Here is a 57,671-nt window from a genome sequence, read left to right as displayed (position 1 = left end):
TGAAACTCACCAGAATCTTCTTTATTTTCTAAAGTTTTAATGAATTCATTTTTTTCCTGCTCAGTCAAATTGAAATATTCGGCGATACCTTCAATATCTTTTAAATCAGATTCACTTAGAGATTCCTTAGCACTAATTAAGTCTGCAGAAGGCGATGCATACATTGAGGCAGGTACCGCAATCACACCTGATAGTAACGTTGCGGCCATAAGTGAGTTAATCCAAACTTTTTTCATCACTTCATCTCCTCATTGTTTTTTTCTATGTAATTGCCAATGATGTGATATCAACACCTTTTATGGTAAACTCTAGGAGAGGTTATGACAACCCTTAATTTTAATTTGCTAACAAGGAGGGGATTTGATGAAAAACATTTGGAGATTTATCGTTGCGTTGCTCATTGGTAACATCATTGGAAATCTAACTTACGGAAGGCTAGATTTTTTTCAATACAACACAGAAACCAGTTTTTTCACATTTGAAAATCTTATTAAGTTCGTTATCGACTATGGTCTAGCAGTAATTATTGCATTATTCATATATGTATTGATTGGGAAATTTTTTACGAGAAGTGATGAAAAATAAAACATAAGGACTCCTACTGGCTATATACCGATGGAGTCCTTCAATATATCAATTCTAAATTCAAATTGATCTCAAAAGAAATAACTATCATTCATCTTCAGGGAATGTGGTTCTCCAGATCAGCTTCCTTGCGCTTGAAATCTTGAAGAACAAAGGAGCAAAGCAACTCGACAAAGAGCTTTTTACTGGACAACAGGAAACGATAGGACGTATTGTGGCGCTGATGAACTCGTTCATCGGATTCCATTTGTACCAGTCTCTCCTTACAAAAAGCTAAATGTTAATCGCCGATCATTTGCAGCTCGATTTGCTTCATTTCATAAAAATATCCCTTTTGCTCCATCAGCTCAGCATACGTGCCCGCTTCAATGACTCTTCCCTGGTCCATGACCAATATCCGGTCCATCCCTTCCAGGCCGGTCAGCCGATGGCAAATCAGCAGAAGCGTATCGTCAGCCGCCTGAGTCAGCAGGTTCTGGAAAACGCGCTGCTCTGTTACGTAATCCAGTGAAGAGGTCGGTTCGTCCAGAAGCCATAACCGTCCTTTCCGAAGCATCGCCCGGGCCAAGGCCAGACGCTGCTTCTCCCCCTCCGAGAAATTCTCCCCTTTTTCATACACTGTATCGTCCAGCGATTTATTCTGTAGCTGCACTTTATCCAGCATAGCCGACAACTCTTCGTCGGAAGCATGTTCCTCATTCAGCAGCAGGTTATCCCGAATAGTCCCCCGAAAGAAATGGCTGTGCTGCAGCACAACATTGGACGCTTGCCATATGCTCGCTTCATCCAGTTCCTGGGCCGAAACTCCATTTAAACGAATCTGGCCTTCTGTCGGTGTGCGCAGCTTGAGTAGCAATTCGATAATGGTTGTTTTACCTGATCCGCTCGGCCCAACAATGGCGGTTTTGGAACCCGCCGGAATATGAAGAGCAATGTCCTTCAGCGCCGGGCGCCACTCATCTTCATATTGAAACGTAACGCCGCACAGATCAATCGAAACGGCCTGCTTATCTGAAAGAACACCGCTTGGCTGCGGCGACTGCTTATCCGTGGCATGAACCGTTTCCGCAAGCCGCTTTGCCGCATGCTCGCTATCCTGCTTATAAGCGGGCAGCGTAGCCATTGCCGCAGCTTCTTCAAACACCGTGAGCGAAGCCATCACCAGCATGGCGAGAAACACGCCGGCAAGCGAGCCGTGCATGATCAAATAGGCACCAAGGACCAATACACCCCAGGAAATGAGGTATGTCACAAAAGTATGCAGCGATTGCCCGCGCAGCAAGTGCCGGGCTGCTGCCTGCTGTTCGTCCGCCAGCGTGGCGGAAGCATGCTGCAGCTGCTGCTCCCGTTTTTTCAATTGCCCGTATACTTTTAAATCGCGGAACCCGTATAGCAATTCGGTCACTTCAGTGGAAAACGCCGCTCGCTGCTGGCGGACACGGCCATGTATCCTTCTCTGCCCAAGCAGAACAAACCCCGGAAACCACAAAAGCCGTAGCCAGCATCCCCAGCACAAACAAACAGGCCATCCAGAACGAAAAGGCCGAAGTAAACAAAACTGTAGCCAAAAACACCATAATGACAACGACAGGGGGATAGGCGACACGTATAAAATAATGCTGCAAGCTTTCCACATCCCCGACGATCCGCGCGAGTAGCTCCCCGCTCCGATTTTTGCCCAATATCCCAGGTGTCAGAGGCACAAGCTTGGCAAAAAAGGATGTGCGCAAACGGCTGAGTATAGAGAACGTCGCCCGGTGGGAATACAAGCGTTCGCCGTAGCGGCTTGCCGCCCGCAGCAGTCCAAGTATTTTTACCAGGGATGTCAGCACAATCAAGGTGTAGAGCGGCGGGGCAAACACCGTCTGGGAGATCATATAACCGCTTGCGGCAAAGAGGCATACACCCGCTATACCGGCAATAAATCCGCCGATGATTGCCATGGCGATATCCTTCCGTTCCTGAATTATCGCCTTTGTTAATATAGCCAGTTCATTCATGCGAGTCCTCCTTTGCGCTGAACATCCACCATCTCGGCATATTGGGGCAGACGGGCAAGCAGCTCATCATGACGCCCGCAGTCCAGCAGCACACCGTTGTCCATAAACAAGATCCTGTCAGCATGCCGGATCGTGTACAAGCGGTGAGCTACGGTAATCATGGTTGCCTTGCTCGCAAGCTCGGCAATGGACTGCTGCAAAACGCGTTCAGTGTGCAAATCCAATCCCACCGTGGGTTCATCAAACAAAATGACGGCAGGCTTCTTCAAAAAAGCACGCGCCAGCGCAAGCCTTTGCTTCTCACCGCCTGACAATCCCCTGCCCCCTTCACCGACAAAGGTGTCATAACCCTGCTCCAATTCGGCGGCAACGGCAGCAAGCCCGGCGGCCTCCGCCGCCTGCACGATTTCCGCCCTGGAGACGTCCCGGTCCGCGCCAAGCGTTATATTGTCGGCAAACGTGCCGGCAAAAATATACGGATGCTGGGTAATGTAGCTGACGTGTTCAAACCATGAAACCTCATCGTATTGCGCAAGCGGGCGTCCGTTCACCAGCACTTCTCCCGCTGTCGGCTTCAGCAGCCCGGCAATGAGGTGCAGCAAGGTTGTTTTGCCTGACCCGCTTTTTCCGACAATGGCGATTTGCTCCCCAGGTCCAAACGACAGGGAACCGGCTGCAAGCTCGAACGAATCCGGCGCATACTGAAAGCGGACATCCCTCAGCTCGATGGATGGCGGCATCCGGATCAAATCCAAGTGGGCAGTCCCAGACTTGACCTCCTTGTCCTCCTTCTTCCCCCTGCCGGTCTCATCTGTTCCGCCCATTTTCCCGCCAGCCTCTCCGCTATCCGTTGCTGCTCTCTCTTCCCCTGTTTCCACAAGCATTTCTTCCACTTTACGGACTGCGCCCATGCTGGTGCGGCCGCTGTGAAAGGCAGTTCCCGTGTTTTTTAACAGGCTGTAAAACTCAGGCACCAGCAGCAGAATCAGAAAGGCGGTATGGAAGGAAAGCGATTTGAACACCAGCAGTTGCAGCGCCAACTCAAGCGCAACAATGCCAATGCTGAGCATCACGATCGATTCCAGCATGAAGGTGTTAGTAAAGGCAATCCGCAAAATGCCCATCGTCGCATCCCGATAACCAAGGCTGCTGCGCTCAATTTCCTGCTGCTGATGATGGGCCCGGCCATACAGCTTGAGCGAAACCAGCCCTTGAAGCGAGTCGAGGAACGTACCGGAAAACTCGGCCAGCTGCGCAAATTTCTCCTCCGATTTGTTCTTCGTTTTCAGCCCCACAAGCACCATAAATATCGGGATAAAAGGGGCGGTAACCAGCATAATGAAGCCGGAATTCATATGCAGTGTGAAAACAACGATCAAGATCAGGATCGGAATGACGGCGGCTTCCAGCATACGCGGCATGTACTGGCTGAAATAACTGTCCGCCTCATCCACGGCATCCAGCGCCACACTCACCTTGCCCCCGGTTTGCCCGTGCAGCGCCGAAGGAACGGAAGCATTGGCAAGCTTACGCAGCACCTTTGCCCGCATCTCCGTCTTGGCACTGGCAGCCATGTGCAAGCCGATGCGCCCGTTTCCATACGACAGCAGTGTTCGCGCAACCATGACAGCCAGCAATGATCCAAGGATGACAACAACCGACGCAAAGGAGATCTGCTGCACAAAAATCCGCTCGACCGCTTCAGCGAGCAGCACGCTCTGGCCTGCAATGGCTGCGCCAAGCGCAAGCGACAGACCGCCCAGGAGTACAAGACGTTTCCTTTGTGCGGACATAAGCTCAGATATAAGACTGGTTTTCCTTTTCACGCAGACTTCCCTCCTTTATACATACGCCTGTAAGGTACTCCCAACATGCAGTCATGCATACACTGGCTCATTTCTTACCTTTTACATAATCCGCATCAAACAAGAATAACTTGAAGACCAGAATAAGGGACGGTACCAGCAGGCACAGGCCGCCGATAAAGGCCACCACCAGCGCAATGCCCATCGACTCCTGCGTGGCCCCGCTTTGAATGGTAATGTACGGATCCAGAATATAAGGATATTGCCCGATCCCGTACGCAAAAAAGGCACAGAAAAACTGCAGCATGACACATATAAAAGCCAGTCCGTAGCGGCGTCCGCTGTACAGCAGCCACAGGGCTATGATGAAAAAACCGACAGAAAGCGCCAGCAGCCACCATAAATCCATCATGTTCTGAAAATGGCGCTCATTGTGCTGGCTGAGATAAATAAATGCCGTAAGTGCGGCAATAATCGTGGGCGTGCTCCAAAACAGGGCATAGGTCCGCATCAGCTTCAACGCGGACTGATCGTCCGCCCGGGAAGCGTAGAAGGCCAGGAACGAGCCGCTAATGAACAGCACCGATACGATGGCCAATGCAACGATGCTCCACGACAGCGGGCTTGATATCAGCGACCCATATTCCAGAGAAACAGCTCCGCCTTTCTCCACAATAAATCCGCCCTCGGAAAGCGACAGTGCCACCGACAAAGAAGCCGGAATGAGCAAACCCGTTGCCCCATATAAAAACAGGTACACGATGTTTTCCTTGGAGCCGTAATTTTCAAATGCATAAAAGGAGCCGCGAATAGCCAGCAGAATAATGGCAATGCTTCCCGGCACAAGCAGCGCAGAGCCGTAATAATAAGCCGTGTCAGGGAAAAAACCGACGATGCCAACGAAGAAAAAAACAAAAAACACATTGGTAATCTCCCAGACTGGCGATAAGTAGCGGGATATCAAACGATTGATCAGATGATCCCGCTTCGTCAGACGGGCATAAAAGGCAAAAAAGCCGGCGCCGTAATCAATGGAGGCCACAATTAAATAACCGTACAAAAACAGCCAGAGCACGGAGATGCCAATCAACTCGTAACTGATCATACCGGCTCACCCTTTTCCATGGATTGAACATGCTTTTCTTTCACAAGCTTTTCCAGCTCGGCTTCTGCCGGTTTATTACGGAACAAGCGCCTCAGCACAATGACACACATGCTCCCCAGTACAATATACAAAAGCAGGAAGAGGAAAAAGAGAATCCTCACACTCGGTGACGAAGTGGCCGCTTCCTCTACGCGCATATATCCGCGGATAATCCACGGCTGCCGCCCAATCTCCGCATAAAACCAGCCCAGTTCAACGCCCAGAAACGATAGCAACGTGCTAAAAACAATGCCCCGAAGCAGCCATTTGTTAAGCTCACTGCGTTTCTTCCAGAACAAAAACAGAAAATACAACAGCGCAACGGCCAACATAACAAAACCGATCCCAGCCATGAAATCAAACAAATAGTGCACAAGCAGCGGCGGGCGTTCATCAAGGGGAAACTCCTCCAGCCCCGTTACCTCGGCATTAAAATCGCCAAAGGCCAGGAAGCTGAGCGCTTTCGGAATATGAATGGCTCCCATAACCTTCTGCTCCGCATTCAGCCAGCCCAATAAAATCAAATCCGCACCGCTCTCCGTTTCAAAATGCCATTCCGCCGCCGCCAGCTTCTCCGGCTGATGCTCTGCCAAAAACTTGGCCGACACATCCCCGGCCAGGGTTGTCAGCACGCTGAACACCAGCACAACCGCCATCATGAGCTTCAATGCTTTCTTGTGATACGCCGATGGCCCTTTTCTCAGCATCGTGTAGGCCGCAATCCCGGCCAGCAGGGCAGCCCCCGTCAAATAGGCTGAGGTTACGACGTGAAAGACTTTGGAGGGCGTCGCCGTATTCAACATCGCTTGCAGCGGATTGACTGCCGTAAATTGGCCCGCTTCCATGACAAAACCTCCGGGCTGATTCATAAATCCGTTCACTGTCGTAATAAAAACAGCGGACATGCCTGCCCCAACGACAATCGGAATCGTCAGCAGCCAATGAATATACGGATTGCGAAACCGGTCCCATGTGTACAAATAAATCCCCAGGAAAATAGCTTCAAAAAAGAAGGCAAAAACCTCCATAAATAACGGGAGTGCGATCACATTCCCCGCCAATTGCATAAAGTTCGGCCACACAAGCGAAAGCTGCAGGCCAATCGCCGTTCCGGTCACCACGCCTACGGCCACGGAAATGACAAATCCTCTCGTCCATCTTTTGGCCATGAGTATGTAATGAGGATCCTTCTTGCGTATGCCGACAAATTCGGCAATGGCAATCATGAACGGAACACCGACACCAATCGTGGCAAAAATGGCATGAAACGCCAAGGTCATCCCTGTCAGCCATTTGCTCCACAGCACAGTATCTATCACCACGCCAGACTGTCTCCTTTCAATCACTGATATTTCAATCATCGGGATTGAATCCGGTCGAAACCTGCCCGATACTTAAAATTTATTATAACGACGCTATGTCTCAAATTAATCACGAAAGGAGCTCAGTTCAAAAAAGAATCAAATCTTTCTGACAACTCGGTGAAAAACAAAGAAAACCACCCCTTCGAGTCATTGATCTGTTTCCCGATGTGTGGTAAAGACCGGATAATAAAAGGTATTTCTGAGCAAAATAGTCACCAAGTCCAAAATGAGAATTATGGTTGACACGCGTAATTGGGAACGAATATAATAAGGTCAACAAAAACATATGAATAATTGCTCATGTATTGATTTTTAAGAAAGCAGCATGATCAAGCCATTCAATTTGTAAAAGGAGATGATACCGGATGTCCGGACATAATCACGATCATGGGCACAACCATGTTCATACCAGCAATAAAAAAGTACTCTTAATATCATTCATTATTATCACAGCGTACATGATTATCGAAGCAGTTGGGGGCGTGGTTACCAACAGCTTGGCCCTGCTTTCCGATGCAGGTCATATGTTGTCCGATTCCATCGCTTTAGGCATTGCATTGCTCGCATTCAAGTTTGGAGCAAAAGCCGTTAACACAGGGAAAACGTACGGTTACAGACGATTTGAAATTTTAGCCGCGGCTCTTAACGGCATCACATTAATCGGGATTTCCATCTATATTTTCTATGAAGCGATTGAACGTTTCACGAACCCGCCGGAAGTGGCTACGCTAGGCATGTTAATTATCAGTACGATCGGATTGCTGATTAATGTATTTGTTGCATGGCTCATGATGAGGGGAAGCGATACAAAAAATAACCTGAATATGCGCGGCGCCTATTTGCACGTGCTCAGCGATATGCTGGGGTCCGTCGGCGCCATTGCCGCAGCTCTGTTGATGATGTTCTTTGGCTGGGGCTGGGCAGACCCGCTTGCAAGCGTCATTGTCGCGGCACTTGTTTTGCGCAGCGGTTACTTTGTCACAAAATCGTCCTTGCACGTCTTGATGGAAGGGGCGCCGAATAATATCGATTTGAACGAGATTGTCGATTCAATTCGAAAGGTGAAGGGCGTTAAGGGAGTCCATGATGTGCACATTTGGTCCATTACAAGCAGCATGAACGCTCTTACAGCACATATTGTCGTCGGCGGCGACAAGACGATCTATGAAGCCGAGGCGATTCTCAAAGAAGTCGAACACATGCTGGAACACAAAGAAATCCGGCACGTGACGTTACAAGTCGAATCCGAACAGCATGCCCACGATAGCTCGATTTTATGTACCGCCAAGGCCGATGCGCCCGGAGCGCATGCCCATCATCAACATTGATTAAATACGGAAGCGGAAAAAAGCGACGGTTCATTGAACCGTCGCTTTTTAAATCGTCTGCCAATTCCGCCACGACCGCCCCCTTTTAAACACGAGCGGTACGGGAGGCTTCGTAAATTTGCTTGAACAATCTGAACGATTTGATGCCTGTGTCACCGTCCAGCCAGAACTTCTTCTCTTCTCGAATATGTGTGTAAAAATCATGGCATTTTCCGTACGGTGCATAATTCATGCCATCCTGTCTGCTTTCATCCACTCGCTCACATCCTCTCCCGTACAAAATCGGCAAACGCTTTCAGGAGCTGCCGGGATTCATACTGGCCGCTGAAATCCTCGATACCGAGATAGCCTTCATAATGAACAGCTTTCAGGCCTTGCAGCACCTCTGCATAATCGATCATTCCCTCTTCCAGCGATGACCAGCCTGCCGACCAGCGTGCAGTGCCGTCCTTTCTCCGCCCTTCCTGCTTCCAGGCCGCGTTCTTGATATGAACATGCGCCAGATAAGGACCGAGCAGCTCCATCCCCATTTGGAACGGCTCATATCCTTCGTACACCATGTTGCCTGGATCATAGAGGACCCCGATATAATCGGGATTGCAGCCGCTGACGAGACGGTAGGCCAGAGATGCGCTGGGTGCGATCGTTCTGTGATGGGTTTCTACCAGCCCCTTGATGCCATAGCGTTTGGCCAGCACTTCAGCCTCCTTCAGATACTGTACCGTTTCCTCATACAGCCGGGGATAAGGTACAGTTCCGTCATATCCGGCGACACCGACACGGATCATATCTGCCCCTAATTGGCTTGCCGCATGAAATGCCTGCTCCGCCGCTTCCAGGTTCCCCACCTGCAAATAAGGCATCAGACCCACCACCTTAAGTCCTCTGGATGCCGTAACCTCCCTGAGCTTCAGCAATTCCTCGCTCATCAGCCGCGGATCGATAGAGCAGCGGTTATTGCGCCAATACGAGGGCTGCTCGTCCGCCGCATCCGCGGGAACCTCCCTGTACCTCCATTCCACCCCGTCCAGCCCGGCTTCCTTGGCAGCATCCGCCAACTGCTCCGGTGTCAGGTCAGGTGTGGCTACCGTAAATACGGAAAGCTTCATATCCGTCACTCCTATCATTAAGAACATGGAATCATTGCCGGTTCGTGCGCTTAGTGTGAACCCGATACATCCAGAACGACACTGGATTCTCCGTCTTTGCGGAAGGAAGAACTGCGGATTCGCTCATCCAGCATATCCGCATACAGCTGCTCATCCAGAGGAAGGCTGACCCAGTTGTCAACCCAGGTAGAGAGATGCATGGCATTGGACAATGTCAGTCCGAGAATACCTTCCTCACCCGGCGCAAGCAGCTTCTCTCCATGAAGAACAGCATTGGTGAAATTTTGCAAAATGCCTCTGTGCTGGCTTCCTTCCCCGCCGCTCAAAGGAATGTCGCATTTCCAGCACTCCGGACTGCCGAAGCCCCCTCTGTAGCTTGCGTTAAATTCGGACTCCGGCGTCCGCAGCCTCCAGAAGGTCAGCTTGCCGTCCTCGGCCACAATTTTACCGCGATCCCCTGTCACCTCGAAGCGGTTCGTGCCCGGCGCTTCACCTGTGGTCGTAATAAAAACACCTGTGGCCCCATTCTCATATTCCGCATAAGCCGTAACATCGTCCTCTACTTCAATATTGCGGTACTTGCCGAATTGGCAGAAAGCCCTGATGCGTACCGGCATCAAACCTGTCGTCCACTGCCACAAATCGAGCTGGTGCGGGTCCTGGTTCAGAAGCACGCCGCCCCCTTCTCCGGCCCAGGTCGCTCTCCAGCCTCCTGAATCATAATAGCTCTGAGAGCGGTACCAATTCGTTATGATCCAGTTCATTCTGCGCACCTCGCCAAGCTCCCCCGACAGCACCAAATCCCGCAGCTTCTGATACAGCGGATTGGTGCGCTGGTTGTACATGATGCCGAACACCCTGCCGGCTGCGGCGGCAGCCTCGTTCATTTCGCGCACCGCCTTTGTGTACACACCGGCAGGCTTCTCCACCAGCACGTGATAGCCGTGCCTGAAGGCTTGCACTGCAAGCGGCGGATGATCATAATGCGGCGTGGCGATGAATACCGCATCCATAGCTCCTGAAGCCAAAAATTCTTCCACATCGCTGAACCTGCGCACAGTCTCAGGCAAATGCTGCTCCGCCCAGCGAAGGCGCTCGGGGTTCGCATCACACACTGCCGTCAGCTCCGCCCCTTGAATGTGCTGACTCAAACTGACGGCATGCGTTGTTCCCATATTGCCGATGCCGATGATGCCAAATCGCACCTTTTCCATTTCGTGCCTGCCTCCCTTTCCATGACCCATATCCGTTTCGCCGTCCTCCTAAAGTGTAGCCTGAGGACAAAGCCGCGAACATGACCGCAACTAAGAAGTTTTTGCACGATCCTAAGATGAATCTGATAAATCTGCTATAATTAATGATAGCGCTATCAAAACAAACATGTTTTTCAGTATTGTAAGCCTTGCTTCATAAACTCGTTGTAAATCAGGAGGTGAAATCGCAGTGAACGACTCCAATCCGTTCTACTGCGGCCTGCTCGACGGTCTGACGGTAAGCGTCTCCCATGCTCAGCAGCGCAGCACTTACACTGGCTGGAACCGTTCGGAAGAAAAGCCCTCGTTCAACAGGCTTTACTTTATCGCCAGCGGTGAAGGGAAGGTGATGATCAACGATGTTCCCTACTATCCAAGAGCCAATCAGGTCATGCTGATGCCCGCCTTTACCCGGCAGATGACCGAGACGTCCGTTCACAATCCGTATGACCGCTATTTTATTCATTTTGACGCACGTATCGGGGAATGGCCGTTGTTTCACGCCGCGAACCGGCTTTTCATCACCGATGTTGCCGATCCTGCAGCCGTCCGCTCCCTGTTCGCCGACACGATCACGCAATTCAACCGGCCCAGCGTGTACTCCGTACTGAGAATGAAAGCGTCCGTGCTCTCCATCCTGGCCTGCTGTTTTGAAGAGGAAGGGCATACCGACTTTATCCATGAATTCGTCCTGCCGGCGGAGCACGGCAGCTTGGCCGGTGTGCTGCAGTATATCAACAGCCATTTGCATGAGCAGATGGAGGTAGAGCAGCTTGCGGAGATCATGCATCTGCATCCCAATTATTTTATCGCCTACTTCAAAAAATATATGGGCGTGACCCCGATGAGATATGTGCTGGAGAAAAGGATGGAAGAGGCCAGGCGTCTGCTCTCTTTCTCGGATTGGAGCATTAGCGACATCGCGGAGCATATGGGGATGGAACTGGCCTATTTCTCCAGAAAATTCAAGCAGCAGGCAGGCGTCTCCCCGAAGGTCTACCGGGCAGCCACCAACGATTCGGTTCATTCCTAGACCAGCGAGCGATGGATCCCTTTGGAGCGGAATGTTCCTCTTTCTATTAATTGGGTGTATTATACTATTAATAGCTGTCGTTCGAACGTTCACGTTTTCAAAGCAGATTGGAGAGACGATTCCTTGATAAGAACTCATATGATCCGCATCAATACGGTTATGGAAAAATGGACCCCGTTGATCGCACCCGGCAGTCTCGTGCTTGGTATCCTGCTGGCGCGCTGGCTGAGTCCTTATACCGGGCTTGTTCCGTGGATATTCGCTTTTATGACGTTTGCCGGCAGTCTGGGCTCCAGCTTTGACGATCTGAAAAGGGTGCTGGCCCGCCCGCTGCCCCTGCTCGTATCCCTGCTGCTGCTTCATGTATGGATGCCCCTGGTCGGCTGGGCCGCAGGGTCGCTTTTCTTTCCTGCGGATATGTATACGATCACGGGCATTCTGCTCGCTTTTACGATTCCGACCGGAATCATCAGCTTCATGTGGGTGTCCATGTTCAAGGGCAACATTGCCGTGACCCTGTCGCTCATCCTCATTGATACCTTCCTGTCACCATTTATTGTGCCTTACACCCTGAAGATTGTGGTCGGTGCCAATGTGCAGATCGATACGCTAGGCATGATGGGAGGGCTGCTGTGGATGGTCGTTCTCCCGTCATTGCTGGGCATGCTGCTGAACCACCTGACGAAGGGACGGATCAAGAATGAGCTTGGCCCCCTGCTCGCGCCTTTCAGCAAAATCGGACTGGTTGCCGTCATCTCCATCAACGGCTCGGTGGTCGCGCCTTATATGATGGATTTTGATTGGAAGCTGGTTCAGATCGCGCTTGTCATTTTGCTGGTAGCGGCTTCCGGATATCTCTTCGGGCTGCTGACAGCCCGACTCTGCAAATGGGACCGCGGCATCGCCGTGGCGATGACCTTTAACTGCGGCATGCGCAATATCAGTGCAGGGACGGTGCTGGCCATGACCTATTTTGCTCCTGCCGTTGTGCTGCCCGTCATTCTTGGATCACTTTTTCAGCAAATTCTGGCATCCAGCTATGCGCAGGTCTTGCGCTTCATGTACCGGAAGCAGGTTCAATAGCGGCAATGCAATCCACATAGAATTGTTCTCTCAAAACATTTTTGATTAGGCCTGTTCCCCACATAAAAAAAGCAGCTCCTTCATATGTTGTTTGTAGAATTGGGTTCTCCGGCGAATCATGTATTTGGAAGGAGCTTGGATCACATGGGAAACGAGCATGAGCGCAATAACAAACAATATAATGTGCCGCAGCCAATCCGCGAAGATGGTGCGGGCGGACCGGATTACGGTCCGCGCAATGTTTTGACAGACAGACAAAATCCCGACCTGCTGATTCCCCCAACTACCGATAACGGTCTGCTGCCGAATCTGAAATTTTCATTCTCAGACACAAGTATGAAACTCAGCCATGGGGGATGGTCCAGAGAGATCACGGCCCGCGAACTGCCGATCGCCACAACGCTGGCGGGTGTAAATATGTACCTGACCCCGGGAGGGGTGCGCGAGCTTCACTGGCATCAGCAGGCTGAATGGGCTTATATCATTCTGGGGAGCGCCCGCATCACGTCGGTCGATCAGAATGGAAGGAACTTTATAGGGGACGTAGGTGCAGGAGATCTCTGGTATTTCCCGCCCGGTCTGCCGCACTCCATCCAGGGATTGGCCTCAGGGTGCGAGTTTTTGCTTGTTTTTGATGACGGAAATTTCTCGGATTTAAACACATTGTCCATCTCCGACTGGTTTGCGCATACACCCAAGGAGGTTCTGTCCGCCAATTTTGGCGTTCCTGAACAAGCTTTTGACACCATTCCTCACGATCAGGTCTATATCTATCAGGATAAGGTGCCCGGTCCCATGGAGAGCCAGCAGGTTCAATCCCCTTATGGTACGGTTCCTTTAAGCCTCACCCATCGCCTGCTGGCGCAGCCACCGTTCAGAACTCCCGGGGGAAGCGTGCGCATTGCAGACTCCAGAAATTTTCCTGTATCCAAAACCGTCGCCGCCGCTCTGGTCGAAGTCCATCCGGGCGCTATGAGAGAAATGCATTGGCATCCCAATCAGGATGAATGGCAGTACTACCTGACCGGGGAAGCGCGCATGACCGTTTTCGCAGCCAACGGAAGAGCCCGCACCTTTGATTACAGAGCCGGGGATGTCGGTTACGTCCCTTTTGCCTTTGGCCACTATATTCAAAATACCGGGACTGAAACGTTGTGGTTCCTGGAAATGTTCAAAAGCGACCGGTTTGAGGATGTATCGCTGAACCAATGGATGGCGCTTACCCCGCGCGAACTGGTCAAGTCCAATCTGAATGCGGAGGAAGAACTGCTTGATTCCCTGCGCAAGGTAAAATGGCCTGTTGTAAAATATGCTGCTGCCCATAAGAAGTAACGTTGGACCAAATCAAAAAAGCTGCCGCTCATACGCGCATTCATCTGGCGTATAGGCCGGCAGCTTTCTATGTTAGGAACCGTTAGCGAGAAAAATCCCCACCATAACAACTGTGCTCCCAAGGCACTACATGTTATGGAGGGGATTTTTATGCTCACTACAGAATCTGCTTACGCTTCAATTCTTTTTTTCCACAAACCCAGTATAAGCCCGGATACGACTGCGCCAATGGCAACGGCCAGCAGGAAGAGCAGGGCATGGTTGGCAAGCGCCGCTACGAATATGCCGCCGTGCGGTGCAGGGATGTTAATGGCCCAGAGCTGTGTCAGGCCGCCAGCAATCGCCGAGCCCAGAATACAGGAGGTGAGCACACGCAGCGGATCAGCCGCCGCAAAAGGAATTGCACCCTCCGTAATGAAGGACAGGCCAAGCACATAGTTGGTCAGACCGGATTTTTGCTCCTGCTGTGTAAATTTGTTCTTGAAGAACGTGGTAGCCAGGGCGATCGCCAGTGGAGGCACCATGCCGCCTGCCATAACTGCCGCCATCATCTCTCCGTTCGTATTGCCGCTAGACGTAAATACGCCGATGGCAAAGGTATATGCCGCTTTGTTGAATGGTCCGCCCATATCGATCGCCATCATGCCACCCAGGACAAGACCGAGCAGAACCGCGTTGCCTGTGCCCAGGTTGTTCAGGGCTCCTACCATCCAGGCGTTGATCGTGCCGAAAATCGGGTCGAAAATGTAATACATGACCGTACCGGCAATCAACAGGCCAAATACAGGATATAGAAGGATTGGCTTCAAGCCTTCCAGCGTCTTCGGTAGACCGGCAAAAGCTTTACGCAGCCCGATGACTACATAACCGGCCAGGAAACCTGCCGCTAGTCCGCCAAGGAAGCCGGCGTTAGAATTCACGGCCATGAGTCCGCCCACCATACCCGGCATCAGCGCCGGACGGTCTCCAATGCTGACCGCGATAAAACCGGCCAGAACCGGAATCAGGAAGTGGAAGGCCCCGTCACCGCCACCAAGCGCCATCAGCAGCTTGAACAGCGGGTTGTCTGCGCCCCCGATCTGCTCAAACAGGAAGGAGAGGGCCAGCAGAATTCCCCCGCCGACAACGAAAGGCAGCATGTGGGAAATCCCGTTCATCAGGTCCTTGTATATTTTACTGCCAATGCTGCCTTTTTCCGTTTGCTTCTCACCCGTGGTGCTGCCGCCTTCACTGCGGTAGATCGGAGCATCACCTTTTAACGCTTTCGAAATCAGCTCCTGCGGTTTGCGGATGCCGTCGCTGACCGGTCTTTGTAGCACTGGTTTGCCGTCAAAGCGGTCCATGTCCACCTTTTTATCCGCAGCGACGATGACTCCTTTCGCGCGCCGGATTTCTTCCGGAGTCAGCACGTTTTGCGCTCCCTCCGAACCGTTTGTCTCCACCCGGATTTGCACACCCATCTCTGCGGCTTTTTTCAGCAAAGCATCCTCCGCCATAAAGGTGTGGGCAATGCCGGTCGGACATGCGGTTACCGCGACAACAAAGTCACCGTTTTCAGAAGCCGCTTTCGTTACCTCGGCAGGTGTCGGCTGGGAGGACGATGTTTGCTTGCTGTCTTTTTTCCCCGCCTCTTTCGCCTGTCTGGCATCAAACAGAGCTGTCACTTCATCCGGCGTGCGTGTATTCATCAACTGGTCTATGAAATCGTTATCAATTAACAGCCTGGATAAGGCCGCGAGTGTGCGAAGATGTGTGTTGCCCGCTCCTTCCGGAGCCGCGATCATAAAAAATATGTTTGCAGGCTGGCCGTCCAATGATTCGTATTGCACACCTTTACTGCTTTTGGCGAATACGATGGTTGGTTCGTTAACCGCTTTCGTTTTGGCATGCGGCATGGCAATGCCGTTGCCGATTCCTGTGCTCGATTCCCCTTCGCGCTTCAGGATCATTTCTTTGAACAGGACAGGATCGTTAATCCGTCCGCTGGCAGCAAGGCTGGCGATCAATTCGTCGATGGCGGCCTCCTTGGTCGTCGCCTGCATATCCATGATCATCGTTTCTTTAATCATCAGATCTGTAATTCTCATTTTTGGCTCCCCCAATTTTTTTCTTAACATTCTGAAATTTGCACCTGCGGCTGCAGCTGCTCGATCAGCGAGCGCTCGGCCAGATCGTCGGAAAAAGCCGTCGCACTGCCGGAAGCGACTCCTGTGCGGAAAGCCTCCAGCGGATCGCTGTTCAGCACATAGGTCCCGACGAAGCCCGCGATCATGGAATCGCCTGCTCCGACAGAGTTCTTCACCGTCCCCTTGGGCGCGGTTGCGTGATATACCTTATCCGCTGTAATAAGCAGCGCCCCTTCACCAGCCATGGAGATCAGCACGTTCCGGGCACCTGCCTCCAGCAACTTGCGGCCGTAAGTGGTGATCTCCTCACGTGTGTGAAGATCGACGTCGAACAACTCTGCCAGTTCATGATGATTTGGCTTGACGAGCAGCGGTTTGTGAACAAGCGCTTTCATCAGTGCTTCGCCTGTCGTATCAATCACAAATTCCGCCCCCGCCTGCCGGCATGAGCCGATCAGCCGCTCGTAAAAATCCCCGCCCAGCGAAGGCGGTATGCTTCCGGACAGGATGACAATGTCATCCTCGTGCAGCTCAGAGAGCTTGCGCAGCAGCGCATCGGCTTCTTCCCGGCTGATATCCGGCCCAAGTCCGTTAATCTCTGTCTCGTCCCCGTGTTTAAGCTTGATGTTGATGCGGGTGTCGTCCTGGACCGTCACAAAGTCGGTTTGAATGCAATCCTCGCGCAGCTTATCCTCAATAAAACGGCCGGTAAAACCGCCGAGAAAGCCGATCGCCGTATTCTCCGCACCCAACTGCTTCAGTACACGTGATACGTTAATGCCTTTGCCTCCAGGCAGCTTTAAATCCCTTTTCATTCGGTTCAAGCCACCCAGCTTTACGTCTTCAACTTCCACGATATAGTCGATGGAAGGGTTAAGCGTCACAGTATATATCATGGTTCTCCCTCTATGATTTCAGTTTTCTGTGTAATCGCCCGCCGCCAGTGCTCCGGCACGGATTCCGTTATCAGCACACCTGCCCTCAGTTCAAATAGTTTGGCAAAAGCCACCTCGCCGATCTTACTGGAATCCGCCAGCACGTACGTCTTGCCTGACAGATCGTGCGCACGCCGCTTGATCAGTGCTTCCTCCGGATCGGGTGTCGTGTAGCCCATTTCGGGGTCCACCCCGTTCGTGCCGATGAAGCATTTATCAAACCGGAAATTGTCCAGATTCTGGAGAGCAATGCTACCGATGACGGCTTTTGTATGCATCTTCATCATGCCGCCCAGCAAATAACTGCGAATCTGCTTGCTCACCAGTGCTTCGACATGGGACAATCCATTGGTCACCACGGTTACGTCCTTGGCCTCGATATGAGGAATCATCGCTAATGTAGTTGTACCCGCATCCAGATAAATACATTCCCCATCCCGGATTTCCCCGGCGGCCAGACGGGCGATGACGTTTTTTTGTTGAACGTTTTTGAACGTTTTTTCATCCATGCCCGGCTCCTGGCTTTTCTGGTTAAGCAAGGCCGCTCCCCCATGCACCCGCTTGAGCAACTGGCGGGCTTCAAGATCGATCAAATCACGGCGGATCGTTGATTCTGAAGCACCCAATTCCTCAACCAGCTCCTGCAGTTTTACAACACCGTTAATTTGTAAGCGCTCTAAAATCAGTTTGAATCTTTCCTCTGTCAGCATGGTCACTCCTCCAACTGAAATTATCTTATCATATTATCGTTAAAAAACAATCATTTTCGTTCAAAAAACTTCAGGTAATTTTAGGTTAACAGCGTTATTTTACAGAATCGTGAACTGAATTTCCAGCTTGTTGGTTTCGCTTACAAACTTAGGATTACATCCCGCAAGTGCGGCACAGCAAAAGACGACATTTCATTCGCAAAGCTTAGAATGAATGCCGTCTTTTTTGGGAGCCACTCCATAGTGGTTCGAGGTTTTTACCGCTTGTCTTGTTCCTCTAGGACTATATCATCTTTGGAAACTTTCTCGAACTTAATTGCTTTTTCGTAACCTATTTTGCTACCATCAGCAGCCCAATCTACTATCGAAGTGATGATGTATGCGCCTTTCTGCTTGTGTACGGATAAGTCAGTAGTAATATACTCATATTCTGTGTGTTTCGCTCTATATACTATATAAGTGTATTTTTCATCATCGTGTAGAGAGAAGCCGTTACTTTCAGAATCCCTTGCGATTTCATTCTGAAATTGTTCAGGAAGCTCACCAATATTTAAGACTTCATACTCTATCTTCTGCTTCATAGTTTGATAAATTGAGAATGAAATGATAAGAACAACAACTATAGATGCAATAAGTACAACTGCGAATAATTTTTTCAATGTTTCACTCCTTCTATATAAATATGGCACATTTATTTTACCATATATCTGTAGGTCGAATGAAAAGGAGCCAAGAGCAATATCTGTTTGAAAAACATAATATATTTCTCCCGGTAATTTTAATAGTCATAGAATCCATGCCCGTTTTTTCTACCTAAGATTAAACATACAAAAAAATGCCCGGTTGCCCGGGCGCTCGCTTCTTCCTGTCTGCTGTAATCTAAAAGGTGCGGGTTAATCGTCTTTGCCAAAATAACGGAAGCTGGCAAAATCAGCATGGCTGCCCCCAAACTGCTGCATATCGTGAGCGCCAATGCCAACGAAGTTGCCAGTAAAACCTCCGGACAGAAAGCTGATCCGCTGCTGCTCAAGGAGCGGCTTCCAGTCGCCGACATCCGCATCCGCTCCAGTGCGGTAATAAAACTGCGCATCCACCTCATTAACCTCCACAGCCAAATGAACAGGCACATGCTCGCCAATGGCCACCGCTTCCGTCAGCAGCGTAAATTGATCCGCTTCACATTTCATCATGCGGAGCACTTTTCCCAGCGCTTCATCCTGGCTGACACAGGCATACAGATAATTCTCATCATTCAAATAGAGTAGAAGTCCGGCCATTTGCAAATAACTTTGGGGTTCATACTCCAGCACTGTTTCTGCACGGAACTGTTTATCCGTCTGCCGGATGGCGAGCAAGTGATGCCGGAAAAGGCTTTGCACCGACTCACCTGCTGTAATTCTAAGGTAGCCGGGACGCGCGGCTAGTGAGCACCAGCTTTCATCCGCCAATATGCGCAATGTATTCCAGGCTTTTTTCAGTTCTGTACCGTCGAATTCATCCTCGAAATCCCGGTTTTGTATCGGTATCGGTGCAGCTTCTGCAGTCATGCGCCCGCCATCAGGCAATGCAACGTGCAGCTGCGGCGTATTGCCGCCTGCCGTCAGACGCAGCCAGCCATCGCTGTCCCAATAGACCTGCTGCAGCGCAGTCTCCCGTCCCAAAATGGCATATTTTCCGTCAATGGGCCGGGTGCACAGATGCGCCATGTACCATTCTCCGCCCGGAGTCTGCACAAGGCTGCCGTGTCCCGCACACTGCAGCTCCAGCTCCGGATTGTCCCGCGAAGTCAGCATCGGATTGCGGGGGTCCACTTCATAGGGGCCAGACAACTCCCGTGACCTTGCCACCGTGACCGCATGCCCGGAGCCTGTTCCTCCCTCGGCTGTAATCAGGTAGTAATAGCCGTTTTGTCTGTAGATATGGGGCGCTTCCGTTTTCTTGAGCCATGTGCCGTCAAAAATTTTGACAGGCTCGCCGATTAAACGCTGTTGCACGCTGTCATATTCCTGCATAACGATTCCACTCGATTTATTGCTTTCCTTGATCCGGTAATCCCACAGGGCATTCACCAGCCATTTGCGGCCATCCTCATCATGGAACAGGGAAGGATCGAAACCGCTGCTGTTCAGATATACAGGCTCCGACCAGGGGCCATCAATCGAAGGGGCGGTAATCAGGAAATTGTGAGCGTCCTTGAAGGGGCGGCGGGTGCTCTTTACGTCCGTATATACGAGGTAAAAAAGCCCATCCTCATAGCTGAGCTGGGGTGCCCAGATGCTGCAATTTTTCGGATTGCCCCGCAGGTCAATCTGGTCGGTCAAAATATCAGTGCAATGCTCCCAGCGCGCCAGATCCCGCGATTGATACACCCGCACGCCGGGCAGCCACTCGAAGGAAGAGACGACGATATAGTACATCTCCCCGGCCCGCACGATGCACGGATCGGGATTAAAGCCCCGCAAAATCGGGTTCTCAATCATCTTGTTCATAAGGTTTCCGAGTTCTCCTTTTCCTCATCTGCCATAACCAGTCGTCTGTTCCGTATCACACATAGAGCTGCGGCCACAAAATAACAAAACGCGAGCGGAAAGCCAAGATATTGGGTACCTAGGAGCAGGCATAACCCTGCGAGCATATAACAGATGGTTGCCACAATGAGGCGGCTGCTTCTGGCGCCGCACAGTCCGGCCAGAATCGCCAGGATCAACACAGCCAAGACCGTGATGCCGAACCAGGCCCCCAATGTACGCATTCCCTCATAGCTTTCCTGCAGCATCAGGCCGCCGTCATTATCCTGCAAAAGCGGAAAAAGTGTCGTTTCGAAGGTTCCCAAAGGCATCTGCAGAATCACCATGGAAAATCCGCCAGCAAACACAGTCGACAGTACAGATGCAAGCCAGCATAGGCCGATTTCCCATTTTCGTAACGTCATCGCCTAGTTCCCTCCCTCCTGCCAAAAGTCCGTTCCGGCAAAAACCTTGACTTTCGTCCATGCCTTCTCCCCCGCAGCCAGGCACCCCGCCCATGGTACACGAATCGTGCGCAGCGCCGCCGCGTCCCGTGCGTTATATTCACGGTAATCGACTGTTTCCTCGTTCGCCGGATTGTCCCAGTTGTCCCAACCTGCGGAATCAATATGCCCACCCATCCGGCAGCCAGCATACACAGTTTTGGCATACTCCCGCCACGGACGGCCAAGAAAAACGGATGAAACGCCCGGCTCGGCGGTCAAGAAGCAGTTTTTGAACACATAACCATACTGCTGCCCTCGTGGCGTGGATGCGGCCGTAATGTACCCCGGCTGATCCATGACATGCCGCAAACTGTGGATTTCACAGGTCTCGAAAAAAGCAGTAGCCCCGCCAAAAATGAAATCCACCGTTCCTTCAATATGGCAGTGCTGGTACAGCTGCCGATACTGTGCATGGTGCTCGCGCAGCGGAATGCCGCCAAAGCTCGCCCGCTCTTTCGGCTTGGGCGGAAGCGGACCGGTAAACAAGGTGTCCTGATGCCCCTTGAAGATACAGCTCCGGAACACCGTTTCATCGCAATGCGCATATACGGCTACCGCTTGCCCAATCTCCGCGCCTTGCCCGGCTGTATTGGAGACAGTCAAATTCTCCAGCACAAGTCGGCGTCCTCCCAGAAACAAGGTCGGTGTGGCAAACGTGCCGATTTCTTCGCCCTGCTCGTCAAGCTCTTTGGCATACCGGTTCATGGTGATCTCTACCTGGCCGATGCCCACTATACGCAGCCATGAGCGGTAAATGCGAACCGTCTCCTTATAAACCCCCGGCAAAATATACAGGGTCTCCGGCTGCTGCGGATCGTTCTGCTCCAAAGCATCGATGGCAGCCTGAATGGTGGCGTAATCACAAAAGGGCTCTTTTCCTACCAGCATCATGCGCACGTCCCCTTCCTTGCAATGATCCGGAAATTACAGATGGCTGGCCAAGAAACGCTGCCATGCCACCCTCATTTCCAGCGTCTCCATATGTCCGCCCGAAGCGATGACAGGCTGCCAATGCTCCGGCTTGCCTGCTGCGCGATAGGCTGCCGACAGCCCTTCCGCTAAATGCTCAACCCCTTCGATGGGACACAGCCGGTCGTTCCTGCCTGTCAAGCTCATGCGTGGGCGCGGCACGATCCTTTTTTGAATATCCAATGTAGTGAAATGCTTCAGCAACCCGGGGACATACGAATAAAAGCCGTGATGGTCCAGGCCTCTTTTGGCGATAAGCGTGTGGGCATCCACCTGTCCGCAAATGTCGATGACGACCCCAATCCGTTCATCGAGCGCCCCCAGCCACCATGCCATCAAACCACCCATCGACATGCCGATGGTGGCGATCCGGGCAGCATCGATTTCTGGACGCGTACACATATAGTCGAGCAGACGGCGATTATCGTAGAGCATCATGCCCCACATGACCCGGCCGTGCCACAGCATTTCCTTTACCAGCTCGCTTTCGGCCTTGCCCCCCCGTTCATTAAATCCCCACATGTCGATGCAGCACACCGCATAACCCATCCCTGTCAGCACCGAAGCAAATGACGGCTGCTGCAAATACGGACTGCTGCGGATCAGCTCGTTGCGGCCGTTGGCATAATCTCCGCCATGAGAATGGTTGAACACGACCAGCGGATAAGGCCCCTCACCTGTTAAAGGAAAAGCGATAGAGGCAGGAACCCGCTCCAGCCCGTTAAGATCCAGCAAAACGGATTCCAGCCTGTATCCGTCCTGCTCTTCCTGTCTCAATACTTCCGCCGAGATCGGCGTTGCCGGAGGGAGGTCACCCAATAAGCTCAGCAGCAAATCCTTTTCCACGCCCATCCTCCATCCCCATCCTCTCCGTTCACAAAGTTGATGCCGGTGTTACGGTTACATGTTCCACCAGCTTTTCCGGTTTGGCGGTATTTTTCGAGCGGCAGTTGATGACCTCAACATCTTCCCCGTTTTCAATGTAAAAAGCAGGCCCTTCATGATTCTCGATCGTCACCTGCTGGAACAAAATGTCCCGTACATTGCCCAAATAAAAACCGCGCTTCTGCATCTCTTCCAGACCTGACATCATGGCCGGAAGGCTTGGAATAGCTGGTTCAGCCATGGAAATGTCGATATTGGTGAATGTAATTTCGGAAATAGACTGCTCCGCCAGCCCGTACAGGAAGCCGGCGGAGGCGTGAACGTTGCGAGCCGTGATGTGGTCAAAATGAATGCGTCTGAAGCATGGCGTTTCCTCTGTGACCGGATACGGATTTTTGTCCCATACATATTTGTCCTTGCCGCGCGGGCCGCAGAAATAATACAGGTTCAGAATGAAAGGACAAATGACCTGATCCATGACGATGTTGGTCACCCGGATATCCTCAACAGTTCCTCCGCGTCCCCTTCTGGACTTGAGCCGGATACCACGGTCTGTCTGCTGGAAAACGCAATTGCTGATCGTGACATTACGGATGCCGCCGCTCATTTCGCTGCCCAGCACCACTCCGCCATGCCCGTGCACCATCGTGCAGTTCGTGATCGTAATATTTTCACAGGGGATGCGCTGCTCGCTGTCTTCCGTCCCTGATTTAATCGTAATACAGTCATCCCCGACATCAATGCTGCAGTTGCTGATGCGCACATTACGGCACGATTCCGGATTGATGCCATCCGTATTCGGGGAATCGGCAGGGTTATAGATGGACAGGTTGTCAATCGTGATATCGCTGCAGCGGATCGGATTCACCGTCCAGGACGGCGAGTTGCGCAAGTTCAGGTCTTTGATGGTTACCCGCCGGCAGCCGTCCAAACTGATCAGCTTGGGACGGGGAAACTGCAAATCCTCGGGCGCGTTCCGCTGCTTCTCCCACCAAGGCTGGCCGTTTCCATCCAGCGTGCCTGACCCAGTGAGCGAGATGTTTTCCAGGTTCTCACCATAGATGCAAGAGGCATGAACCTGTCGGTTCACCCCCTCCCATCTGGATTGCACTGCCGGATAATCCTCGGGGTCCGCGCTGAAGCACAGCACGGCGCCGGGACTCAAGTGCAGCTCAATATTGCTTTTCAGAAAAATAGCGCCCGTCCGGTACGTTCCCGCAGGAACATACACCGTGCCTCCGCCGACCCGGCTTGCTGCTTCAATCGCATCCGCAATGGCTGTAGTAGCAAGCGTCTCGCTATCGTGGGACGCTCCGTAATCTGTGATGTTATACACCTGCATTAGAACTCTCTCCAATCTGCTGTCCGGCAGGGTCCTTCAGTTGCTCGTACTCGCAGCATGCCTTCAGAAAAGCCCCCAGCCCTTTCTGGTCATTGGTTATAATCGGCTCGCTGATATAATAGGCGAACGTTCCGTCTCTCTTGTCGGCACCGCCCAGGCCTGCGACCTGACAGACTTTGTTCAGATTGATCAGGCCCTCTTTTGTTTCCGTCACAAATTCGGTGATGATACCCTGGAATGCCCGATCCAGCGGAGCGTTCCAGATTTCGTCCAGCACACCCAGCCGAACGCCTTTGGCCATGGCATATGTGATCATGCTGGAGGCGGAAGCCTCAAGATAATTGCCCTTGCGTTCCCCCTGATCGACCACCTGATACCAGACGCCGGTGGCCTCATCCTGATATTTACGCAAAGCAGTCAGCGTATCCCTCAGGATGCGGCATAGCTCGTTATAATCTGTATGGCTGCCCGGCAGTATCTCCAGCACATCCGCCAGTGCCAGCACATACCAGCCCAAGGAGCGCCCCCAGAAGTTGGGGGACAATCCCGTGTCCGGGTTGCACCATGGCTGCACACGCTTCTCGTCCCAGGCATGATACAGCAGGCCTGTAGCCTCGTCCTTCGTATGCTTTTCACACAGTATGAACTGCTTTGTCACATCGTCCATCCCTTCACCATTTTCGAAGGTCAGCAAATATTCGAGATAAAACGGCGAACCCATATATAAGCCGTCCAGCCAGATTTGGTAAGGGTATATCTTTTTATGCCAGAATGCCCCCTCGGAGGTGCGCGGATGTGACTTAAGCTGTTCCCTTAACAGGGCAGCCGCTTGCTTGTATTTTTCCTGCCCGGTTTCGTGGTACAGAGAAAATAACAGCTTGCCATTGTTGATATGATCGATGTTGTACTCTTCCTGATGATAACCACGAATGCTCCCGTCCTCCTGGATGAAGTAGTCCATGTTGTCCTGGATGAACCGGAAATATTTCCGGTCCCCCGTCTGCTTCCATAGTGCCTCAAAGCCTTTCAGCACAACCCCGAAATCGTAGGACCACTTGCTGGCATATCCTCTTGCCTCATACAGCCTTGGCGTACGCTGCATAATGGAGTCAGCCGTCCTTACGGCCCACTGTGTATGCAATTGTTTTCCCTCCCCGGTGTGATCATTTCATTGTATTCTTCCCTTCTCAGGGATTCGAGCTTTTGTAAGCCTCCTCATATTCGCTGATGATTTGGCTTCCTCCGGCATTTCTCCAGTTCTGTACCGCCTGCTTGAATCCGTTTTCATCAATTTGGCCCATGATATACATGATGGTGGCGTCTGTGCTGATCTTATCGAGCTCTGTTCCCTTTTCATTGGCGGTTGCCGAGTCCAGCGGAACAGTTGGGTCCAGCACGGCAAATTCAGCGTTCTCTTTCACCATTTGGTTGACCAATTCCTTGTCAGGGTCAGCATCCTTCAAGGAATAGGTGACCTCGCTCGGTCTGGAGCTGGAGAACGGCTGTACGTCTGCCTCCCACTTATCCTGATCCAATTTTTTGAACGCCCCATTCTCGTCAATCTCATAATGTACACCTTCAATTCCGCCGGTCATGTACATATAAACCTCTTCGTCGATTAAATCATCCACAAATTGCAGCAGCCTCTTCAACTCAGCCTCGGATTTCACCTCCGACTTCGGAAATGCCAGCAAACCGCCAACGCCGTTGCCCTCGGACCAGATATGATATTGGCCGTCACCTTTTGAAATCTTGTTGACAGGCACGACCTGCATCCCGTCCTGAATCCCTTTTGCCAGATTCTTCAATTTTGAGATGTCAATCATGCCGGTATATATGCCTGTCTTGCCTTGGACAAACTGCTGCTGCTGATCCGTCTTGGCTGTGACCGCAAAATCCTTGATCAAATAACCGTTTTCATAAAGCTTGCGGGAATAGTTCAACGCGTCCATATACTCCGGTGTCTCAAATTCAGGCGTAAATTTGCCCTGCTCGTCAACCTTCCAACCGTTGGAAGCGCCGAAGTAAGAACTAATTGTTTTAAAGCTGCTATATTTTAAGTCGGAACGGTCCCCGAAGCCGACCGTATCATCTTTCCCATTCCCGTCTGGATCGTCCTCCGTAAAGGCCCTGGCCACTTCATACAGCTCATCCAGTGTCTTCGGGACCTCCAGCCCCAGACGGTCAAGCCAGTCTTTGCGAATCACCAGTCCGCCCCGGGCCAAATCCTTCTGGAAGGGTACGCCATACAACCCGCCTCCAATGGAGGCGGCTTTCCTTACTTCCTGCGGGATTTCCTTCAGGTGCTCGTAATCATCCAGGTAGGGACTGACATCCCAGAACAATCCGGATTTCAAGGAACTGCGCACAGATGAGTTATCCAGCAGCGTCAGGGTAACAATGTCCGCCAGTTGTCCTGAAGCAAGCGCTGTGGTAATCCGCTCCTCCTTGGAGGCATCTGGCACCCAGTTAAAGGTGATCTTCGTATTGGTATATTCCTCAATCTTCTTCTGAATGACATCCGTCGGCGGAGAAGCTGTGTGCAGGATGTTCAGCCATGTTAAGGACAGGGCCGAATTCGGGTCGTAAGTTTGATTGGCGTCCGCCCCCTTCTCGCCTGTCCCTCCTCCGCAGCCGGTTAAAACCAGAGTTCCGGTCAGAAGAACGGCTATGCTGATCGCCAACGTTCGCTTAAAGCTCTTTTTTTTCATAGGCTCTGCTCCTGTTATGAATGAGTTTTATGAGTGAATTTCCTTATACGCCGCTTCATATTCCTCAATCATCCGGTTGCCGCCGGATTTCTTCCAGTTCTCCACCGATGCCTTGAAATCTTCCAGGCTCGATTCGCCCAGAATATACTTGTAAGTGGCATCTGTAATGATTTTCTGCAGCTCGGAGCCCTGTGTTGTGAATGTTTCCGAGTCCAGCGAATAAGCGGGATTCAATACAGCATGTTCCGCATTTTCCTTGATCAGCTTTTCGGATTTTTGTTTCAGCGGATCGGCATCATGAATATCATAGCCATACTCTTTGGGACGACTGGAAGAAAGCGGTTGTACCTCCTGCTGCCACAAATCCGTATCGGTAATCGTCGTTGCATTATCCGCATCTACCGTATAATGTGTGCCTTCGATACCGTAAGTCATCAACGCGTAGACCTCCTCATCCATCAGGTCGTTGATGAATTTCAGGATACGCTTCAATTCCGCTTCATCCTTCACTTCCGATCTCGGGAACGCAATCAGGCCTCCGATGCCGTTGTTGGCCGCCCAGATGGCACGGTCGCTTTCGCTGCCGGTAGATGTAACATTGTTGACAACTTCAAGCTCCATGTTGTCCTGTACGCCTTTAGCCATATTCAGCAGGTTTTTGCTGTCAAATAAAGCACCGACATAAATCCCGGCTTTCCCTTGGGCGAATTTTTGCTGCTGGTCCGTCTTGGCAGTCACAGCAAAATCCTTGTTAATGTAACCATTATCAAATAACTCTTTCATAAAATTCATCGTATCTATATATTCCTGGGTCTCAAATTCAGGCGTCATTTTGCCGTCTTCGCTGACCTTCCAGTTGTTCGGCACACCAAAATACGAGCCCAGCGTCTTGAAAGCGCCGTAGATCAGATCATTACGGTCCACAAAGCCGGTTGTGTCAGCCACACCGTTGCCGTCAGGGTCCTGTTCGGTGAAAGCTTTCGCAATGGCCTTCAGATCATCCGTCGTTTTTGGAAGCTCCAAGCCAAGCTTATCCAGCCAGTCCTTGCGGATGGTAATCCCGTTGCGGGCAAGATCCTTCTGGAAAGGGACACCATACAACTTGCCGCCAATGGAAGCCGATCTGCGGGTATCCTCGGAAATCTTCGCCAGGTTCGGGTATTCATCAAGATACGGCTCCACCTCCCAGAACATGCCGGATTTCAGCGCATTCCGGACAGATGAGTTATCAAGAATCGTCAGAGTAACGATGTCCGCCAGGGAGTTGGAGGCCAAAGCCGTATTGACCCGCTCCTCCTTGGAGGCGTCTGGAATCCAGGAGAACTGAATGTCTGTGTTCGTTTTCTCTTCAATCTTGTTCAATACGGTATCCGTTGGAGGAGAAGCTGTGTGTAAAATATTTAGCCAGGTAATCGTTGCTTTTGCGTTTTCATCATAAGTCCCCGCATCCTCTCCCTTGCTTTGGCCGCCACTGCAGGCTGTCAGCAGCAATGCGCAGCAGAGGAACAAAACCGCCGTTTTTTTGCCTTTTCCCTTCATCTTCACTGCCCCTTTTTATATTTTTGGTGAAACGGATACTGCTATATCTTCCTCCTCCGCCGCAGCCGCCCGTTCCATCCGGGTGAATACCTGATGGGTCATCCACATGACGAGATAACCCATCAGACTGGCTCCGGCAAAAGTAAGAATTCCTGGGTAAAACCGCAAAATAAGTCCCCCGGATACGGCAATCGCCACAAACAACACAAGCGTATACTGCAGGTGGGAGAAGCCGATTACAAACGACATCCGGATTTTGAAGCCGATGCCCTTCCAATCGTAATGGACGAGCAGCGGAAAAATATAAGCCAGCGAAATCATGTACAGAAATACGCCAAGCAGCACGACCACCCGCACATACCAGGAGGAGACATACAGGAGATCGACATACAGCACATATCCGGCGAGACCGTAGATGATCCCGAGTAGCACTCCCTCCTTGAAATTCTCCCGGAAGTACCGGACAAAAGCGGGGAATATGGCCGTGTCCTCATTGCCGCGAATCCACTGCCGCTGGATGCTCAACATGGCGGCCGTCGCCGGACCGATGCCAAACACGCCCAATCCCAAGATGACAGCCAGTGTCCATAACAGATTCAAATACACCAGCCGCAGCAGACGCATGCACCATTGGTTCAGCGTTTCCACAAACTGTATCATCGCGCATCCTTCCTATCCTGATTAATAAACGCCATCTTCTCCGAATTTTTTCGCGAGTTTGTTGGCCAACACTACCAGGACCAGGCCTACGACACCTTTGAACAAACCTACCGTTGTACTAAAGCTCAACTGGCCGTTCTTGAGGCCCGCCGTGTAGGTATACGTATCAAAAATTTCGGCAACCTCGCGGTTCAGCGAGTTCAGCAGCAGATACATATGCTCAAATCCGAGGTCCAGCGTGCTGCCGATCTTCAGGATCAGCAGGGTAATGATGACAGGCCGGATCGCTGGCAGCGTCACATGCCAAATTTTCCGTAACCGCCCCGCTCCGTCCATTTCTGCTGCCTCATACAGCTGTGTATCCACGACGGTGATGGCAGCCAGATAGATGATGGTGGACCAGCCGAGCTCCTTCCAGATGATCTGGCCGATATAGACCGGCCGCAGCCAATCCGGCGACGTCAGGAAGCTGATTTTCTCGCCCCCCAGACTGGCGATCAACTCATTGAGCACCCCTCCGTCCACGGTCATGAACACGTAGGAAATGGAAACGATGATGACCCAGGACATAAAATGCGGGATATAAATGACCGTCTGCACAGCCGTTTTGAAATACCGGTTCTTCACCTCATTCAACATCAGGGAGAGAATGATCGGCAACGGAAAGAAAATGACAATATTCAGCGCGAACAAAATCAGCGTGTTGCTCAGTAACATAAAAAAAGTAGGCTCCGTAAACAAGCGGATAAAATGCTTTAACCCGACCCACGGGCTGCCCAGAATCCCGAGAAACGGCTGATAATCCTGAAACGCGATGATCAGCCCGCCCATGGGAAAATACTTAAAGATGATAAAATACAGCACTCCAGGCAAAACCATCAGATACAGGAGTTTGTTTCTTCGGATACTTTCGAACTGACTGGCCGTTTTTTTCCTTTTTTCCATTTTCACATCCACTGCTGCAGCTGTTGAAACCTTCACTTGGCAACCTCCTTTAGACGCTCCGTTTACGTCTTCCAGCGTATGTGTTTTGCTGCATTCCGTACATAATCATTAATTGATAGCGTTTGCAAAATGCTGTAATACCAAGGCTTTCCACGCTTCTTACCTTAGCTGGTGATTACTTTATCAGCTCATGATTATCCACTGCCTAAAGGCCTCTGCTGCCCGCACAGCAACACCTCACAAGCTGATTATGTACGTAACCGGGGACTGCTGCTAAAGTCTACATGTAAACGAATACAGGGAGGATAACACATGGCACAACCACTCAGAAAGAAAAATACTGTGGGCGGCCGCATTTTCACAGCGGTAAACAGTACACTGCTCATTCTCATCGCCCTTACCTGTCTCCTGCCTTTTGTAAATGTAATAGCCAGCTCCTTCGCTTCAACCCAGGAGGTGGTGGCCAAGAAGTTCATTCTGTTCCCGACCACGTTCTCCCTGGATGCCTACAAGTACATCCTTTCCACACCGACTATTTTCAAAAGCCTTGGTGTATCTATTGGGGTGACATTGGTGGGAACCTTCGTAAGTATGGTGCTAACGGCATTTATGGCCTACGGATTGTCCAGAAAGTATCTGCTCGGCAGAAATATCATCAACTTTCTTGTCGTCTTCTCAATGCTGTTCAGCGGCGGCATGATCCCGACCTTTCTGGTGGTGAAAAGCCTCGGCTTGATCGATTCCTATTGGTCACTGATTCTTCCGGTCGCCATCAACGCCTTTAACATGATCATTATGCGCAACTTCTTTCAGGCGCTGCCCGACAGTCTGGAGGAATCGGCCAAGATGGATGGCGCAACAGACTTTGGCGTATTCCTGAAAATCATGCTGCCGCTGGCGCTGCCGTCCATTGCTACGATTTCCTTATTTTATGCCGTTACCTATTGGAACACTTATATGAATGCTATTCTCTATTTGAACGATTCCAACAAATGGCCGATCCAGATCCTGCTGCGCCAAATCGTCATCGTCTCCAGCGGTATGCAGGCTGAAAGCGGCTCCGTGGATGTCCTTCCGCCAGCCCAAACGATCAAAATGGCGGTGATCGTGGTAGCAACGGTTCCGATGCTGATTGCGTATCCGTTTGTGCAGAAGCATTTTACGAAGGGCGCGCTGCTGGGAGCGGTTAAAGGGTAAGGAAACCATAACTTCCAAGTACTTAACACGAAAAAGAAGTCTTCGCTCCCGCATCAATCTGCAGAAGCGACAGGCTTCTTCTTTATGTTCCTAGTTGTCCTTCATTGACCTCAATTGGCCCTTAGTTGGCCTGCTTCATTTTCCGGTATGCTCCGGGCGTGACATGCTCCTTCTTGCGGAAGGAGCGGATAAAGTTCTGCGGATTCTGATACTGCAGACGTTCCGCAATTTCCTTGATCGTCATGTCTGTGTCGATCAGCCATTTCTTTGCCATATCCAGCCGGTAATTCATCAGATAGTCGCTGAAGGTGGTGCCAAATTCTTTTTTGAAAATGCTGCTCAGGTAGTTCGGATTGTAATGCAGCCGGTCGCCGATCATTTCGAGCGACAGCTCATGGTCGTATTCGGCGCGCACGATCGCGGCAATTTTCTCCGAAAGAGAGCGGAACTGCTGGTTCGTCTTCTCTTTCATGCTGCGCACCATCGGGAAAATCACCTGCTCCACAAGCAGGCGCTCCACCTCTTCCGGATTGCGGATGCTCAGCACCCGCTGGTACAGGGCGTGATTGTCCTGGGTCATCAGCACATCAATACCCAGCACCTGCTCCAGCTGGATCAGGTTATTCACCAAGCGTACGAGCGTGACTTCCAGATGGACAGCATTTTTGTTATGCTTCATCAGCTCGGCCAGCAGCGGATACAGTGCGCGCGAAACTTGTTCCTCATCCCCGAGCCGGATGGCGTCAAACAGCTGTGTTTCCAGCTGCACGGGATAATGCAGCAGCACCGGACCCGAGACGACCTTAGTGATGTCTTCATAAAAGATAATCGACTCCTTGCCCAAATTCAGGCGATGGTGCAAAGCCTGCTTGCTCATCTCACAGGCCTCCTTGCTCTGCAGCAGGTTGTCGTACGATTTGCTGATCCCGATGCTGATGGAGCATTGCAAATACTCCTTCACTGTGCGGATCATCGTTCTGGCATATTCCAGCACCTGTCGCCGAATCTCCTGCTCGTTGTTTTCCGCAAAGGCCACAATGGTCGCCTGGGTGTCATCATTCAGGATGATCGGAAGCAGCCTCCGTTCCGCCGGGATCACTTCCTCCGCTACCTTATTCACCGCCAGCAGCAGCACGTCCTTGTCGGACGCCCCCCGCTTGCCAAGGTTGTCGAGCTGGACAAGCATTGTCACATACACGCGGTTGCCCAGCATGTTATAACCAAACCGAGGCAATTTGTGCTCCAGCTCCTCCCTGGTAATCCGGCTGCGAAACAGGTTGAGGATCAACTGCGTTTCCAGTTGAGGCAGCTCTGATTGCACCAGCGTTTCCAGGCTTTTCTTCTCTGTAATAATCGAATCGATGGAGTTAATGATCCAGTCGATTTCATTGTTGGACGTAAATTGCGAGCCCTCCGGCAGACTGCGTTTGATGCGTAATATCGGTTTCGTAAAATAAAGGGAAATCGCATAAGCGGCCGCCGCGATCAGCAGCACGAGCAGCAGACCCATTGTAATCAGGCCGAAACGCGTCATTTTCAGGGCATCATTCACTTCTTTCTGATCCAGCGGGGTGATGTAGGTCCAGTTGTTGTAAGCGGATTTGGCAAACAGCACCTTTAACGGCGCCTGCTTGGGCCGCTCCAGTGTAAGCATGCCCGCATCCTGCTGCGCGGCGGCTGTGCTGGAGATGGTGTGCAGTTGATCGGCCGTCAGCAAGCCTGCCCCCGGATCGGTTTCATACATCAGCTCTCCCTGCTTGTTAACAATCAAGACGGCCGGATGCTCCCCCGTCTTGATCATACGGTCCAGTGTCTCTAACGAGATGTCCGACAAGGCGATCGCCTGCTTTTTCGTGGAGAAGGCGGGCAGTGTATTCACAAAACGGATGCCGGTATCCATTTTGAGCCAGAATAAACCCTGGGCCTGATTGTTGATATAGGTTTCATACAAACGGTCCAGATCCGCTTGTGTCAGATGGGAGAGGCTGCCGTCCGAAAGCTGCCATTTCTGCTTCAGGCTGATCAGCGTATAGGTCGTTCCTTCCATCCCCATCGAAGCGATATAGTTGAGCTGTGTATTGATGTTGCGGTAGGTGACAAAGTCCTTCTCGGTAATGGGATTCTCGACCACTTCGTTAAAGGATTGAGTTGTGCTGTATGTACTGAAAGCGTATTCAATTGTCTGGATTTTTTGCTCCAGGTTATTTTTAATCTGCCTGATGTAGCTTTCCTTGCTGTCCGCCACCCGGTCAGCGACGGAATTCATGGTATGGTAATAAATATATATTTCAAAGCTGGCGACAAGCCCAATGCCCAAAACCAGAATCGGAATAAAAATTTTGTAAAACATGACCCCTTTTTTCATCGCGATCCTCCATTGATACGTGTAATTATATGTAATTATAGCGTTTCCAATGTGGGGAAGCTATGATAAAGTTCAAGAACTTGGCGTGAAATCATGAATTTTTCACACGTGAAAATTGGGCATGGGGCCTGCTTCATCCGGTAACTCAATTCCGAAAGCCTCCTCAACAGCAACCATGAGACGAATAAACTCGATTGACGTTATTCCGGTATTCATATCCATCCACCTCATGTCTCTTAAAATGCCTACTGCAATAAAACACTTTTAATGATTTGAAGCGGTTTCACGGTATCCCCATAAGTATCGCTCGTGATAGTGATGTTCATCCCCAAGGATGGAACAACACAGCAATACTGCCCTCCCATGCCCATTGCAAAATAATAAGTACCGATATTGGATGCTTGGGAAACCCACCAATGCCGTCCGTAATGACCGAAAGCAGGATAAGTCAAATGTTCGGGCTCTGTCGTGCGAGCAATCCATTCTTCGCTTAACAACTGCTTTTTCCCCCATTTTCCTTTATTTAAGTACAAGCTGCCGAACTTATGCAAATTCTGAACGGTCATATGAAGGCCGAACCCACCAATGTTCACGCCTTGTGGGTCCTCATGCCAGATAAAATCATTGCAACCGAGATGGGAAAATAAGTGACGGACAGCGAAATCGCGAGCGCTTTGCCCCGTCGTTTTTTGCAAAATGGCGAGCAGCAACTGGCTGCAGCCCGAATTATAGTTCATCGTCTCTCCGGGTTCGGTAAGCAAAGGCCGCTCAAGTACATATTTCACCCAGTTCGTGCTATGAATCATATGCGGCCATCCCCCCCACTCCCCCATTTCTGGCCAATCAAAACCGGCAGTCATCGTCAGTAAGTGATCGATTGTAATGAGCTGTTTTCTCTGATCGAGATCGTCCAGCAAAGATGGAAAGTAGGTGGAAATCGGCGTACTCAAGTCCGGAATATGTCCCCTTTCAAATGCGATGCCGATTAAACAGGAGGTCACACTTTTCGTGCACGAATTTATTTTGTGCTGTTTTTTTTCCATCTTCTTATTCTTAAAAAATTGATAGACAATCTCATTGTCAACGCTGATCAAACAGCTATACACTTTTTCCTTAACTAACAATTCAGACAATAAACCACTATACCATTTAAAAAGATTATCCGTGGAATGTCCCAATCTGCTCACTCCCTGCCGCTTATACGTTACACCTATCCATTTTCGTCGTTTGCAACACGACGCACTTCTAAGCGATTTCTTGGCGGTCGCTGTCCACACCATACTTTGCTGTATAAAGAGCTGGGCAGGCTCGGCTCTCAGCCTGAACTGGTGAATGAACTACGGAAGCTGAACCAAGAGGTCCTCCGCTTTGATTTACCTACCGCTCTCATTCTCGACCTGGATTCCACCGTGCAGACCCTATACGGAAATCAGTCCGGCGCGGCCAAGGGAGTGGATCCACACAAGCCTGGCGTCAATGTTACCATCCTCTGTTGGCCTTTGAAGACCAGACTCGTTTGAATTTGAATGCAGCCCATGTGGAGCGTAACCTTTCGATATTCAGTTCCTTGCCCTCCACGGTAATTTCAATCCATACGCTCCATACGGAGCGTAACGTTTTATTAAAGATATGCTCATCATGATTGAGTATGATTTCAATCCATACGCTCCATACGGAGCGTAACTTGCCTTCAATTAAGGCATCATGACCGTCAAACATTTCAATCCATACGCTCCATACGGAGCGTAACGAGAATACTTCGTATTATATTTCCCAGAGCAAAATATATTTCAATCCATACGCTCCATACGGAGCGTAACCTGGGTAACCTTCCGTGGCACGGGGGAACTAACGATTTCAATCCATACGCTCCATGTGGAGCGTAACCTGGACAGACGCCTGTGTAAGCTCCGTCCGGATCGCAATTTCAATCCATACGCTCCATGTGGAGCGTAACTGAGCAAATTTTAAGTGGGCCTGGTGCTGGACGTATTTCAATCCATACGCTCCATGTGGAGCGTAACGCAGCTCGTCCTTATCAGGAACCTGTCCTGTCCGGACATTTCAATCCATACGCTCCATGTGGAGCGTAACCTATTCCTTTTGATGGGAAAACATACTCTGTTGATCTATTTCAATCCATACGCTCCATGTGGAGCGTAACGCGACAGCAGCGACACACAAACCTGCGTATAATGCTATTTCAATCCATACGCTCCATGTGGAGCGTAACTTATTATCTAACAATTTTAATGCAAGTTCTCTTATTTCAATCCATACGCTCCATGTGGAGCGTAACTTTGATTGTGAGGGTAATGGAATCCTTGTTTACGGAATTTCAATCCATACGCTCCATGTGGAGCATAACCTTATGATAAAATTTCAATGCGGTCGTGCTTGCATTATTTCAATCCATACGCTCCATGTGGAGCGTAACGAGGCGCTCTTGCCGGATGACCGGATTGACTCTATCATTTCAATCCATACGCTCCATGTGGAGCGTAACCAGATATACTGTGTTTTGGTTTCGACCTGGGGAATTTCAATCCATACGCTCCATGTGGAGCGTAACTCCGATCCTATTCAGACGACGAAAAACTAAGAAAATTTCAATCCATACGCTCCATGTGGAGCGTAACGATTGCCGGCATTCTGATCAGCGCCAAGTTTTTAGAATTTCAATCCATACGCTCCATGTGGAGCGTAACAACCACGGGAGCATGAGAAGGGAGCGACGATACATGATATTTCAATCCATACGCTCCATGTGGAGCGTAACTAATGCGGCGCAGTCCGTACAGGTAGAGGGTGGGGTGATTTCAATCCATACGCTCCATGTGGAGCGTAACTCTATGCGCGTCCTATCTAGGGCGAAGATCATAATTTCAATCCATACGCTCCATGTGGAGCGTAACGATGCAATCAAGGCGTCCCAGGATGCAAAGACCAAATTTCAATCCATACGCTCCATGTGGAGCGTAACGACCAGGCGCATGCCAGGACGCTAAATGATCGTGAAATTTCAATCCATACGCTCCATGTGGAGCGTAACTACCTGGTAAAAAGCCTCCGGGAGGCGAAGACCAGTATTTCAATCCATACGCTCCATGTGGAGCGTAACCCAACTGAAAATATAGCGATATGGAATGTGGACAAAATTTCAATCCATACGCTCCATGTGGAGCGTAACCCTGCAGCAGCGTACAGGCCACGTGAGCGCGGAATTTCAATCCATACGCTCCATACGGAGCGTAAGAAACTTTACAGCATACGATCACGAAGCGTTCAGATTTCAATCCATACGCTCCATACGGAGCGTAAGAACTCAATACGACCAAACAAACGCTAACCGCGCTAATTTCAATCCATACGCTCCATACGGAGCGTAAAGCGAAAATGCAGGGGATTCATCTACTATGGGCATGAATCCCCCACAAATCCTTATAAAACAATGCTTTAAAAGTTTCAATTCACAGTTGACTTTTTCACTTCCACCATAAAAAGGGGTGGTTTCGACAAAATTCGCGGTGCGAATGTCCCAGGGATTTCATGTGCGCTTCACATTCGCACCTCAGAGAATGAGGGGGCTTTCCATATCATATGACTCTTTCGCTCCTATATGGTCAACCTTCGTTTTGTAGTTTTCTCCCAAATTATAGAATCGCAAACTATCCGTATTCTTATCGATCAGCTCTTCCAATTCATACTTCAACTTGCGAAGCTGAGTGGAGTCGAGAATGCATTCAAACACCGAGTTTTGCACACGTTGACCGTGGTCTACACATTTCTTGGCTACTTTAGTCAGACGACGTCTGCCTTCTTTATCCATTGTGCTGACATCATACGTTATCAGAACCAGCAACACAACACCTACTTCCACAAAAATGGCGGATATTCATCAAGATCCCCACGGATATGTCGGGCCAGCAGCAAAGCTTGGGCATAAGGAACGAGGCCCCAAGGTATTTTTTCATTCAAATAAGGGTGTATGATCTTATCCTGTTTCCGCTCCTGCCATGCCTTGATCACTACTTTCCTCGTCTCATCTTCCATAATAACAGCGCCGTTCTCCTTCCGGTAGAAGCCCTTGGCATTAATGAGCTTCTTATTGATCAGAGAAAGCACAAAACGATCAGCATACACACCCCGCAGCTCCTCCATCATATCCAGTGCCAGCGACGCACGCCCCGGCCTGTCCCGATGCAAAAAACCAACATACGGATCCAGTCCCACGGATTCGAGCGCCCCCTTCATATCGTTAGAGAGCAGTGTGTATGTAAAAGACAATAACGCGTTAACATTATCCAGCGGCGGGCGTTTGTTGCGGCCATGGAAGAAAAACTGCTCCTTCTGCTGCAAGATCAGATCATCAAACACCGAATTGTATTGAACGGCTGCCGCGCCCTCCAAACCGCGTAATATATCCAGAGCTTCCACGCCGCGAACCAAGGACATCATCTCTGTCAGCGAGGCCGTGACCCGCTTCACTCTGTTCGTATCGATACGCAGCGGATAATCTCGAATCGCCCGCTCCAATATCCACTTATGGTTATACAATTTGCCAACGATCATATTTCTTGCCATTAGCGCGCTTTGGCGCTCATCATCCGAAATCCGGTATTGCTGCTTGCGCAGCACGACATTCCCGCGATCCTCGCCGATAACGCGCGCCAGAAACCGTCCAGTGCGGGTCATAAAGGTCAGTCCGATATTGCGGGTTGCACAAGCTCCCATCAAAGCCGGACTCACGCCTGCATAACCGAATGTGCATACTGCCTCAAAATTATGCAGCGGGAATCGGCCAATCGCTTTCTCTTCCTGCTTGACTACAATATTCTCACCATCCAGCGACAAATACGTGTCCGGGATCGTCACAAAAAGAGTATTTAACAGTTTTTTCATTCCTTAATCCTGCTTTCAATATAGCTTGAGACCGTTTTCCGAGCCAGCATTTCAGGCAAACATACCAAGTTCAAGGAGCAGCTCTGGCAATGAGGCCCTGTCTTTGCTTTTGGCGTATGCTTCCTCTCATAGTAATGCCGCATCTCCTGTACACTCTCTTTGACCAGCTCCCGATCTGCCGCAGTAATAGGCACTTCCACCCGATGCTTGATTTCATCATAATAGAAATAACCCAGCGACAAATCGCATACGAGCATCTCTTCCAGGCAAATCAATTGGGCAACAAGCTGCGAACGGTCGGAAGCATTGCGCTTAGGCTTGCCCCGCTTATATTCAACAGGATAAGGAAGGTACAAACCTTCCTCCCCTGCCAACGGTACGCCTGATGCATCACGGATAAATTCCACCACATCACATATGCCTGTCAGACCCAGCTCTCTGGAGTGGATGGGCATGGCGCGAACGATGAGCTTGTCCCCTCTCTTCTCTCGAATCAGCGGCTGATCCGCCTTCTCGTGCAAATGGGAGCCTTCAATGGTTCGCACGTTCTCCGCCCACTGCTGTTCAATATGAATCAACGCCCACTGCCGCCTGCAAAAGTTAAAATGCTGGATACCCGACAGCTGCAGGTAATCGTCTTCGTCATAAACCTTCATACTGCTGGCATTCCAGTCCATCAAGCTGCTGCAGGGTGAATGTATAATCCTCAAATTTCGTTGCTTGAGCAGCATCAGGATTCAGCTTATAGTCAAGCGAACGATGAACCTTTGCCGACGAATATTGACCCAGCTTGCTCTTGTGCTGCCACCAATACAACTGGTGAACCTCCATGCTGCCATCAGGACGAGCAGAGGACGTATCATTCGCGAACAGAGTGCGCAACGCTTCCTTCAGTTTCTCGGCATCCTCGATGGTGAAGCCTGTTTTTTCGGCCAATTGCGTATTAATACTGCCATAGAACACATACACGCCAAAATCCACCCGATGCTTCATGCCCATCGTATCCGAGCTTTTCTTATCCGGGTCCTTCTGCGTAACGGCATTTACGCTTTTGGTAATTTGCATGCTGGAAATATCGATGGGATCGATGCTTACAGCGGTATGGATGGATACCGGACCGCGAATACCAATCGACACATCTGAATCTTTGAAAGCAAACACTTGACCGAAGCTGCGAACGTCGATCCATGATTTGCAGGCTCCCTGGGCGTAAAGCTCATTGTTCTGCTTTTTCCCTTTAGCAAATTCCTGAATGTCAGGGTTGGCATCCGCGCGATCCTTAATACTGCGATAACCGTCATCGCGCCGCTCATCAGATTGAATGAGAATCACCTCTCCCATATCTTGCCAACGGTTGCGAATCTTTCTTTTGATGCACACATCGGAAATTTCACCACGGCCGTCATAGCTTTGGCGAGGGCGATTGCCGTTTAACGGGTCACCATTGGGATTCGCATTACGGACAGACAAGACAACAGCAAAATCTATTTTATGATCGAGAATAGTCATTGGATTCGCTCCCTGTTATTTGTTTTTTTCTTGCACATCGTCATCTTGCTTCAAGCCGGCTTGCGCTGCGGCTTCTTTATCCTTCTTGCTTGTGTACAAATCCCAACGTTGGCTATAGAGGCCCAGCAAATAACGCCCGCTCAGCGGTTTGTCGTTATAGTCCTCGATCTTCAATCTGTCGCCAACTTCATCAATTAACTTGTTGTACCGAATAGCATCCGTTCCCATTCGGACTTGATAAGGCACCAGATTAGACTGAATAATATCCCAGGTCCGTCCTGGGTGCTGGGCAAAAGTACTCATGTATCTCATTGCGTTCGTAGCCCGCTTCTCGTCTTTGCCAAGCGCATTTCTCTCCAGCACATCGGCGATGGCTAATAGCCTGCCGAACAAATAGTCACGATCATCTGTTTCTGTATTCAAAGCCACTTTAAAGCCCTCCTTCTCATATTTCTTGTTAATAAGCGCACAAGCAATGCTCAGCGTCTTCTCCCATTCCCAAGGCTCCATACCTACCGGATTGGAAGCGCGGCTGATTGCGCTGCGTACAATATCAAGCGGAATACTGCGACGATCCACAATGCAAGGCAGCACCCGTTCCATCAGCCCTTTGACCACCTTATCGCTGGCTCTCGGACCGTAAGCGGCAAAAGCGATATCCCTCGTTGCCGGTGCACCGGGGAAGGTGATGATTTTGCCTTCATCACTTTTACGCCGATGCTCCCAGAAGCAGGTTTCATGCCAGTATTGCAAATTATCGAGGAACGCCCCCCTCTTCATTTCGTTGTAATAGACAATAGACATGCGTCCAGGAGTTGCTGCATCGAGAACCATGATGATCACATTGGACTTATAATCGCTCTCATAGCGGTGGCCGTTGATTCCTTTGCGAATTTGATTGGCATACTCCTTATGTGTGCTGTCTCCGCCTGCCTCCTCCTCCTCGGGCTCCGGGAACAAAGTGAATACGTCCTCATGCGGATCCGGGACCTCCAATTGCTCTGTTCCCCATACCAGGAACACCCTTCCATCCTTCTGAACACCTTGCTTCTCGATCAGCCATTTAAGCGCATTATGCGCCTTCTGTGACACATCATAGCTCACGGCTGCCGCCTCGCGGCTCGTCTTGAACCGCCCGCGATAGGTAAAGCCTGTCGAATCATTCGCCGAGATCAGCTTCGATTTGTCTCCCGAATTACGAATCCGACTCGCATGCTTGTCTGCATATGGCAGCCGCTCACCGGTCACATAACATAACTCGGTTTCCTGAAGGCTTGTATTATAGAATTGAATGAATGACTCTTGAACAGCGCGATCCCTCCACAGCCTCGACTCTGCTTCACCTGGAATTTGTACGGCAAAACGGATAAAGGCAGAGCTTTGCTCAGAGGCGATCACCTTAAAAATGGTCAGTTGTCCCTTCAGCTCCGCTTCCAGTTCCGGTGGCAGCTTATCCCGCAGCCTGTTGTTCTCATCGACCCAAAGCTTTTGATCACGGATCAAATCCGCCATCAACGTGCCTTTGCGCAAATACTCGTAGACACTTTTCACTTTGGGGTGAGAAGAAGGCGATTCGCACCATTCACGAAGCTGTGCCATGTAATCAGCGTGCGGCGTGCCTCTCACTTCTCCGCAATAGGTTGTGAAATCGCCAGCCACATAGACGAGTTTATCGAACAGCGGATATGGGACTGGAGCACTCGTCCGGCTGGCCGAAGCCTCGGTGCAGGGAATAATGGTATTGCTGTCGCTTTTGTCCACAATCGCGGCATATCGATAGTTCCCGTTTCCATCCAGAAAAACCTCAATATGTGCGCTTTGCGTCGTATGTGATATGGGAATCAGCGCGTATTCACGGTCAAATCGGTTTTTCTCAAATTGTCCGATCAGGTTGGCATGGTTCTCATACGTCTGGTTCAAATTTGCAAGCCAGGTCATTTACACCCTCCCCTCTGGAAAAAACTCATCGTGTAGTTCATCCGCAGATTGCGTGTTGACTGCGTTGAACGTCTTGACCGAGCCTGCGCTGGTCTTGCGAACCATCGTACATTGCTCAGGTCGAATAAACGTAATGATGCCTTTCTCCATTTTGGCACGCCATAGACGGGTCTCCCGCTCTGTTCGCCCTGTTTCATCCGGATAATTGATGCCATGCACCATCGTGCCAAAGTCGATCTCCGGCACTTCATCATAAGCCCCTGTTCCCTCATCGAAAACGCATGGCTCTACATAACCCTGGCATTCACGTGTCCCCAGGAAAATATCTCTGCGTCCGCCAACCTGAACACAACGTTTGGCAATGTTATGATGCTTAAATTCGTTGCGGTCATGAGCCAGATCCTCTCTAAGCTCGTTGAACTCAAAATGCGCCCTGACTCTGTAGCGAACATCTCGTAAATACGTGTAATAGGCAAGTGTATTGCCACCGTTATATTCAATAGGGCGCATGCCTTTGGATTCCGTCTGTATGATGTTCATCACCCGAACTTCATCAATGATCCATATCAGAGTCGGTTTCCAGTATACGGAAGAGACGATTCCTTTCAGCGATTCATAGGTTGGCACCTGATAACTAAACTTCTCTCCTCCAAGCTTTGTCATAGGGTCGGTAAATAAAGCGTAGTTACCGGCCACTTCAAACTCAATTTGATTGCGCAATTCATTTTCTCCTTTCTTATTTTTACAGCATCGCGGGCTACCACACACCTTCACCTGCGGACTCTACGCCAAAGAACTCGTTGTACGCCGGTTCGCGCAAGGCGAGCACATGACCATGCAATAGCGGATATAAGTCGCCGTTTTTCTCCAGCTTTTTCTTGTCATGCTCATAGATGTTCACAACATACTGCTGCGACTTCTTCAGAAGATCTCCCAGCTTGCGTATATCCAGTTCACCATTCAAGTCCGCGATCAGCGTCTTCGCTGCTTCATCATAAGGAACAAGCACCGCTGTCGCCCGATTGCTGATCGCTTCGAAATGTTGCTCGGCTGTCGCCAAAGCAGCAGGGGTAACCACGCCGGGATGCTTGTGATGCGTTTTCTTGTAAGAATCGAGATAGTAACGGTTCGCCCCTAGTAGTTGGAACAAATTTGCTTCCAACCCCTTAATCCTGTACTGCATTTCATCCTTCATGTGCGCAAAATAGTATTCAAAATATTGCCTAACCGCAGCAACCGACAGCAAATCATGATCATAAAGCTCGGGCTGTGCCCGGAATTCCGCCAACAGCCGTGTAGTCTGATCGGCCCCACATTGAATTTCCTTGAGCTGTTTCAAACTCTCATCTGCCGCTTTGATAATGTACACTTGACGCAATGCATCCTTGCCATGGCGGTTGCACCGCCCCGCTGCCTGCGCGATGGAATCCAGTCCAGCCAACGAGCGCACAACACATTCAAAGCTGATATCCACCCCGGCTTCAATAAGCTGTGTGCTTACACATACCACCCGTTCCTCGGCCTCAAGCGCTTCCCTCATCTTCTTCAGCACTGCCTTCCGGTGAGCCGCGCACATATTCGTGCTGAGATGAAAGAGTTTAAAACCACCTTTTCCCAGATCATCACGCTCATGCAGTTCCTCATACAGCTTGCGTGCCGCCATCTTCGTATTCAGAATGATGAGCGTGCTGTTGACCTCTTCCATTCGGTCCAGCACAAACTCGCCCAGTTGATCAGCCTTCCAACCCAGCGGTGTCGTCCGGTCCACAATCTCAACACGCTTGAAATTCTTGCCTACCTCGGCCATATCCCCAATCATCTCAGGCCGTTCAGATAATCGCAGATTATGCTTAACGAAATCCAGCGCAGGCTGCGTAGCTGTACATAACACCACACTCGAATGGCCCAAAATATGCAGGAAATTCAAAGCCGAGTTAAAGAGCGAAATACAATTGACAGGAACGGACTGTACCTCATCAAAAATCATGACTGCATTAGCAAGCTGATGCAGCCTGCGCACATTGCGCGTGCCTTTGGCATAAAAGGTATTCAGAAATTGCACCATCGTTGTAAAAATAATGGGACGATCCCAATTGTCCCGAGCGAGCTTCAGCTTTTTTCGCTGAAAGTCGTAGGCCTCATCCTTCATCTCGTCCCTGTCGCTGGAAACGTATGTATCCGCTGCCCGAGCCTTCTTGTCTTCATCGATGACATTGGAATGGTGTTCCAGAATCATATCGTCTTCCCCGATGATTGTTCTGATCTCGTTGGCGTTCTGCTCAATAATGGTCGTGTAAGGTACGATATAAATAATTCGTTCCTTGCCGTGTTCAATCGCATGCTTCAAGGCATAGCGCAGGCTCGCCAGTGTCTTGCCACCCCCCGTCGGAATCGACAACGTGTATATGCCAGAAGGTTTAAGGGCAAATTCCTCACACTGCCAAGACATTTCACGTCGCAGACGGTTAATCGGATGATCTGCATTCTTGCCCGTCTCCAGCTTGTGGAGATGCTGTTGTAAAGCATCGTACGCTCTTCCAAAAAATGCAGCATGATCTACGGGCTGCTCCGGCTCCTTACCCTCTTCAAAAACCCGCGTACTCGTCCGATCCGCATCGATCAGGCAGCTGAACATATACTTAATGAGCAAGGAAGGCGTAATTTCGGATAACCTATGTTGTTGGACGATACCCAGCAAATGATGGACCTCTGCCACAGCATCTGCAAAATAAGAATCCAGCTCTTCCACAGATACAACACTCAGAAACTCTCGCTCTGCCTGCTCGTATTCTTGCAATTTCGTCTCAACGACCCTTTTCATAAAAGGCGAAGTCTGCTCGGCACTGATAAAGTCTCGCAACCCTCCATGATGTGAAATGATGCAATTCGCTATCCATTCCGCCGCTACTTTGTCCAGTCCCTTCGTGGAGCCTGCATGGTAACGACGATAAATGAACCTGCCTCCGGCAGTGGAATGGTCCACCGAACCGCGCTTGGGCGGCGCATCCGTGTTAGCGGCAGCTTGCTGAATGTAGTTGTAGAACTCATTCGTATTTTTGCCGAAATCATGCAGCCAGCCCGCGATTCCAGCAAGGTGCTTAACTCCGATTTTTCCGCCACGACGCTCGCTGTACTCCTTCACCTCCTGCAAATGTACCTGGACTGTCTGAATCGTCTTGTCCTTCTCACGGATATGCGCGATATAGTCCATTTGACTCCCCCATATCATGAATCTTTTGTCCTACTAAAATAAGGAATAAGGTCTTATTGACGTTATTCGACGAATGATGTCGATCTCCTTCCAGAAAGACATTAATTTTGGTAAAAATCTAATATCAGACTATTTACGCATAGAAATAAGCTGCCAGACACTCGGAATCCCTTGTGTTTAGCAGCTTACTAATTTAACTCCCTCAGAGTAAGAGGTATGCACGGATTTCATAGTAGGGGGACGCCACGCAGCAGCGGAAAGGACGAAGCAATTCCGGAAAAGCGGAGCGTTCGCCTTTGGCCCGGAGGGTCAACAGCGATTGCAGGAATGCTTCGTTCTTGGAGCGTCTCAGGAGCGTCTCAGAACAGCCAAAGTGCGCTACCCCTTCACCGCCCCTAGGGCCACACTGCCAATAATCTGCCTGGAGAAAACCGCAAACACAATAATGATCGGCACAATGGAAATCGCAACCCCCAAATAGAGCAGCCCATAATCCATCCCATAGTATCCCTGAACAAGCGCGACCAGCACGGGAAGCGGGTATTTCTCCAGTGAAAAGAACAGCACCAGCGGTGTAAGAAAATTGTTCCAGGAGCCGATAAACGTAAATATTCCAAGGGCTGCAATGGCCGGACCCAGAATGGGCAGCACAATGTAATTAAAGGTTCTGAACTCCCCTGCGCTGTCCACCCTGGCAGATTCAATAATTTCGTCCGGGACACTGCTGTCGATAAACTGTTTGATAAAAAACACATTGAAAGCGTGTGCCGCAGCTGGCAAAATGAGCGCCGCATAGCTGTCGAGCAGGCCCAGTGTGCTGAATAACCGATACATCCCGATGAGCGCCAGCTGCCCAGGCACCATCATGGTGGCAAGGAGGAACAGGAACAACCAGTTCCGTCCCTTGAATCTGTACTTGGCGAACCCGTAAGCCGTCAACGCACCAATATACAAGGACAGAACAGTCGAGGCACCGGCAATAAAAAGGCTGTTGGCAAAGCCGCGCCAAATATTGATTTTGGAGGCCATATTGGCATAATTCTCAATGAGAAACTGTCCGGGAAGAAAAGTGAACGTGGATGCGATCGTGGCATTGTTATGGGTGGCGTAAATGATCATCAAATAAAACGGAATGATACACAGGATGGCAAGCCCGATAAGAAAAATATATATGATCACTTTACCGGCTGTCACTCTCTTTGTGCTCGCTTTACGGGAATAAATCAGACTTTGCTCCAATGTTTTAGCCGTTTGCATACTTTGCCCCCTCCCTTATGACTTGCTCTTCCGGTTCGTCATGACAAAGGACACGACCGAGAGCAGGATAATGATGATGAACAAACAAAATGCAATCGCTGCTCCGTAACCGAATCTCGTACTTTGGAATGCGACGTTATACAGATACATAATGCTCGTCATCGCCGCCCGGTCCGGGCCTCCCGTCCCGTTCGTCAGGGTGAACGGCTGATCAAAGATCTGGATGCCGCCGATGATGGAGGTAATAATCTGAAACAGGATGATGGGCCGCAGCATCGGAATGACGATATGCAGGAAAATATGCTTTTTCTGCGCACCGTCAATGGCAGCCGCTTCCTGCAGTGCCGGATCGATGCCCTGCAGACCCGCAAGATAGATGACCATGGAGTAGCCGAAATATTGAAAGAACAAAATGGCGGACACGATGAGCCGCATGAACCACACATCATTCTTCCAATTGATTGGTTCATGAATCAATCCTGTTTGCACAAGAAAATGATTCAAGCCCCCCGACTGCCAGTCAAAAATGAGGCTGACGAGCAAGCCGAGCGAAGCCGCCGTGACAATGTTCGGAAAGAAATATACCGCTCTAAAGAAGTCCCTGCCCTTCAGAAGCTTGTCATTAAGGATAAAAGCAAGCACGAGCGATACCGTAAGCTGCGGCACGACGGAAATACCCCAGATAAACAGCGTGTTAAACAGGGTTTTATAAAACAGCGGGTCCTGCAGAACCGCTACATAATTGCCAAGACCGACAAATTGGGGCGAGGTGATTCCATCCCAGTTGGTAAAGCTGATATACAGGGAATACAGGATCGGATAGAGTCCAAATATGAGGAAGATGATGAAAAATGGCGCAATAAAGTAATACCCGTAGTGGTCCTTGCGTATGGATTTGGCAAACATGGATTTGTACCCCCATCATCGGATTCGAATGGCCGTCTACTTGACCTCAAGCTCGGGAAATCTTAATTTCACGTCGCGTTTGATCCTCTCTACCGCTTCTTCTTTCGTCCGGATGTCGTCGTTGAGATACAGCTGGAGTACAATTTTGAATATATCGTTGTTAATGATCGTGTCATATTTGGTCCTTTCGTATACGGGAACCTTCCTGGCTGCTTCCGAGAAGAATTCGAAATGCTTCTGGCCCCCCAGGTAATCGGAGGTTACCGTCTGCGCCAGCTGGTCATTGACAATCATATTGCTTGTAAAATAATCCTGCCCCCTGGCCAGCTCGGACAGAAATTCATGATCGAAGTTATAAAACTTGATGAACTTCCAGGCGAGATCCTTTTTGTCACTGTTGCTGTACATCGCAATATAGGTTCCTCCTGCGCTGAAGCCGGTGGGACCCTGGGCCAGTCCCCATAACCCTGCCGTATCCGGTGCATTCGCCTTGAACGTATATTGGAGCGCCCAGGTGGCGCCGGGATAGAACATGACTCCGCCATTTTGCATGGACGCGGCCACACCTGCGCCGCCATCCTCAAATTCGGCCAGCACCTTCCGCTGCCTTGCTTCCCGTACCAGATCGAGCACCTGTAAATATTTCTCGTTCATCACAAATTTGCCGTCTTTCACCCATGGAATTCCGTCATACGAATTCAAAATCGCATTCCAGTTGGCCAGCGCATGGACTTTATTCCCACTTTCCTGCTGCACACGCTCGCCGATCTCAAATATTTTGTCCCACGTATCAATTTGTGCGCTGACAGCTTCCGGATCATCCGTTCCCAAGTACTGTTTGGCCAGATCGCGCCGGTAATAAATGGCTCCAGGGGTGGCCTGATACCCGATGGCTTTTACATTTCCCTCATTGTCCTTTTCATTGCCCTGCACAAACGGATATTGCTCGGGCAGCAAATCGTCCGCATTGTACGGAGCCTCTGACAGATTCTGCAGATAGGGAACATCGATCATTTCCCTGATGTTGGCATTCTCAATCATGAACACATCAGGCGCCTTGGAGCGGGTCTGCAAAGCAGATTTCAATTTGGTGATATAAAAATTGCCCGGGATATTCACAAAATTCACCTTGATATCCGGGTATCTTTCCTCAAACTTTTCAATGGCATATCCTGCCTCATCGGTAAAGCTCCAGACGGTAATCTCGTTGTCGGACTCGTCCGCCATAGCCTGAAGCTGGCAGCCGGATAACACAACAGCTATGCCTAGAAGCAGCACAAGTGGACAATAGTTCAGCCTAAACCTCTTCATAAGCGCCCTCCCCTGTTAAGTAAACGCTTTCAATTTATTCGATTATATTGATTTTGTAGAGGGCTTTCTCCTCAAATATTGTTATTTATCCTTCATATTTTGCGTTCATGGTCTTGTGTTTCTTCCGGAACTCGGTTGGCGTGCAGTCATTGTATTTTTTGAAAAGGCGGTTATAGGAATTCATATTGTTGAAGCCATGATTGATGGCAATGTCGAGGATGGAGGACTCGCTGAACAGCAGCGCCCACTCCGATTTGATGATCCGAAGATGATTGAGGTACTCCATCAAAGTAACTCCCTTGATGTCCTTGAACAGCTTGCACATATAAAATTTGCTGAATTTGATATGCTCTGCAATGTGCTCCAGCTTAATCGATTCCGCATAATGCTGCTCCAGGTAGCTGCATACGGCTTCGATGAACTCAAACTTTTTGGCAGGCGTAGCTTGTAATCCGTGATCTGCTGCTTCAGCGCAGGGTGCTTTTGTTCTCAGCAGGCACACGATCAGATCGTATAATCTTGCAATCATAGCCCACCTGTATCCGGCATCCCGGTTTTTGGCTTCAGCCGAGAGCGCATCGATACAGTTTTTCATCTCCCCTTCTTTACTCAAGCATGCGGGCATGACCGCTGTTTTGTTAAAAAGCTTCTTCGTATCCAGCAGATCATGCTCGGCAATAAAGCTGCCGGAGATCAGCTCCATGCGAAACAAAATAATCGTCAGCTTTTCCGTTCCAGGCAGAAAATAATGCACATCCCCTGGCCTGATGATCATCCCGTCCCCCTGCTCCAGCTCATACACCTGATTGTAGACGCCGATACGCCCCCTTTTCCCACGGACGAACACCATTTCAACCTCTTCATGCCAATGAGCGGCAAAGCTAAACTGCTCGCCTGTATGAATAACGTGTATAGGAAAACCTTCTGGCATATGACCTGTTTCCAGAAAAGTCGGTACAGCCATCTAACCCATCCTTTCTTGTTTTGTGCGTAAAAGAGAAAAGCCAACAAACACCAAAAAGGTTCAAGTGTTTATTGGCTTTTACGAATATGCCGCTGTCATCTACAATATTCTGTTCCACTCCCGCTTGCCATAAAGAATCCTAATGACCGTTACTGAACTATTCGTCTCATCAATTACATAAAAAACAATATATTTTTCAACTAATAACATACGGATTCCTTGTGAGGCTAACCTATCCTTAACTAAAGCGTACCTAAAAGGGAATTTTTCCAATTCGAGTATCGCTGACGAGATTTTTGCAATCCATTTTTGTGCAGTCGCGGGCTCTTTCAATTCCAAAGCAATATATTTGGCAATTTCCCGTAAATCATGTTCAGCTGGTTCAGTAATAAAAATATTACAGGTGTTCACTTTATGACATCCTTTTGAATATCGTCAACAGCGTCCCTAAAAGGTCTCACTTTGTTTTCTTTTATGGCATTCGTTCCCTCATCAAGCAACTTGTATAACTCGAATTTGCCGACAAGCTTCTCATATGACTCTATACTCATAACGGCCAAATCACCTTGACCATTTTTCGTAATATAAACAGGCTCTTCGTACTGGTGGCAAAATTCGGAAATTTCATTATATTTATTCCTTAAATCTGAACTCGGTCTGATGGTGGGCATTTCATCACCTCACTAATTGGTATCGTTATTATATCTAAATAACGATACGCAAGCAATAACTCTGAACCATTTCTGAAATTAAAGATGATTTACGGCATCGAGTTCATCCTATGGATGGTCCGTCAAAGGGCCGTGAATCTTAAGAAAGCTATTATGGAGCTTATGTAAAAAACCAGGAAAGCCCAAGTAAACGAGCTTTCCTGGTTTTTGGTGTTCGTATTAGGCAGACACTGCGCGAACCTGAGCGAAGCTCACAAAAACGATAGATCCTGCTGTCAGACCAGAGGTAAGTGGAGTCGTTACCGTAGCTTCAAATCCATTGCCATCCACACTGATGATACGTCCTTGAAATGAGGTGCCGTCCAGAATCACCGTTACCGGTATACTTGCAAGAGCCCAAGCATACAAGCGTTGCTGTATCGACGGTCCTGTAAAGGGCCGCGAAGAACCCGATTGCTGTTGAGCAGGACTATAGACGTTTTGGTTTTGGTTGTAGTACGGAGCGCTCCCGAAACACTTAATTTTAACACTTCCTTTTGCCTTAACTTTCTTATTAGCCTGTCTCACAATCTGACTATAGTTTTTGACACGCATTTTTCTTGCCATAGTATTTCTGCCTCCCTTTATTTGAGATATTGTATTCTATGGCAATAGGACAAGAGAGTCTTGGACAAATTATAGTAGAAAATAGTGGAATTTCAAATATAGTTATAGATTCCTAATCATCGTATCCCTTCACTGTTTCAAGGAAACCCTTTTGCTGCAGCAAATCCATGGTAGCTTCCCACAATTTATTTTGCATGGAAATATCGCCGCCAGGGTGTACAGGTGTTATGGCATGCCCGGACCCGACATTAAAGTATCCTCCTGTCACGTTCTGATACGCTGGATCAACAACTAACCGGGTAATAATGTCGGCCCCTCTCCGTGGATCACCAATATGCAAAAACTTCAATATTCGCTCAAGTATGGCTGCAAACCAGAGTTCGCGTCCGAGTCCCGTAACATTAAAGCCGGGATTCAGCGCATTTACGTTTATCCCTGCTCCTTCCCATTGTCGTGCCAGCGCGCCGGTAAACATAATGTTTAACAGTTTGGTTTTACCGTATATTGCAGACGACCCTCTGGCTGTAAAAAGAGAAGCATCCGTCAAATCCCCAGGGATTGTGAGCTCTCCATGGTTCCGTGATGCCTCGGAAGCAACATTGACAACTCTAGCATTCCCCGCTGCACGCAAAGAAGGGTATAGAGTGTGCGTGAATAACCAAGGTGCCAAATAGTTTACGGCTATCATTTCAGCAAATCCTTCGGACGTTTCCCTTTGTTCAAACGCATGCACTCCCGCATTATTCACAAGCACGTCTATTCTCGGGTACGCAGCCGATATCTCCTTACCCATTCGTTTGACATCCTTCATCAAGGACAAGTCCCCGTAAAAAAAGTCAACTGAAGCTGAAGGCATCTGTTCATGTATCATTTTCCCGGTTGCTTCAGCACGCTGCCTGCTCCTGGCTGTCAAAACAAGCTGTGCCCCACGCTTGGCCATTTCAATCGCCACGATCTGCCCCAGACCACTTGTCGCCCCGGTGATTACAATAATCGGTTTTGTCGTCATCAGACTGCTCCTTTCCCGTAATTCCGCCTTAAGCTTTGACTTATAGCGGACACCTTTATATAATTGACATAAATCAACTATATTAAATTAATTGATATATGTCAACTAATTATACAGATTGCAGAGGTTAGGTGAAACAGATGAATGAAGATCAATTTAAAAATACGAGGAGAACACATTTAGAGCTTGAACTGGGCGAACAACTCAATGCCCTGATGACTTCCATGCATGCCTTAAATGTAAGAACTGCCGCGCGGTTTGATGCTTCCCTGCAGCCTGCGGCATTCCATCTTGTCCGCTGGCTTTATTCATATGGCCCCACAAGCGCCTCCGTATTGGCGGAAGCGACGGCTATGGATCGCAGTTCAGTTAGCCGTCTCATCAAACAGCTGGAGCAGTTGGAGTATGTGAGAAGGGAATCCTCTCCCGAGGATCGGCGGGGAATATTTCTGTCCCTCACGGAGCTGGGGCGGGAAAAAACGAAGGAGGCTCTCAAGGAGAAGGAAATCGCCTATTTTGAACGCATTTCAAAATGGAATGAGGATCAGCTTGAACAGTTTATCGTCATGCTTAAGGATTTTAATGGATTGGATCCCAGGTAACGATCGCTGAAGTCAGGGCATTTGCCTTCTCCATAAATGGCCTGAACGCCGGGGTTATTAATCTTGACATTGGTAAAGCTTGCTTCTCCAACCACCGGTCCCTGTCCGTTTTCCGCTTTGACAACTAGTTTAATTCCATTATATCCACATTTTTCGGCACAATATTCTTGAAGTCCCGATCGCCGCCATGGAACCAGACAGCACCGAAGTTCTGGTGTTCATTGATTTTGTCAAAATCCTGCAAGAAACCTATATTTGCATGCTCAGCAATGCTAAAATAAAAGGGATCATGTCAGGCAACTGCCTATGAATAATTCACTAACGTTGAAGAAGGAGCAAGCCATTTTTATGTGGAGTTGGAGAAAAAACAAGGAACCTTCCCCCGAGGTGGAAACGCTTCGCAATCTCGTGGAAACGCTGCAGTCGCAATACGAAGCGGGTAATCAGGAAACGCTTGAACAGACCAGCAAACTGGCACGGCTGCAATATAAGAACGCCCAGGAAATGCAAGCCAGACTCGAACGAATTGAAGAACGACTGACAGCAGAGAAAACTTCGCGCCAACAAGCCGAGCTTATGGAGCGTAACCTGCAGGAGATTGCTGGGCAACTGATCGGTTGGCTGGATGATATGGACGCTATTCGTTCTCGATTGCAAGGCGCAGGAGACGAGGGCTGGCAGCGGCTGCTCGGGCAATGGTCCGCGCAATTGCTGCAATCGCTGGCAATTGCGGGTATTCTGGAACAGCAGGTGCTTGGCACAACCTTCAATCCGGAGTTAAGCGAATCGATCGGCACATGGCCGCATCCTGATCGACCAGCCGGCACCTCCGGTTCGGAGAGAACTCCTCAAGTCCGTGTCCCCTATGAAGTCGTGGAAGTCGTTCAGAGAGGATTTGTAACGGCTCACGGGAAGCTGTTGCGCAAGTCGAAAGTCATTACATTGGAGGCTGATCATAACCATGGCTGACCACAAAAAAGTAGAAACCGAAGAGAACCAGTTTCGCCCGATTGTGGGCATTGATCTGGGCACAACGAATTCCGCCGTCTCCTGTCTACGGGGTGGCAAGCCTGACATCATTCCGTCGTCTGCGGGCGAGCGTATCATTCCGTCCGTCGTGCTGATTGATCTGAACGGCAAAGTAGTCGTTGGAGAAAACGCGCGCGGCGCGCTGGTAGCGATGCCCGACCGCTCGATTGCCGCCGTTAAGCGCAGAATGGGGTCGGAAGAGGCGATTGAGATTGCCGGTCAGCAGTTGCTGCCGCAAGAAATTTCGGCGCTCATTCTAAAAGAATTAAAGCGTTATGTGGATGGCCTTTACGGCGAAGGAGAGAAGGAAGCTGTCATTACTGTACCCGCCTATTTTACGGACGCACAGCGGCGGGCGACGAAAGAAGCCGGCGAACTTGCCGGCTTTGTGGTCGAACGAATCATCAACGAGCCGACGGCCGCGGCACTCGCTTTCGGGCTTGATCATCTGGATGAAGACCGCACGTTCCTCGTCTACGATCTGGGTGGCGGCACTTTCGACGTATCGGTCGTGGAAATGATGAGCGGATTGCTGGAAGTGAAAGCATCGACCGGCAACAATCTGCTGGGCGGGGAAGATTTCGACTGGATGCTCGTCGACCTGTTCGCCGAGCGGATCGTCGCCGAGTATGGCATCGACCCGCGGCAAGATTTCCGTGCAAAGGCGCTGCTGAAGGAAGAGGCTGAGCGCATTAAGAAGCTGCTCAGCGAGGAGACAACAGCAACCGTCGATCTACCGCTCGTTCTGATGCAGGACAATCGACCGGTCGGTCTGAAGCTGGACGTTAGCCGGGAACAATTCACCTCGCTGATTGCGGACAAGCTGGACGAGACGTTCGACAGCGTCCGCACCGTGTTGCGGGAGGCTGAACTGGAACCACATCAAATCGACGAAGTGCTGCTGGTTGGCGGCTCGACCCGCATACCACGCGTGCGTGAGCAGATTGCCGAATTGTTCAAAAAAGAGCCCCGCACTGACATCCATCCGGATGAGGCAGTCGCGCTCGGTGCCGCTGTGCAGGCAGGCCTGAAATCCGGCGCATTGTCGGACAGCGGCCTGGTCGCCACCGATGTCGCTCCTTATTCCATGGGCATTGCCGTGCTCAAAGAGGGCAAAGGATTCAGCAGTCCGCGGCCGGGAGGATTCGCCTCCATTATCGAGCGCAATACGACGATTCCGACAACCAGGACGCAGTCGTTCTGGACAAGCTCCGCGGGCCAGACACAAGTCTCGATCGAAGTTTATCAGGGCGAGCATGAATGGGTGAAACATAACCATTTGCTTGGTTCGTTCATTCTTGACGGTATTCCGGAAAATTGGGAAAGTCAGGAGGAAGTTGAAGTCACGTTCCGTTACAATTTGAACGGCATACTCGAAACGACAGCCAAATGCGTCTCCAATGGCAGAGTGATGCAAGTGAGGCTGCAAGACGCCATTGACAGAAGCTCGCAAGAAGCGATACACGAGAGTTCGATACGTCTAGAGAAATTATGGATCGATGTAGACCCTCTTGAAGACGAAAAAGACGAGAACGGAGAAATTCCTGGCTGGGAGGGGGAAATGGAAAACTGGGATTCTCCCGTCTTCGAAGCCAAAACACAGGCTGCGGATACCGAGCTGCTGACCGCAGAGACCGAACGTCTTATCGCGCGGGCCCGCGAGTTGGCCGAATCGTTGGAAAAACGGACCCGTGAGAAGCTGGAGCGCACGATTGAAGTGTTGGAGAAAGCGATGCGAGAAGATGACCTGGATCATTGGCAGCAGGCCATTGACGAAGCGACCGATCTGCTGATTGACCTGGAAATGGATATTTGATAAAGAAGGAGGGATTGGAATGAGTAGGATCGACGGGATCGATCATCCCGGCCCTGGTAGACGCAGAAAGACGAAGAACCCTAAAGTAGAGAATTATTATAAAATTCTGGGCGTCCGGGCAAACGCCAAAGCCGAATCGATCAAGAAGAGTTATATTCAGTTAGTCAAGCAATTCCCACCAGAGCAGCACCCGGAACAATTTCAGCAAATTCGCCGGGCCTACGAGACGGTAGGCAATCCGGTCAAACGCAAGGAATACGATTTTCAGCGAAAATATGGCGGCTCAGTAACCAAGCTTCTGGATGAAGCGTACGAATGGCTGGAACGAGAGAGTTTGGGTAAAGCCGAAACACTGTTTAAAAAGGCGCTTGAGCTTGTCCCGGGAACAGTCAGCGCTCACCTCGGCCTGGCTCAGATCATGTTAAGGCAGGAAAATCTCGAGCAATTCCAGGAACAGATTCGCCTGCTGATCAACAATGCAAAGACAGAGGAGGACAAGGAAAGGTCTTACGCCTTGGCCGCGCGCTTGCTATATGATTTCGGTTATCTGGATGAAGCGCTCGAATGGCTGCATGCGATGATGGAGCAATATCCGGACAGCTCCAATGCTTACGCACCATTGTTAACCTTCATTTACCAGGATCTCGGGCGGGGAGAGGAAGCATATACTCTCATCGAATCGTCCATCCCTTCCGAAGAAGAGCAGCAGCCAGAACAATTCGAGCTGTTCCTCAACTGGATTCATGTCATGATTCGGGTCGGTAAATGGCAATGTTGGAGCCGGGTTCAGCCGCGGGTCAGAAAGTTTCTGAAGTCCATTCACGACGAGGATGACCGCACCATCATCCGGGAGGCGTTGTTGGGAGCTTGCAATGATTACATGAATACTATGGATTTCCGTTCCGCTCAACTGTTTACGGATTTGGCCTGTTACCTGGACCGCCGCAATGAGGAGGCCAGCGCGGCCAAAAAGAAAATCGAACTTTACTCTAAACTGAATACCGAGCTCCAGCGTCTACCAATGGATACCAACATTCCCCCAGATGTTTCTTTTCAGGCAGCACGGTGGTTCTATAGCGAATTCCCGGGAATGGAGGGCTTGGTGCATGCCCTGCTTGAAATGCCCAATATGTTCCCGGAAACAGGAGACGCCGAGTACATCGCCGGTATTCGCAAACTCAGCACCAAATATCCGCTCTTGTACAAGCATTATCAAGAACAGTGGAATGCCCTTTGCGACGAAAAATCTTCAACCAGACGATTAAAGGTACTATGACCGCAGCATAACAGACAACTGGGGTATATGTATCGGGAACGGGATGAAAAAACCAGTCTCGCAGAGTATACATGAAGAAGAAGGGCCACAATAACACTGGCAGGCCCTTCTTCTTTGTCTTATAAGCACAACTTGAAGTCCTTGCATTTATTTTCTTAAGCGAGCCCTCAAGTTTCAAATACAGCCCTAAAAATTAAAAATATGGTGATAACGAATTCATTCAGGGTCCACCATGCGCCGTAGATTCGGCTCCCCTCCCATCAACTCCTATACTCATAATAAATCGGTACTTTGGATCGATCCGATGTACTCGTAATGGTATATTTTCCTGGTAGTTCCCGTCGGGATTGCACGGAACTTGCCACGTTCCACCAATTTACGGCAATACTTGATAACCGTTTGCTTGTGAATCTCCAGTTCTTTCGCAGCCTGTGGCGGACAAACGATACGATCGTGCCGAATGGCCAGACGCATCAACTGGCGCTCGATTTTTCCGAATTTGCGGTAGACCGTTTCCCTCTCGTCTTGAATCGCCGAAAGGTAAGGGGCTAAAATACTCCGCACCATAGCCAAGACAAACGATGGATTTTCTTTCATCTCATCTAGTGAAATGGCGATCACGTGAAATTCTTGTGCTTGTAGGAACAACCCTCGATTCAAATCCAATCGATATTTCGAACGTTCTTTCCCATGCGAACCAAAATCCATGATTTCAAATACGAAACGAAGCCCGCCCAAGGTCCACATAAAGTCCACGAAATACGAGCGTCCCCGCCAATCCTTCACCTCATACTCCGGATGCAAACCTGTAAAATGCCCCAGTAGAGGCCACCATATTTTTTCTGCAAACATACGATTCCCGTATCCATGCCCCCTTTTCAACGCATCTCTACGTTCCCCTTGACGCCTCGACAAATGCTTTTTTATCCATTTTTCATGTTCGATCTCGAAACTCAATCCGTTCATCCTTTCCCGAAAAACAAAAAGCCTCGACCTCCCTTCGCTCTGAAAGGATGATCGAGGCGTGCTTCGCCACAGTAAGTACTTACATCTTAATCCAATTGCGCCATGTTTACAAGGGCCTAATCCAAAAGCACCAAATTCGAACAGTTCTCCGGATAGGCTCCCTCATACGACACCTAGACTGCTCATTTTTGGTAGAGTAAAGGGCTGGGTTTGCCAACCCCTCCTCATCAAACCGTACGTGCGGTTTTCCCGCATACGGCTTTCC

51 protein-coding genes, 3 pseudogenes and 1 CRISPR repeat array (1 of these 55 running past the window's edge) are annotated in these 57,671 nt (G+C 50.0%); of the genes and pseudogenes, 11 read left to right on the top strand and 43 right to left on the bottom strand.

Annotation, left to right across the window (positions count from 1 at the left end; all coding sequences use genetic code 11):
* Nucleotides 1–236, bottom strand: the 5' portion of a protein-coding gene (locus ACE5LO_RS08410; RefSeq protein WP_375519582.1) for a hypothetical protein. 229 nt of this gene lie to the left of the window's left edge; 236 of the gene's 465 nt are visible here — the first part of the coding sequence; the start codon lies at nt 234–236; its stop codon lies off the left edge, out of view.
* Between the two features lie 127 nt (nt 237–363).
* Between ACE5LO_RS08410 and ACE5LO_RS08405 the strand changes: the two genes are divergently transcribed.
* Complete coding sequence (locus ACE5LO_RS08405; protein ID WP_375519581.1) at nt 364–585, top strand: hypothetical protein; 222 nt, start codon at nt 364–366, stop codon at nt 583–585.
* A gap of 97 nt (nt 586–682) precedes the next feature.
* Here ACE5LO_RS08405 and ACE5LO_RS08400 read toward each other — a convergent pair whose 3' ends face one another.
* The 5 genes and pseudogenes from ACE5LO_RS08400 to ACE5LO_RS08380 all read right to left on the bottom strand — a co-directional run bounded on the left by ACE5LO_RS08400 (nt 683) and on the right by ACE5LO_RS08380 (nt 6,856).
* Nucleotides 683–832: a hypothetical protein gene (locus ACE5LO_RS08400; RefSeq protein WP_375519580.1), complete on the bottom strand. Its 150-nt coding sequence runs from the start codon at nt 830–832 to the stop codon at nt 683–685.
* A 33-nt stretch (nt 833–865) separates the two neighbouring features.
* Nucleotides 866–2,585, bottom strand: a pseudogene (gene cydC, locus ACE5LO_RS08395) (thiol reductant ABC exporter subunit CydC).
* Complete coding sequence (cydD, locus tag ACE5LO_RS08390) at nt 2,582–4,411, bottom strand: thiol reductant ABC exporter subunit CydD (protein ID WP_375519579.1); 1,830 nt, start codon at nt 4,409–4,411, stop codon at nt 2,582–2,584. The pseudogene cydC and the gene cydD overlap by 4 nt, the downstream one beginning before the upstream one ends.
* Before the next feature lie 67 nt (nt 4,412–4,478).
* A complete protein-coding gene (locus tag ACE5LO_RS08385) occupies nt 4,479–5,495 on the bottom strand; it encodes a cytochrome d ubiquinol oxidase subunit II (RefSeq protein ID WP_375519578.1) in 1,017 nt (338 codons plus the stop codon).
* Nucleotides 5,492–6,856, bottom strand: coding sequence for a cytochrome ubiquinol oxidase subunit I (locus ACE5LO_RS08380; protein WP_375519577.1), 1,365 nt, complete (start codon nt 6,854–6,856; stop codon nt 5,492–5,494). Before ACE5LO_RS08380 ends, ACE5LO_RS08385 begins: the two co-directional genes overlap by 4 nt.
* 407 nt (nt 6,857–7,263) lie before the next feature.
* On the opposite strand from ACE5LO_RS08380, the gene ACE5LO_RS08375 reads away from it, so the two are divergent.
* The gene (locus tag ACE5LO_RS08375; RefSeq protein WP_375519576.1) at nt 7,264–8,226 is read left to right on the top strand and encodes a cation diffusion facilitator family transporter; all 963 of its coding nucleotides are present in this window, start codon (nt 7,264–7,266) and stop codon (nt 8,224–8,226) included.
* A gap of 85 nt (nt 8,227–8,311) precedes the next feature.
* Here the strand turns inward: ACE5LO_RS08375 and ACE5LO_RS08370 are convergent, their stop codons facing one another.
* Genes ACE5LO_RS08370 through ACE5LO_RS08360 form a run of 3 tightly spaced genes read right to left on the bottom strand, consistent with a single transcriptional unit; the run spans nt 8,312 to nt 10,549 of the window.
* Entirely contained in the window at nt 8,312–8,482 is a 171-nt protein-coding gene (locus tag ACE5LO_RS08370; protein WP_375519575.1) for a hypothetical protein, read from the bottom strand.
* A 4-nt stretch (nt 8,483–8,486) separates the two neighbouring features.
* The gene (locus tag ACE5LO_RS08365) at nt 8,487–9,335 is read right to left on the bottom strand and encodes a sugar phosphate isomerase/epimerase family protein (protein ID WP_375519574.1); all 849 of its coding nucleotides are present in this window, start codon (nt 9,333–9,335) and stop codon (nt 8,487–8,489) included.
* 50 nt (nt 9,336–9,385) lie between these two features.
* Complete coding sequence (locus ACE5LO_RS08360; RefSeq protein ID WP_375519573.1) at nt 9,386–10,549, bottom strand: Gfo/Idh/MocA family protein; 1,164 nt, start codon at nt 10,547–10,549, stop codon at nt 9,386–9,388.
* A gap of 229 nt (nt 10,550–10,778) precedes the next feature.
* On the opposite strand from ACE5LO_RS08360, the gene ACE5LO_RS08355 reads away from it, so the two are divergent.
* The 3 genes from ACE5LO_RS08355 (at nt 10,779) to ACE5LO_RS08345 (ending at nt 14,036) form a co-directional block, all read left to right on the top strand.
* Nucleotides 10,779–11,621: a helix-turn-helix transcriptional regulator gene (locus ACE5LO_RS08355; RefSeq protein ID WP_375519572.1), complete on the top strand. Its 843-nt coding sequence runs from the start codon at nt 10,779–10,781 to the stop codon at nt 11,619–11,621.
* 123 nt (nt 11,622–11,744) lie between these two features.
* Complete coding sequence (locus ACE5LO_RS08350) at nt 11,745–12,704, top strand: bile acid:sodium symporter family protein (RefSeq protein WP_375519571.1); 960 nt, start codon at nt 11,745–11,747, stop codon at nt 12,702–12,704.
* A 144-nt stretch (nt 12,705–12,848) separates the two neighbouring features.
* Nucleotides 12,849–14,036, top strand: a complete 1,188-nt coding sequence (locus tag ACE5LO_RS08345) for an oxalate decarboxylase family bicupin (protein WP_375519570.1) — start codon at nt 12,849–12,851, stop codon at nt 14,034–14,036.
* Between the two features lie 170 nt (nt 14,037–14,206).
* On the opposite strand, the gene ACE5LO_RS08340 is transcribed toward ACE5LO_RS08345, so the two are convergent.
* The 14 genes from ACE5LO_RS08340 to ACE5LO_RS08275 all read right to left on the bottom strand — a co-directional run bounded on the left by ACE5LO_RS08340 (nt 14,207) and on the right by ACE5LO_RS08275 (nt 29,871).
* Nucleotides 14,207–16,123, bottom strand: a complete 1,917-nt coding sequence (locus ACE5LO_RS08340) for a PTS fructose transporter subunit IIABC (RefSeq protein WP_375519569.1) — start codon at nt 16,121–16,123, stop codon at nt 14,207–14,209.
* 23 nt (nt 16,124–16,146) lie between these two features.
* Complete coding sequence (gene pfkB, locus ACE5LO_RS08335; RefSeq protein WP_375519568.1) at nt 16,147–17,058, bottom strand: 1-phosphofructokinase; 912 nt, start codon at nt 17,056–17,058, stop codon at nt 16,147–16,149.
* Nucleotides 17,055–17,807, bottom strand: coding sequence for a DeoR/GlpR family DNA-binding transcription regulator (locus ACE5LO_RS08330; protein WP_375519567.1), 753 nt, complete (start codon nt 17,805–17,807; stop codon nt 17,055–17,057). The genes pfkB and ACE5LO_RS08330 overlap by 4 nt, the downstream gene beginning before the upstream one ends.
* Nucleotides 17,808–18,064: 257 nt before the next feature.
* Nucleotides 18,065–18,466, bottom strand: coding sequence for a hypothetical protein (locus tag ACE5LO_RS08325; protein ID WP_375519566.1), 402 nt, complete (start codon nt 18,464–18,466; stop codon nt 18,065–18,067).
* A 234-nt stretch (nt 18,467–18,700) separates the two neighbouring features.
* Complete coding sequence (locus ACE5LO_RS08320; RefSeq protein WP_375519738.1) at nt 18,701–20,287, bottom strand: glycoside hydrolase family 43 protein; 1,587 nt, start codon at nt 20,285–20,287, stop codon at nt 18,701–18,703.
* 5 nt (nt 20,288–20,292) lie between these two features.
* On the bottom strand, nt 20,293–20,739 hold the full coding sequence (locus tag ACE5LO_RS08315; RefSeq protein ID WP_375519565.1) for a hypothetical protein: 447 nt from the start codon (nt 20,737–20,739) through the stop codon (nt 20,293–20,295).
* 3 nt (nt 20,740–20,742) lie between these two features.
* Complete coding sequence (locus ACE5LO_RS08310) at nt 20,743–21,708, bottom strand: pectinesterase family protein (protein ID WP_375519737.1); 966 nt, start codon at nt 21,706–21,708, stop codon at nt 20,743–20,745.
* 36 nt (nt 21,709–21,744) lie between these two features.
* On the bottom strand, nt 21,745–22,641 hold the full coding sequence (locus tag ACE5LO_RS08305) for a dienelactone hydrolase family protein (RefSeq protein ID WP_375519564.1): 897 nt from the start codon (nt 22,639–22,641) through the stop codon (nt 21,745–21,747).
* 22 nt (nt 22,642–22,663) lie between these two features.
* Nucleotides 22,664–24,016: a glycoside hydrolase family 28 protein gene (locus ACE5LO_RS08300; protein ID WP_375519563.1), complete on the bottom strand. Its 1,353-nt coding sequence runs from the start codon at nt 24,014–24,016 to the stop codon at nt 22,664–22,666.
* A complete protein-coding gene (locus ACE5LO_RS08295; protein WP_375519562.1) occupies nt 24,003–25,157 on the bottom strand; it encodes a glycoside hydrolase family 88/105 protein in 1,155 nt (384 codons plus the stop codon). Before ACE5LO_RS08295 ends, ACE5LO_RS08300 begins: the two co-directional genes overlap by 14 nt.
* Before the next feature lie 46 nt (nt 25,158–25,203).
* Complete coding sequence (locus tag ACE5LO_RS08290; protein WP_375519561.1) at nt 25,204–26,727, bottom strand: extracellular solute-binding protein; 1,524 nt, start codon at nt 26,725–26,727, stop codon at nt 25,204–25,206.
* A gap of 27 nt (nt 26,728–26,754) precedes the next feature.
* Nucleotides 26,755–28,266, bottom strand: a complete 1,512-nt coding sequence (locus ACE5LO_RS08285; protein ID WP_375519560.1) for an extracellular solute-binding protein — start codon at nt 28,264–28,266, stop codon at nt 26,755–26,757.
* Between the two features lie 15 nt (nt 28,267–28,281).
* Entirely contained in the window at nt 28,282–28,926 is a 645-nt protein-coding gene (locus ACE5LO_RS08280; protein WP_375519559.1) for a YesL family protein, read from the bottom strand.
* A gap of 21 nt (nt 28,927–28,947) precedes the next feature.
* Complete coding sequence (locus ACE5LO_RS08275) at nt 28,948–29,871, bottom strand: ABC transporter permease (RefSeq protein WP_375519736.1); 924 nt, start codon at nt 29,869–29,871, stop codon at nt 28,948–28,950.
* A gap of 312 nt (nt 29,872–30,183) precedes the next feature.
* Between ACE5LO_RS08275 and ACE5LO_RS08270 the strand changes: the two genes are divergently transcribed.
* The gene (locus ACE5LO_RS08270; protein WP_375519558.1) at nt 30,184–31,068 is read left to right on the top strand and encodes a carbohydrate ABC transporter permease; all 885 of its coding nucleotides are present in this window, start codon (nt 30,184–30,186) and stop codon (nt 31,066–31,068) included.
* A gap of 121 nt (nt 31,069–31,189) precedes the next feature.
* On the opposite strand, the gene ACE5LO_RS08265 is transcribed toward ACE5LO_RS08270, so the two are convergent.
* The 3 genes from ACE5LO_RS08265 to ACE5LO_RS08255 form a co-directional block, all read right to left on the bottom strand.
* A complete protein-coding gene (locus ACE5LO_RS08265) occupies nt 31,190–33,433 on the bottom strand; it encodes a helix-turn-helix transcriptional regulator (protein ID WP_375519557.1) in 2,244 nt (747 codons plus the stop codon).
* Nucleotides 33,434–33,535: 102 nt separating this feature from the next.
* On the bottom strand, nt 33,536–33,649 hold the full coding sequence (locus tag ACE5LO_RS08260; protein ID WP_375519556.1) for a phosphopantetheine-binding protein: 114 nt from the start codon (nt 33,647–33,649) through the stop codon (nt 33,536–33,538).
* Nucleotides 33,650–33,678: 29 nt separating this feature from the next.
* Nucleotides 33,679–34,611, bottom strand: a complete 933-nt coding sequence (locus ACE5LO_RS08255; protein ID WP_375519555.1) for a serine hydrolase domain-containing protein — start codon at nt 34,609–34,611, stop codon at nt 33,679–33,681.
* 37 nt (nt 34,612–34,648) lie between these two features.
* Between ACE5LO_RS08255 and ACE5LO_RS08250 the strand changes: the two are divergent.
* Nucleotides 34,649–34,964, top strand: a pseudogene (locus tag ACE5LO_RS08250) (IS1380 family transposase); the annotation flags it as partial.
* A 51-nt stretch (nt 34,965–35,015) separates the two neighbouring features.
* A CRISPR array of direct repeats spans nt 35,016–36,823; the repeat unit is 33 nt; unit sequence ATTTCAATCCATACGCTCCATGTGGAGCGTAAC.
* A gap of 181 nt (nt 36,824–37,004) precedes the next feature.
* Here the strand turns inward: ACE5LO_RS08250 and cas2 are convergent.
* The 15 genes from cas2 to ACE5LO_RS08175 all read right to left on the bottom strand — a co-directional run bounded on the left by cas2 (nt 37,005) and on the right by ACE5LO_RS08175 (nt 51,717).
* Nucleotides 37,005–37,295, bottom strand: a complete 291-nt coding sequence (gene cas2 / locus ACE5LO_RS08245) for a CRISPR-associated endonuclease Cas2 (RefSeq protein ID WP_375519735.1) — start codon at nt 37,293–37,295, stop codon at nt 37,005–37,007.
* An 8-nt stretch (nt 37,296–37,303) separates the two neighbouring features.
* Nucleotides 37,304–38,335 carry a type I-C CRISPR-associated endonuclease Cas1c gene (cas1c, locus tag ACE5LO_RS08240; RefSeq protein WP_375519554.1) on the bottom strand — a complete coding sequence of 344 codons (1,032 nt, stop codon included), beginning with the start codon at nt 38,333–38,335 and terminating at the stop codon, nt 37,304–37,306.
* Nucleotides 38,332–38,991 (bottom strand): CRISPR-associated protein Cas4, encoded by a 660-nt coding sequence (gene cas4 / locus ACE5LO_RS08235; RefSeq protein ID WP_375519553.1) that lies wholly within the window; start codon nt 38,989–38,991, stop codon nt 38,332–38,334. Before cas4 ends, cas1c begins: the two co-directional genes overlap by 4 nt.
* Entirely contained in the window at nt 38,978–39,844 is an 867-nt protein-coding gene (cas7c, locus tag ACE5LO_RS08230; RefSeq protein WP_375519552.1) for a type I-C CRISPR-associated protein Cas7/Csd2, read from the bottom strand. Before cas7c ends, cas4 begins: the two co-directional genes overlap by 14 nt.
* Nucleotides 39,845–39,859: 15 nt before the next feature.
* Entirely contained in the window at nt 39,860–41,782 is a 1,923-nt protein-coding gene (gene cas8c / locus ACE5LO_RS08225; RefSeq protein ID WP_375519551.1) for a type I-C CRISPR-associated protein Cas8c/Csd1, read from the bottom strand.
* A complete protein-coding gene (cas5c, locus tag ACE5LO_RS08220) occupies nt 41,783–42,502 on the bottom strand; it encodes a type I-C CRISPR-associated protein Cas5c (RefSeq protein ID WP_375519550.1) in 720 nt (239 codons plus the stop codon). It abuts the gene before it with no gap.
* A 37-nt stretch (nt 42,503–42,539) separates the two neighbouring features.
* Nucleotides 42,540–44,993, bottom strand: a complete 2,454-nt coding sequence (gene cas3, locus ACE5LO_RS08215) for a CRISPR-associated helicase Cas3' (protein ID WP_375519549.1) — start codon at nt 44,991–44,993, stop codon at nt 42,540–42,542.
* A 378-nt stretch (nt 44,994–45,371) separates the two neighbouring features.
* A complete protein-coding gene (locus ACE5LO_RS08210) occupies nt 45,372–46,250 on the bottom strand; it encodes a carbohydrate ABC transporter permease (RefSeq protein ID WP_375519548.1) in 879 nt (292 codons plus the stop codon).
* 15 nt (nt 46,251–46,265) lie between these two features.
* Nucleotides 46,266–47,156, bottom strand: coding sequence for a carbohydrate ABC transporter permease (locus ACE5LO_RS08205; RefSeq protein ID WP_375519547.1), 891 nt, complete (start codon nt 47,154–47,156; stop codon nt 46,266–46,268).
* Between the two features lie 36 nt (nt 47,157–47,192).
* Nucleotides 47,193–48,467, bottom strand: coding sequence for an ABC transporter substrate-binding protein (locus tag ACE5LO_RS08200; RefSeq protein ID WP_375519546.1), 1,275 nt, complete (start codon nt 48,465–48,467; stop codon nt 47,193–47,195).
* Nucleotides 48,468–48,552: 85 nt separating this feature from the next.
* Nucleotides 48,553–49,431, bottom strand: coding sequence for an AraC family transcriptional regulator (locus tag ACE5LO_RS08195; protein ID WP_375519545.1), 879 nt, complete (start codon nt 49,429–49,431; stop codon nt 48,553–48,555).
* A gap of 99 nt (nt 49,432–49,530) precedes the next feature.
* Nucleotides 49,531–49,842 (bottom strand): type II toxin-antitoxin system RelE/ParE family toxin, encoded by a 312-nt coding sequence (locus ACE5LO_RS08190; protein WP_375519544.1) that lies wholly within the window; start codon nt 49,840–49,842, stop codon nt 49,531–49,533.
* Nucleotides 49,839–50,102: a type II toxin-antitoxin system Phd/YefM family antitoxin gene (locus ACE5LO_RS08185; RefSeq protein ID WP_375519543.1), complete on the bottom strand. Its 264-nt coding sequence runs from the start codon at nt 50,100–50,102 to the stop codon at nt 49,839–49,841. Before ACE5LO_RS08185 ends, ACE5LO_RS08190 begins: the two co-directional genes overlap by 4 nt.
* Before the next feature lie 219 nt (nt 50,103–50,321).
* Nucleotides 50,322–50,708 carry a hypothetical protein gene (locus ACE5LO_RS08180; RefSeq protein ID WP_375519542.1) on the bottom strand — a complete coding sequence of 129 codons (387 nt, stop codon included), beginning with the start codon at nt 50,706–50,708 and terminating at the stop codon, nt 50,322–50,324.
* Between the two features lie 112 nt (nt 50,709–50,820).
* A complete protein-coding gene (locus tag ACE5LO_RS08175; RefSeq protein ID WP_375519541.1) occupies nt 50,821–51,717 on the bottom strand; it encodes an SDR family NAD(P)-dependent oxidoreductase in 897 nt (298 codons plus the stop codon).
* A gap of 140 nt (nt 51,718–51,857) precedes the next feature.
* On the opposite strand from ACE5LO_RS08175, the gene ACE5LO_RS08170 reads away from it, so the two are divergent.
* The gene (locus tag ACE5LO_RS08170; protein WP_375519540.1) at nt 51,858–52,319 is read left to right on the top strand and encodes a MarR family winged helix-turn-helix transcriptional regulator; all 462 of its coding nucleotides are present in this window, start codon (nt 51,858–51,860) and stop codon (nt 52,317–52,319) included.
* Here the strand turns inward: ACE5LO_RS08170 and ACE5LO_RS08165 are convergent.
* Nucleotides 52,262–52,563 (bottom strand): annotated as a pseudogene (locus tag ACE5LO_RS08165) (hypothetical protein). The gene ACE5LO_RS08170 and the pseudogene ACE5LO_RS08165 sit on opposite strands and share 58 nt — an antisense overlap.
* A gap of 104 nt (nt 52,564–52,667) precedes the next feature.
* Between ACE5LO_RS08165 and ACE5LO_RS08160 the strand changes: the two are divergent.
* From ACE5LO_RS08160 to ACE5LO_RS08150, 3 genes are read left to right on the top strand one after another with little or no spacing between them, the layout of a single operon-like run.
* On the top strand, nt 52,668–53,288 hold the full coding sequence (locus ACE5LO_RS08160; protein ID WP_375519539.1) for a nucleotide exchange factor GrpE: 621 nt from the start codon (nt 52,668–52,670) through the stop codon (nt 53,286–53,288).
* Nucleotides 53,281–55,164 carry an Hsp70 family protein gene (locus ACE5LO_RS08155; RefSeq protein ID WP_375519538.1) on the top strand — a complete coding sequence of 628 codons (1,884 nt, stop codon included), beginning with the start codon at nt 53,281–53,283 and terminating at the stop codon, nt 55,162–55,164. The genes ACE5LO_RS08160 and ACE5LO_RS08155 overlap by 8 nt, the downstream gene beginning before the upstream one ends.
* A 19-nt stretch (nt 55,165–55,183) precedes the next feature.
* Nucleotides 55,184–56,440 (top strand): J domain-containing protein, encoded by a 1,257-nt coding sequence (locus ACE5LO_RS08150; protein ID WP_375519537.1) that lies wholly within the window; start codon nt 55,184–55,186, stop codon nt 56,438–56,440.
* Between the two features lie 273 nt (nt 56,441–56,713).
* On the opposite strand, the gene ACE5LO_RS08145 is transcribed toward ACE5LO_RS08150, so the two are convergent.
* Nucleotides 56,714–57,406 carry a hypothetical protein gene (locus tag ACE5LO_RS08145; protein ID WP_375519536.1) on the bottom strand — a complete coding sequence of 231 codons (693 nt, stop codon included), beginning with the start codon at nt 57,404–57,406 and terminating at the stop codon, nt 56,714–56,716.
* Nucleotides 57,407–57,671 lie beyond the last annotated feature (265 nt).

This window comes from Paenibacillus medicaginis (assembly GCF_042138635.1).
In the GTDB taxonomy this organism is placed as follows: Bacteria; Bacillota; Bacilli; order Paenibacillales; family Paenibacillaceae; genus Paenibacillus; species Paenibacillus medicaginis.
The sequence above is the reverse complement of the archived record's forward strand: the minus strand, read 5'-3'. Positions and strand labels throughout refer to the sequence as shown.

Coding starts and splice junctions, on each gene's coding strand:
- ACE5LO_RS08285 (WP_375519560.1), bottom strand. CDS start 28,266: ATGAAGGGAAAAGGCAAAAAAACGGCGGTTTTGTTCCTCTGCTGCGCA.
- ACE5LO_RS08200 (WP_375519546.1), bottom strand. CDS start 48,467: ATGAAGAGGTTTAGGCTGAACTATTGTCCACTTGTGCTGCTTCTAGGC.
- ACE5LO_RS08275 (WP_375519736.1), bottom strand. CDS start 29,871: ATGGAAAAAAGGAAAAAAACGGCCAGTCAGTTCGAAAGTATCCGAAGA.
- ACE5LO_RS08375 (WP_375519576.1), top strand. CDS start 7,264: ATGTCCGGACATAATCACGATCATGGGCACAACCATGTTCATACCAGC.
- cas8c (WP_375519551.1), bottom strand. CDS start 41,782: ATGACCTGGCTTGCAAATTTGAACCAGACGTATGAGAACCATGCCAAC.
- ACE5LO_RS08385 (WP_375519578.1), bottom strand. CDS start 5,495: ATGATCAGTTACGAGTTGATTGGCATCTCCGTGCTCTGGCTGTTTTTG.
- ACE5LO_RS08330 (WP_375519567.1), bottom strand. CDS start 17,807: ATGCTGACAGAGGAAAGATTCAAACTGATTTTAGAGCGCTTACAAATT.
- ACE5LO_RS08145 (WP_375519536.1), bottom strand. CDS start 57,406: ATGAACGGATTGAGTTTCGAGATCGAACATGAAAAATGGATAAAAAAG.
- ACE5LO_RS08315 (WP_375519565.1), bottom strand. CDS start 20,739: ATGACGTTACGAAAATGGGAAATCGGCCTATGCTGGCTTGCATCTGTA.
- ACE5LO_RS08360 (WP_375519573.1), bottom strand. CDS start 10,549: ATGGAAAAGGTGCGATTTGGCATCATCGGCATCGGCAATATGGGAACA.
- ACE5LO_RS08260 (WP_375519556.1), bottom strand. CDS start 33,649: ATGAATACCGGAATAACGTCAATCGAGTTTATTCGTCTCATGGTTGCT.
- ACE5LO_RS08195 (WP_375519545.1), bottom strand. CDS start 49,431: ATGGCTGTACCGACTTTTCTGGAAACAGGTCATATGCCAGAAGGTTTT.
- ACE5LO_RS08185 (WP_375519543.1), bottom strand. CDS start 50,102: ATGCCCACCATCAGACCGAGTTCAGATTTAAGGAATAAATATAATGAA.
- ACE5LO_RS08160 (WP_375519539.1), top strand. CDS start 52,668: ATGTGGAGTTGGAGAAAAAACAAGGAACCTTCCCCCGAGGTGGAAACG.
- ACE5LO_RS08155 (WP_375519538.1), top strand. CDS start 53,281: ATGGCTGACCACAAAAAAGTAGAAACCGAAGAGAACCAGTTTCGCCCG.
- ACE5LO_RS08340 (WP_375519569.1), bottom strand. CDS start 16,123: ATGAGAATTACAGATCTGATGATTAAAGAAACGATGATCATGGATATG.
- cas4 (WP_375519553.1), bottom strand. CDS start 38,991: ATGAAGGTTTATGACGAAGACGATTACCTGCAGCTGTCGGGTATCCAG.
- ACE5LO_RS08210 (WP_375519548.1), bottom strand. CDS start 46,250: ATGCAAACGGCTAAAACATTGGAGCAAAGTCTGATTTATTCCCGTAAA.
- ACE5LO_RS08310 (WP_375519737.1), bottom strand. CDS start 21,708: ATGCTGGTAGGAAAAGAGCCCTTTTGTGATTACGCCACCATTCAGGCT.
- ACE5LO_RS08290 (WP_375519561.1), bottom strand. CDS start 26,727: ATGAAAAAAAAGAGCTTTAAGCGAACGTTGGCGATCAGCATAGCCGTT.
- ACE5LO_RS08265 (WP_375519557.1), bottom strand. CDS start 33,433: ATGAAAAAAGGGGTCATGTTTTACAAAATTTTTATTCCGATTCTGGTT.
- ACE5LO_RS08300 (WP_375519563.1), bottom strand. CDS start 24,016: ATGCAGGTGTATAACATCACAGATTACGGAGCGTCCCACGATAGCGAG.
- cas1c (WP_375519554.1), bottom strand. CDS start 38,335: ATGAAAAAACTGTTAAATACTCTTTTTGTGACGATCCCGGACACGTAT.
- ACE5LO_RS08405 (WP_375519581.1), top strand. CDS start 364: ATGAAAAACATTTGGAGATTTATCGTTGCGTTGCTCATTGGTAACATC.
- ACE5LO_RS08305 (WP_375519564.1), bottom strand. CDS start 22,641: ATGGGCGTGGAAAAGGATTTGCTGCTGAGCTTATTGGGTGACCTCCCT.
- ACE5LO_RS08150 (WP_375519537.1), top strand. CDS start 55,184: ATGAGTAGGATCGACGGGATCGATCATCCCGGCCCTGGTAGACGCAGA.
- pfkB (WP_375519568.1), bottom strand. CDS start 17,058: ATGATATATACTGTGACGCTTAACCCTTCCATCGACTATATCGTGGAA.
- ACE5LO_RS08320 (WP_375519738.1), bottom strand. CDS start 20,287: ATGATTGAGAACCCGATTTTGCGGGGCTTTAATCCCGATCCGTGCATC.
- ACE5LO_RS08345 (WP_375519570.1), top strand. CDS start 12,849: ATGGGAAACGAGCATGAGCGCAATAACAAACAATATAATGTGCCGCAG.
- ACE5LO_RS08270 (WP_375519558.1), top strand. CDS start 30,184: ATGGCACAACCACTCAGAAAGAAAAATACTGTGGGCGGCCGCATTTTC.
- ACE5LO_RS08365 (WP_375519574.1), bottom strand. CDS start 9,335: ATGAAGCTTTCCGTATTTACGGTAGCCACACCTGACCTGACACCGGAG.
- ACE5LO_RS08180 (WP_375519542.1), bottom strand. CDS start 50,708: ATGGCAAGAAAAATGCGTGTCAAAAACTATAGTCAGATTGTGAGACAG.
- ACE5LO_RS08280 (WP_375519559.1), bottom strand. CDS start 28,926: ATGATACAGTTTGTGGAAACGCTGAACCAATGGTGCATGCGTCTGCTG.
- cas3 (WP_375519549.1), bottom strand. CDS start 44,993: ATGGACTATATCGCGCATATCCGTGAGAAGGACAAGACGATTCAGACA.
- ACE5LO_RS08205 (WP_375519547.1), bottom strand. CDS start 47,156: ATGTTTGCCAAATCCATACGCAAGGACCACTACGGGTATTACTTTATT.
- ACE5LO_RS08170 (WP_375519540.1), top strand. CDS start 51,858: ATGAATGAAGATCAATTTAAAAATACGAGGAGAACACATTTAGAGCTT.
- cas7c (WP_375519552.1), bottom strand. CDS start 39,844: ATGACTATTCTCGATCATAAAATAGATTTTGCTGTTGTCTTGTCTGTC.
- ACE5LO_RS08175 (WP_375519541.1), bottom strand. CDS start 51,717: ATGACGACAAAACCGATTATTGTAATCACCGGGGCGACAAGTGGTCTG.
- ACE5LO_RS08400 (WP_375519580.1), bottom strand. CDS start 832: ATGGAATCCGATGAACGAGTTCATCAGCGCCACAATACGTCCTATCGT.